Here is a 57,073-nt window from a genome sequence, read left to right as displayed (position 1 = left end):
CCTACCGCAAGGATGCGCCCTTGATATCCAGTGGCATCAGCCTGGCGGACAACCAGGGCGCGCGTGGCGACACCCTGCATATGGTGGTCAACGGGTTGTGGCTGTTGCCGCGCACGGACTATTTCGACACCGGCACCCTGATCGCCGAAATGGCTTACAGCCATCTGGACAAGGTCACCCATAACGAGGGCCTGTTCCGCGGCGAAGGCTACGGCGGCTGCGCAGCGGGGCAGGACAAGGAATGGGGTTGCGCCACGCGCAACTATGTCGGCGCGGCGCTCAGCTTCACGCCGCAGTGGCTGGGCGTGTTCCCCGGCTGGAACCTGTCCATGCCTATGAGCGTGGATTACGGCATTTCCGGCAACGCCGCGACAGGTGGCGGCAACGAAGGCCGCTACACCTACAAGGTCGGCGTGAAGGCGCTGTTCGACGAGCGCTACGACTTCACCCTGGCTTACATCGGCTATGGCAGCCAGCGCAACTACGACGATATCTCCGGCGTCGGCAAGACCGTCGTCGGCGGCAGCGGCGACATCGGCCTGTCTGACCGCAACTGGCTATCGCTCACATTCAGCACGGCATTCTGAGTAGATCACCACGCGTCGGCCTGCATGCAGGCCCGCCGCGAATCTGCGCGCTTTTCCGGTATTGCCGAGACTTTGCTCGACGGGCAGGCGCGCTTTCCAGGCGATGACAAAAACAACGATGACTGGAGGTATACATGTTCTTCAACCGATCTGTGACCGGGTTGCTGGCCGCCATGAGCGCAGCGTCAGCATTCGCAGCGCCTTATACGCCCGCTGACCTTGGCAATGAGCTGACCCGATTCGGTGCGATAGCCGCAGGCAACGAAGCGGGCACAATCCCGCCCTATGACGGTGGTCTGAAAGTACCGGCAGGCCTGAAGCCCGGCGACGGTCAATGGCCGAATCCGTTCGAGGGCGAGAAACCTCGGCTTCGGATAACGGCAGCCAACGCCGATGAATATGCCGAGCAGCTTTCATCGGGGCAAATGAAGTTGCTCAAGCAGTATCCCGACACCTATTACATGGACATCTACCCGACGCACCGCACCGCGGCATTCCCGGAGGCATTTCTGGCGGCCACCGAGCGCAATGCGAAGAGCCCGGAATGCAAAACCATCAACGATGGCCTTTCGATCACCGAAGACTGTCGGGGTGGCTTGCCTTTTCCGCTGCCCGAAAGCGGTGAGCAGGTGATGTGGAACTACATTCTCAATTACCAAGGCATCAACGGTTGGGACTGGAACCACAGCGCCTATGTCGTCAACCAGGGCCACGCCACGCTGACTAACACCAATCAATCCACCGGTGAAAAACCGTATTACCAGATTGGCGTGGACGGTCGGGACCCGGCGATGGCGCAGCGCATATGGTCGCGCGTCGTTGCGCCAGCCCGTACCGCCGGGCAGGCATCGGGGTACTGGGATTACCTCGATCCGGTGAAAAGTTCGCGCTACGCCTGGAGCTACACCACCGGCCAGCGCCGAGTCCGCCAGGCACCCGAATTCAATTACGACACGCCCAACTCGGCCTTTGGCGGCGTGGCGTTCTATGACGAGATTTTCCTGTTCTCGGGAAAGATGGATCGCTTCGACTGGAAGCTGGTCGGCAAGAAGGAAATGTTCATTCCCTACAGCAATTACAAGCTGAAGTGGGGCTGCGACATGGATACCAAACTGATGCCCAACCACATCAATCCTGACTGCGAGCGCTGGGAGCTGCATCGCGTCTGGGTGGTCGAGGCAACCCGCAAGGAGGGCGTGCGCCACGCGCAGAGCAAACGCCGCTACTACATCGACGAGGACACCTTTGGCGCAGCGGTTTACGACGCGTGGGACGACAGCGGCGAAATGTTCCGGGCCGGCGCCCAATACAACATCCAGGCCTACGGCATTCCCAACAATCCTCAGCAGGACGCCTACTCGCTGTACGACTTCACCCGCAGCCAGTACGGCATGTTCGGCAACGGCCCGACGCGCTATCGCGACAAACCGATCGCCGAGCGCGAAGCCAATCCACAAACCATAGCCGGCGGCCAGACGCGCTGAGCACTGCACGCGGCGAGCGCCGTGTCTGTCGCTGAAAGCGGGGCAGGCGATCGCTGCCGCCGCTGGCGTCACGGGTGGCCTAGATGAATTAAAGAAGAGGGGCGTTGTTGATGAGCAATCGACTGGAAAACAAAGTGGCGCTGATCACCGGCGCGGGCAGCGGCATCGGCCGCGCATGCGCTCAGATGTTCGCGAAGCAGGGCGCTCAGGTCGTGGTGACCGACCTCTACGCCGACGCGGCCGAGCGCGTCGCTGAAGACATCTCTCAGGCGGGAGGCAAGGCGATAGGGATGAAGGTCGATGTGGGCCATGAAGAAGATCTGGCCCAGATGGTCGAGGCTGCGATGACAACCTTCGGCCGTCTCGACGTGCTGTTCAACAACGCCGTGAACAAGAACCCCGACACCGCAAGAGACGTGGACTTCCTCAATTTCAACGAGGATCTGTTCCACGACAACATGCGCGTCAACGTATTGGGCGGCGTGCTCGCCTGCAAACACGCTCTGCCACACATGCTCGAGCAGGGGCAGGGCTCGATCATCTTCACCTCGTCCACCAGCTCGATTGCCGGTGAAGTTGCCCAGTTCAGCTATGGCGCTTCGAAGGCCGCAGTGAACTGGTACGTGCAAACGCTGGCGGCAACCTTCGGCAAGCGCGGCGTGCGCTGCAACGCAATCCTGCCGGGCGTGATTCGCACCGCCGCCCTCGACGGCTGGGCCAACGACAAGATGGTGCAGGGCTTTATGGATATCCAGAACGTGCCGCGCCTCGGCCTGCCCGAAGACATCGGCGCGATGGCCGTTTACCTCGCCTCTGACGAATCGAGCTACGTCAACGGCGCGCTCATGCGAGTCGACGGTGGCATGAGTTGTACCACGCCGATGGTGCCGGTGGTACGCGCCTATCTCTGAGCGTCACCCGTCCTCCGGCGGGAGACGTCATCACCTTTCCTGGGAAGCAAACATGGGCATACGACAAGAAACGTTTATCCGCGAATTCCTCGACGCCTGGGGCGACGGCACGGCCGAATCGCGCCCGCAGCTCGACAGGATCATTTCGATGATGGCCGAGGACGCCGTCTGGCAACTGTGGGTGCCGGGCGGGCCCGTCATTCGGGGGCGCGAGGCCCTCCGGCGCGAGATTGAACGGCAGATGAGCTACGTCACCCACAACAAATGCACGATCCGCCAGATCGTGTCTTCGGATGACGTGGTCATGACCGAGCGCGACGACTATGCCGTGTCCAGCGGCAAACCGATGCCGCATTCGATGGTGGCCGTCTACGAACTCGACGAGCAGGGCCTGATCAAGGCCTGGCGCGAATATCTCGATACCGCGGATCTGGCCAAGAAGCTCGGTGTATCGGTCGCCGACGTCGGCGGGCCGAGCCTTCAAGCGGCTGAGCGCTGAGCCCCCATTGTTTAGGAGTGTGGAATGGATACGGCAGTAAAAGAACAAGAAAGCGCCGCTGCAACCAGCGAAAGCAAGTTGAAGGCATTCGTCGAGCAGCTCACGGGTGGGCGGGTCACGAACATGCAGCGGCTGGTTCGCTGGCGTCCGGCGTGGAATCTCGAAGTTGACATCAATGGCCAGACGCAGCGCCTGCACCTGCGAGGCGAACGCGGCGGCGACGTCAGTCCCTTTCCTGACCTGCGCCGCGAAGCCGAGATACTCATGTTGCTTGGCCAGCACGGCATTCCGGTGCCGCGTATCCATGGATTCTGCGAAGACCCGCCAGCGATAGTCATGGAGCTGGTGCGCGGAACGCGTGATCTTTCCGCTGCCCGCAGCGACGAAGAACGGCGCGATCTGGCTCGCCAGTACGTGCGAGCCATGGCCGCCATGCACCAACTGCCCGTCGAACCCTTCGTGGCGCAGGGCATCGACCTGCCAAAGGGCGCCGAGGCCATTTCGCTGGCTGGTTTGGAGGCTTATTACCCGCTCTACGAACGCAACAAGACACGGCCGCAGCCCTTGGTGGAATTCGCTCTCGGCTGGTTGCGCCGCAACGTACCCATGCACCGTACCGACGCGCGTTTCGTGCAGTACGACTCGGGCCAGTACCTGTTCGAGAACGGCCAGCTGAACGCTCTTTACGACTTCGAATTCGCGATGATCGGCGACCCGCTGGCCGATCTCGCTTCGGCGCGTATGCGCGACAATTATGAGCCGCTGGGCGATAGCTTCTGTGACTTGTATGCCTATTACCAGGAAGTCACTGGCGAGCGGCCGGACCCGGACGTGGTGCGCTTTCATACCGCGTTGTTTTCCACGGTCAGCGCCATGCAGTTTTCTTCCACCGTGGCCACGCCTCAGCCTGGCGATCCACACGATACCTACACCGAGTTCGACATCGCCTTGCGTCGTGTAGTGGTGCATGCGCTGGCCGAGGCGATGGGTGTTCCCCTCGAAACCCCGGCACTGGACATCGCCACGCAAGGGCCGAACACGGCATTGCTGATGATGCTCGAGGATGCCGTCGCGCAGGTGAAGGTGAGTGATGAGTTTCAGCAATCCAAGCTCAAGTCGGTGAGCAAGCTGGTCGAGTATCTCGTCAAGGGAGACGCCATGACGTTGCGATTACAAGCCTTGGAACAGGCGGACGCCGAAGCGCTACTGGGCCGCACATTCGGCCATTACAGCGAGATCGACGCGGCATTGGAGGACTTCGTGGGTAGCGCCGGCCCGGAATATGACGAGCCCTTGTTGAAACTGTTCATGAAACAGATCGAGCGGCGCGTGCTGGTGTTCGGCGGCACGGCGATTGGTGGCTCGGCGAGCCACATCGATCTGCCACCGATCGAGCCCCGCTGAAACCGGCCATTCACAGCCGTAGCCAAGCCACCCGTTCAGTTAGAAAGGAAGTTGTTCCATGTCCGAGCAAGACACTCTCGCCTTCACGAAAAAATATGGCCCTTGGGCCGTCATCGCAGGTGCTTCCCACGGTGTTGGTGCCGCGCTTGCCGACCAGGTGGCTGCAAAGGGTCTGAACTGCGTGCTGGTTGCCCGGCGCGAAGATGCCCTGACCGACCTGAAGAACCAGCTTGTCGACCGTTATGGCGTCGAGGTGCTGGTCGTCACACTTGACCTGACGCTGGACGATGCCGCCGACCGGCTGGTGGCAGCGGTGGCGGACCGGGAAGTAGGGCTGCTGATCTATAACGCCGGCGGCGATCCATACATCACCCGCTTCCTCGACACGCCGGTTGAAGACTGGTGCAAATTGCTGCACCTCAATACCCGGACGATCATGCGCTGCTGCCATGCGTTCGGTGGCCGAATGGTTGCGCGTGGCGCCGGTGGGGTCTTGCTGGTTGGCTCCCAGGCTGCGCTGGGTGGCGTGCGCAAGCTGGCTATGTACGCGGCCACCAAGTCTTTCGCCATGACGTTGGGGGAAGGGCTCTGGGCCGAATGGAAGGGGCAGGGCGTCGATGTGTTGAACCTGCTGATCGGCACGGTCGATACGCCAACCATGCGCGACGCGATGGTCAGGCAAGGAATCGCCGGCGCCCTGACGATGCAACTGGCCAAGGCCGAGGACATCGCTGCGATCGCGCTACGCGAGTTGCCCAACGGGCCGACGCTTATCCATCCCGACGATCTGGCCGAGTCCCCCACCGGGTCGCATTCGGGGCAGGCGCGGCGCGAACACGTACAGCGGATCAGCGCGGAGTCTGCACTCTTTATCGGTGATTGAAACCGTGAGCGAGGGCGGCCGGTCGAGTCCGAGCGCGGCAGCAAACGCAGTGGGTTTTCCATACACCAGGCAGAGTCCGAAACATGAAAAATTTCGACAATACGGAGTTCAAACGAGGCTGGCGGATTCTCATCCTTGCAATCGTCGGGGTGGCCACCAGCTCGAGTTCCCTGCTGTTGTACAGCTTCAGCTCGATGGTGATTCCGCTCGAAGAGGCGATGGGCTGGCCGCGCGCCGACCTCCAGGCTTCGATCACCGCGCTTTCGCTGGGCACCATCATTGCCGCGCAATTGGCCGGCTGGCTGAACCTGCGTTACGGTTTGCGGCTGGTCACGCTGATCTCCCTGGTGACGCTGGCACTCAGTATGTTCGCCTTGTCACGTGCTTCGGGATCGATCTGGATGCTCTATCTGGGGTTTTTCCTGGTTCCGCTGGCCGGTTTGGGGACGCTGCAGGTGACCTGGTCGCATCTGGTCAATCTCTGGTTCGAGGAGAACCGAGGCTTTGCCCTGGCGATCATCCTGAGCGGCTCCGGGCTGGCGGCGATCATGCTTCCGCTCATCACGACCTGGGCGATCTCGCGCTGGGACTGGCGGGCGGGTTTCATTGCGCTGGGTGCGTTGCCGGTGCTGCTGGCGTTGCCACTGACGCTGCGCTGGTTGTTGCCGGTGGCCAAGGGCCACGCGTCACACTCGATGCAGAGCGGCGCCGAGCGAAGCCATCCGGGAATGCTGCTGCGTGATGCGCTGCGTTCGTGGCGCTTCTGGATCTGCAATCTTTCGATGACGCTGGTGGTGTCCTGCGTGGTTGGCATGGTGACCAATATCATTCCGCTTTTGCGGGACAAGGGCATCGCGGCGGAGCAGGCCAGCCAGATCTTCAGCACCTTCGGGATATCGCTGATCCTTGGTCGCCTAGTGGTGGGTTACCTGATCGATCGATTGTGGGCACCTGGCGTCGCGGCTGTGGCCTTGCTGATGCCCGCCTTGGCCTGTCTGGTGTTTCTCTATGCAGATGCCAGCATCTGGTTGTTCGTTCTTGCAACCCTGTTGGTCGGCCTTGGCGCAGGTGCGGAATTCGACATCGCCGCTTTCCTGATCGCCCGCTATTTCGGTATGCGTGACTACGGCCGCCTGTTCGCCGTGCATCTGGGCCTGATCACTGCCGGGGCCGCTGCCGCGCCTTTGCTGTTCGGCGCCCTGTATGGCGCGAGCGGCAGCTATACCGGCCTGCTGGCCTTCTGCTGCATCTGCTTTACCGTGGGGCCATTGTTGCTGCTTGGATTAGGCGGCTACCCGGTGTTCGAGCGCGAGGCGGAGGCCGCACCGGTCTAGCTGGCGTTCTGCTCATCAGGCCAGGCCTCGCGTTGGCCTGGTGAGCGCTGTCGACGGAACTCCTCGGGCGTCCAGCCGACCGCTTTTCGAAACGCCGCGGAAAAGGCGGCGGCGCTCTGGAACCCGGTCATGTAGGCGATCTGCTTGATCAACAGGGAAGGGTCGCCGAGGAGCCTCATTGCCCGGTTGACCCGTGCTTCGGCCGAGTATTGGCGCAGGGTCTTGCCCGTGGTGTTCTTGAAATAAACCGACAGCTTTCGTTCCGGCAAGGCACACAGATCGGCCAGCTTGCGCAGCGAAATATCGTTTGCATCGGCGTCCAGAGCTTCCCTCAAGTGCTGCAGCTGACGGCGACTCAGCTTGCCGGGTTCGTCGTCATCGCGCTGTTTGCCAAGAAATTCCTTGCGCAGTTCCAGCGCGATACCGGTCATCAGGCATTCGATATGGAGCTCGCTGGCAAACCCGGGGAATGCAACCTCTTCGCCAAGCCTGCGCAGCGAGGCCTGCAGATAGTTGCTTTGGAGGTTCAACATGGCGTCCGTGATGCAGTGTTCCCAGTCCCAGCGGTAAGCCGCGAGCGGCGCGATGGCAGCGGGGTCGAACAGGCAGATCACCGCTTTTTGCTGACAAGCCCGATGCTTGAAGTGAAAGTCGCTTCCCGGTGGGATGAAGATCGTCTGGCCGAGCGGCTGGCAGCTTCCGCGGTTGCCCGACAGGGTGCCACGATTTGACAACGGCGCGTTTTCGGGAGCTTCGGCCAGCAGTAGCCTGATCAGACAGTGATCGGTCAGGTGAATCAGCGCGGCTCCCGAGCTGGACCAATGTGCATGCTCGACGCGAACCTCAAAGCCCTTGTTGGACAAGCCGGCTTCGGTGGAAAAATTGCCCGCATGGGGGGACTCGTATTCCCGATATTCGATGACATTCATGTCGCTTCCTTCAGCCGTTCTTATTGTTGATGCTGAGCTTTCCTGTCGCTGACTGACATGCCAGATGCAGGTTTACGAAATGAGGACCGTCTCCGAGTGTACTTTCAGATCAAGCTTGGCGAGTGATAGCGTTCGGAGCCAGATTTTGAAATTTTGATGGCCAGGGGCGCCAGCCACTCGCTGCGCCAGCCGCGCTATTCGTGGCGGCAACTGCTGGGCAGCTTCTCAGACGGCGGAGGTTTTACCCAGCTCAATATCGGATTCTCGTTTGTCCCGCAGTCAAAGCTGACCGATGGACAAGGGTGCAGGCTCGGCCTAGTTTTCCATACCGCAACGGCTGAAAAGCCTGCCCGACCCGATTTTGCGGACAACAGACAACGGAGAGAACCGTGAGTAACACGATCGAGGACAACAAAGCGCTGGTGCGTCGATATGTACAGGCCGTTATTGACGGCGACATGGATACCTTCGAGGCGTTGCAGCATCCAGATGTCAAATGGTGGACGTTGACCCGAGGCGACATGAGCCGCGAAGCGTTCAATACCGCGGTACGCAGCGGCCTGCTAAGTGCCGATAAGCGCTCGGTGGTAATCACCGGATTGACCGCTGAAGGCGATCGCGTCGCCTATGAAGCGCAGGGCGAGATGGTGTTTGCCGACCGCGTCTATCGCAACAGTTACCACAACCTGCTGGTGATCCGCGACGGCTTGATCGTCGAGGGCCGCGAATACATGGATACCAAGGCCTCCACCGAGGCGCGCCTTGCATAGCCGGCCATTATCAAAACTGTAAATCGAACGAAGGCGGCCTGCCTGGCCAAGCGCCGCCCCGTCTGGCGGCGGCTGGTGCAGTCATGCGGTGTTGCGGCGAGCAGGCAACAACCCCTTGCCCACTGCGCGAACGCCAGTACCGATAGCGCGCCCGTCCCCAGTCATCGCTTCAAGTTGCCGGCTCGGTTATCGCCCCATCCGTAACGGTGGCTGTCGCCACTTCCCCAGGAGCCGTGGGAAGGGTGGGGTAACGCCCCAACGTCAAAAGCAGCAGCGCACCGATACCAAAACTGACCATGCAGAACATCAGCATCGCGTGATAGGAGCCGGTTGCCTCGAACAGCGCGCCGAAGAACGCCGGAGCCATGGTGCTGCCGATCGCACCAAAGCTCATCTGGAAGGCGAAAATCCGGCTGTAGTCGCGCAGCCCGAAATAGCGCGCGATCAGATACGACGCAATATCCATCTCGGCGCCGGCGCCCAGCCCGGCGAAGACACAGGCGAGCACCAACAGGGGAACATGCGCGCCAACCGTGCTGAACAACAGGCAGCCGACGCCGGGAAGCAGCAAGACGGAAAAGGCCACCCCAGGCGCCCACACCCGGTCGATCAGATAGCCGATGAACAGCCGTCCGAAAATCAGCGATACGCCGAACGCACCGAACACCTTGGCCGCCTCGGTTGCTGAAAGGCCGCTGTCCTGCATCATCGGCACAGCGTTGATGATCATGCCCATCATGCCCATGATCGCGAGGAACAACGCGCAGTTGATGACCCAGAAGCGCCGCGAGTGCAACGCCTGGCGAAGCGAGAAGCCCGTTAGTCCGACGTCCGGCTGCGCAGGGAGAGATGATCGTTGTGTCGCCTGTTCCACGGCCCCTCGGGTGCTCAACCAGCGCAACGAAAGCGGCAAGGTCACCAGCAATGGCAACAGCGCCAAGCCCCAGAACCAGGCGCGCCAATCCCAGCGGATGATTGCCCAGCTCAGCAACGAGGGCAGCACCAGGGCGGCCAGGCCCGTGCCACACAGGATGATCGCCAGCGCCAGGCCGCGGTTCTTGTCGAACCAGAGGCAGGTCAGCTGCGTCCAGGTCACGTGTAGCGTGCCCACCCCGGCAAACGCCAGCAGACCAAAGCCCAGATTCAATTGCCACAAGTGGCCGGTGTTGAGGGCCATGGCGAAGTAGGCGAGCGGCAGCGCGATCAGCGAGCAAAGGGTCACGCGACGCGGCCCGTAGCGTTTGTTCAGCCAGCCGGCAACCTGAAAGGCGATGATGGAACTGCCGTACTGAAAGGCCGCCGCCGTCTGGATTTCGCCTCGCGACCAACCAAAGGCCTCCTGCAACGGCAGCACCAGCGTGCCGAACGCATAGATGGGCGCGACGGCGACCGAAGTGGCGATGCCCAGCAGCGCCAGAAGCAGCACCCGCCATCCCTGGCGGAACTCTGTCCAGTCGATAGCCAGAGAGGTGTGGGGCTTAGCGGCGGAAACGGCCATGTGGCTTCCTCTTGTTGTTGTCATGGCGATACCCTCAGCCCGGCTTTCAAGCGCCCGGCGGGTCATGTCACAGGGTCAATTCAGCTGCTCAGCGCCTATCTGCGCGGCAGGCTCGATAGCCGGTTGCGGGACATCGTCCTGAGCCAGGGCCAGCCCGGCGAGATAGCCAAAGGTCAGGCTGAGCGTATTGTTCGCGCCGTTGCCCGGCGCGCGGCCCCGCCATAGCGAGTTCATGTCCAGACCCACCGCGTGCAGACCGGGAATCGGCTGGTCGTTCCTGTCCAGCACGCGCGCCTTGCCGTCTATGCGCAGGCCGACCGTGGTGGTGGAGTCGCCGGGAAATATCTGCACGGCATAGAACGGCCCTTGCTGAATCGGCCCGAGGCAGGGATTGGGTTTGTGGTTGGGATCGCCCAGAGGCATATCGGCCTTGTCCCGTCCACGCCCGAAGTCATCATCCACACCCCGGGCGGCTTGCTGGTTGAAGCGCGCGACGGTGTCGGCGAGGTTGCCGGGATTGACGCCGATACGCGCGGCAAGCGCATCGAGGGTCGGCTCGGTGAGGATATAGCCGGCGGCAATCAGCCCTTTCAGCCCAAAGCCGCCCGGGCGCACCAGGCCCAGGCCGTATTTCTTGATGAACGGGTGGTCGCATACAAGGTGCGCCGGCACAGAGCCGGTGCGGTGCATGGGCTCCACCAGGTTGGTCGCCGCCTCGTTACCGAAACGCCTACCGTCCCGGTTGACCGCAATGCAGCCTGGCTTGCCGCGATCCATATAAAGGTGCGGAAATTTGCGTATTCCGCCGTCGGGCTTCCTCAGCAGCGAGACCACCACCCAGCCGGCATTGCTCAGGTTTTCGCCATCGAAGCGGCCGCCAGCGTCGCGGGCTTGCTGCAAACCGTCGCCGGTATTGCCCTCCGGCACCAGCGACACATGGTGTTCGGCAAACGGAATGTACTGTTTGCGCATGTCCGGATTGGCGGAAAAACCGCCGGTGGCCAGCACGACGCCACGGCGTGTGCGAATTTCCACCGGTTTGCCGTCGCGCTCGACAACCACGCCTTTGATCGCGCCATGCTCGTGGATCAGGCTGCGCATGGGCGTGTCTTTCCACAGCTCCACCCCGGCATCGATCGCCGAGCGCAGCAGCCGGGCAGCCATGGCATTGCCCATGGTCAGCCGCGTACCGCGCGAATAGCTCAGCCGATCCACGCCAAAGCGCACCGCCAACTTGGCGATGTGTTTGAACGAGGTGAACGACGTGGTGACCTTGGCGATGTGCGGCATGTCGCCAATGCCGAACATCATGCCGCCCGGCGCGTTGAATTCAGTCAGCGGGGGCCGTAATTGGTCGAAGTATTCGCCCAGCTCACGACCGTCATATTCCACCGGGCAAAGCAAACGGCCATCGGCGGAAAAGCCCTTGGCCTGCGGATGCCAGTCGGCAAAACCGCGCTGCACGGCGAAACGTACCGAGGTACGCGCGTGCAGGTAATCGACCATGCGCGGCGCGGCATCGAGAAAAGCCCGCAGCAGATCGGTACGCAGTGTCGGCCCCACCACTTCCTGAACGTAAGCGAAGGCCTGCTCTGGATCATCTTTCAACCCGGCCTCGGCCGCCTGGGTATTGCACGGCACCCAGATGCCGCCGCCGGAAAGCGCGGTGGTGCCGCCGAACAGCCCGGTCTTTTCTACCAGCAAAACGTCGAGGCCCTGGGTTGCGGCGACAATCGCGGCCGTCATGCCGCTGCCGCCAGAGCCGACGACGACTACGTCTTTTTCTATCACCGGATTGTCATTCATTCTTGTAGGTTCCGTTGTTTCTGAAACTGATCGAGATGAGGGTGCTGCCCCGTACGCTGGTCAGTCCGATGTCTGCCGGGTCTGTTGATACAGCTCGGCAAAATGCGGCTGACAGCTGTTCTTGCCACCGTTGATCTCGATGCATTCGCCTGTGATGTAGCCGGACTCGTCGGACGCGAGAAAAGCGGTCAGCGCCGCTATGTCTTCAGGCGTGCCGAGGCGTTTGGTCAGGACGTACTTGCTCGCAAAGGCAAGGATCTGCGGAGCCGTCGCCTCCATTGCAGGCGTCACGATGACCCCCGGTGCGATGGCGTTGCAGCGCACGCCTTGGCGGCCATATTGCGTCGCGATGTGGCGCGTCATATTGATGATCGCGGCCTTGCTGGTGCCGTAAGCGATTCGCACCAGGTCGCCCTTGGTGCCGGAGCCGGAGGCGGTGTTGATGATCGACCCGCCGCCCGCTTCGATCATGTGGGGAATGGCGAACCGGCAGGCCAGCATGTAGCCGGTCAGGTTCACGTCCAGGGTTTTGCGCCATACCTCCATGGGTATTTCCAGCAGACTGAGGTCCTGGCCGTGAGTCTGCGGGTCGGTGATCGCGGTGTTGTTGTGCAGAATGTCCAGCCGACCGAAGTGCTCGACCGTCTGGGTCACCATCGCCTCGATGCTGTCGGCATCGGCGGCATCGAACCGCAGCGCCAAGCCGTTGCCCTCCAGCGCATCGGCGGCGTGTTGCGCCGTTTCCAGATTGATATCGGCGCACACGACTTTCGCGCCTTCACGCGCCAGGCGCAACGCGGTCGCCGAGCCGATACCACCGCCGCCGCCGGTTACGATTGCCACTTTGCCTGCCAGACGTTGCATCCGTTTTATCTCCTGTCATTGTTGTTTTCGGGTGTGGCATGAAGCGCCTCGCGGAACGCCATGGCCGCGCCTTGTATCGACGAGGCCATGACTATGCGCGCCAGACAGCCCGGCCATACCAGCGCGATCAGCGCTGCGTGTACTTGGATACGATGGCTTCCGGATTCTGCGTGCTGTTGGACGGTGCCTCCTCCGCAAACTCCAGTCGTCCGGTCAGGAAGTCGTTGAGCACGCCATACATGTTTTTGTTGAAATCGAAGATCGCCAGCTTGGTCGCGTAGGGAATGTTCTTGTCATAGATCTGCACCCCGGCCATGTACACGGTCCGGTACAGATTGCCTTCCTGGTCCCAGGCGTCGTACAGGCCCGCGCCGAAGGTGTCCTCGTCATGTAATAGCGCCGCTTGCTGTACACATGGCGTTGGCCAGGCTTGAGCGTCGCCTCCACCACATAGACGCGGTGCAATTCCCAGCGCTCCACCGCCGGGTTAACGTGATTCTTCATGAACTGCTCGGGCGCTTCGATTCCGAAGTACCACTTGTAGGCGTTGTAGGGGATGTACATCTCCTGGCGTCCTATCAGCTTGAAATCGAAGCGATCCTGCTTGCCGGCAAACATTTGCAGCTCGTCGAACAGGGAAATGCCGCCCTGGCTCGCTACCGGCGTGTCATAGGCGAACTCCGGCGCCAACTTGACGCGGCGCTGACCTGGCGAATAGCTCCAGGCGCGACGCGGTTTCTCGGTCGGGTCCAGAAAATCGGAAATACCGGTCATCTCCCCCGCCCGGCGCGCCGGCTCGTTGTTGATCGACCCGGCACGACCGTATACCTGTGGATCACGGTCCTCCAGATGCGTCTGATAGAAAGGAAATTCCTCATAAGCTCGCTGTTGCGCCGTCTTGGTGATGTTGCCGTTGGAGTCGACAACCCAACTGGTGTGCTCGTCCAGGACGCCAGTCGGTCCGTTTTTGTAGCGCAACAGCTGGTTCCACATCATCTCGTTACCAGTCTTGGCGATGGGAAACGGCAGGCCGCCCCGGCAATCGGTTTCAAGCGATAAGCCTCCGTTGAAGGTTTCACATCCGGTGGCGTTGCGAACCGTTGCCTTCAGCACGTTATCCGGATAGGCAGCGGTGCGATGGCTCGGGTACACATCCATGTACCAGGTGTCCGGATATTTTTTCAGCAGGGCTTGCTGCCCCGCGCTCAATTTGTCTGCGTACTGATCCACGTTTTGTGCGGTGATCCGGTACAGCGGTTTTTCATCCCAGAAAGGATCGGCCCAGGCTTTGCCGGGTTCGAAGTCCGCTGGAGCGGTCCGCAAACCGCCTTGGTAGGGCGGAATAGTGCCTTCGGCGTTTCCGGCTTTTATCGCCCCGAACAGGGTGAGCGTATTACCCAGTTTCTGCGCCTCTTCTGGCGAAACCGCAGCGCAGGCAAATGTGGAAATGCCGGTCAAGACAATGCTTAACGCGAATCGGGAAATCATGAGCAGTCTCCGCTTATTGGATTTATATGGAGCCGTAAGAAGACGTGATGCATCGCTCCTCTAACTTAGCCAATACGCGTTTACATGCCGTTCATACCGTTTCACCCGCGGTAAAACGAAAGCGGATATTTAGTGGTGTTAAAACCGGCAGTTGGTCCTAACCTGAAGCCCGTCAGCCGAAACCACGAAGCGCCTGATGATTTGAAGCCGACGTTACGTTGAATTTAATAAGAGCAAACGCTAAAGCCATGCCCATGTTTCCATTTTTCCCTTATTGCAAGCTGGTTCTTCAGGCGTCTGTATCTAAATTCGAACGGGTCAGGCCTCTGCGTAACCCTCCGTTCAACGACTCAATAACAAGAGATAAAAGATGAAGACTTTTTCCAAGATCCCCGAGCGAGGCGATTTCGCCTATCAAACCCTGGTCGCGCCCTATAAGGTGACCGGCGAGTCGATGCATGGTGGCCGTGGCTTTTTCGGCTTGCAGTTGAGCAAGAGCATGCCGTTCGGCTCGGTTCGTGACGAAGAAGGACATATCTATTCGTTCACCCGTTCGGTCATGGCGCCAACCGGCACGCCGAACCCGACCAAATTCTTCTATCTGTCCACCCGCATCGATGGCAAGAACATCCGCATGGACCAGGCACGCATGGCGGAACGCGGCGTGACGCCGGTTCCGGCCTTGTCGCTGCAAGGCGATACCGTTCGCTGGACCAACCAGCCTGATGACACCGGGCATCCATGGGAATTGACCGCCAACAGCGAAACCTTCACCTGGAAAGAAGACAACCTGTTCCAGCTCGAAGGCCGCCTGCTCGGCAACGGTATGCAGTGGTACTTGCCGGGCGTCGAGTGGGGCACCTTTTACGTTTCACAGATATGGGACGTCAGCGGCATCTGCGAAGGTCGTTCGGTAAAGGGTGCCATCCTGCTCGATCAGGTGTACATGGCCGAGGGCGGCGCGATTCACTTCAAGAAAGACCTGGTGGTGAACAACAAGATGCACGTGTTGTGGTGGTCTTTCGCCACGGTCTACAAGGACGGCACCTACGACGTCGGCTCCTTCATGGTCGGCCATGACAACCTTGGCTATGCGATTTTTCAGAATGAAAAGGGCGAAGTGCGCACCACCAATGACATCGAATGCGTAACCAAGCACAAGGACGGGAGCTACTTTTTGGAGTCCGCCAGAATCACTCTGGACGGCAGCGAAGAATGGGAATTCCTGCCCGATCCGCGAGGCGAAATGATCGACTTCGTTGGAGGCTTCCCCGTTACCGCGCAGCAGGAAGGTCGCTGGCGCCGAGTGGGCGACACACGCGAGCCGGATCACTGGGTGGCCTGGGGTGAGTCGGACCGTCGCAATGGCGCGGCACGCAACGTTCCCGGCAGCGATATCAACTAACCGCCAAACAGGCATAGCGGCCTGCCGCGACGGCTGATGAAGCGGTACGAGTTAGCGACTCGACTTGCCCCAAGTGGTGAGCGAGCCCAATGAACCAGGAGCGACTGGTGTTTCGCTGCTCAACCCCTCGGGGGCGAGCAGCTTTTTTTGCATTACTAGCCCGCTTACATACAGCGCGGAAGCCCTCGGGCGAAGACGTCCCAGGGGCGAATCCCAAAGCAAACACCCCGAAAAGCCATCGGGGCGTTTGCTTTGGGAATTAAGGTCTGTTGACGTTTCGCAGCAAGCCGCGTTGCTGCGACAAATGGCGCCAGGCCGGGCGGCGTTCCGCAAGGCAGCGCCCGGCGGGCTTGCTGCTGCATTCACCACATCCATGTGGATTGCGCGGGACGCAGGCAACGGTTATTCCCTTGACAAGTCCCGCATCTCCGCGTGGCGCCATTTGACGCACAACCCGCAGGGACGGGGCCGTCGCGGCCGCGACGAAACGTCAGCAGACCCAAGGTCAGATAGATCTGCCACGAACGGAACAGCCGGACATCAGCCTGCGGTTAGATAACGGTCCCGTAGACGATTCAAGCTCGCCGCATCCAGGCCGACACACGTCTCGATATAGGCGTCCATCGATCCATAGTGCTTGTCCACGCAGTCGTAGGCCGTTTGCAGGTACTCGGGGCGGGCATCCATGATCGCGTCGACCGCTTCGTCAGGACAGGGCTTGCCGATCATGTTGCTGACCAGCGTACTCATCAGCTCTCGCCGGGCGTCGCTGGCGTCGACCATTCGGCGGGCCGACAGTTGATAGTCAGCGACAATGACGTCCCGCGCTACGCCGAGCGCGTGAAGAATAACCGCGACGGCAAAACCGGTGCGGTCCTTGCCCGCTGCGCAATGAACCAGCACGGGCACCTTACCCGTCTCGAACAACCCGAACAGTATCGGCAGATGCGGCGCCAGCATGCCCGGCAGGCGCCGGTATACCTCGAACATCATGGCTTCGGCGCCGGCAAGATCCGGGCTTTCAATCAACAAACTCGACACGCTTTTGTCGGCGCGCATGTCGCCGGTGACCTCAAGTGCCAGCTGCTCAAGTTCTGCAGGCAGATTGTTCGGCGTCCGCTGGCGCTCACCCTCGCTACGCAGGTCACATACGGTCTTCACGCCAAGGGTCTTGAGGATTCCCCAGCCCTCGGCGCCAAGCATGTGCAGCTGGTCGGACCGTAGCAACGTATGCCCGGCGATGCGCCGGCCGTCATGGGCCGGCAAGCCTTTGAGACTACGAAAATTATCGGTGCCTGCTAACTGCAGATTCATCGGGGATCTCATATCTGAATGCTCGAACGTTCGCCTAATGTGATCAAGCGGAGGCGAATCCCCGAAATTGCGTGAAGTCCAGATTGTCGGTCACCGGCGGTTTAAGGAAATAGCACACCTGAAGTTTGCCTGGTGAGAAACGGTAGGTTTCGATGCTTTCAATGGCCAGCCCGGTACCATTCAGGCAATTGCGATGATGAGCCGCAACGTCGTTGCCGTTGTAGATGGTCTCCACCACTTCCAGAGAGATGTCCGCATTGTGCTTGTCGAACATCTCTTCGAGGATAAACCAGCCATCACGCGTGTCAGTGCGACCAGCATATTCGATGACCAGCGACTCAGGCGCAATTTGGCGATAACAGTCAAGAAAGGCCTCGCGATCGTGGGCGTTCCATGCCGAGACCTGGCCCTTCATAAAACGTTGGATACTTTCAGCATTCAGTTGCGACGTCATTTCGATTGCACTCCGTTTATTGTTTTTGTTCGTTACACCATGATCCAAGCCATCAATCGTCCAGCAAGTGCCGAAACTGCGGGAGAACCTGGCGAGCACCCTCGCCCAACTTCACGTTACGGCGTGGCGCTTTGCCGGCGGTCAGCGTTTTCACGGTCTCGAAATCTTCCGCCGCGGCGAAGAATCGCTCCACCATGATGCGCCCGTCCTGGCCCCACTCATCGACATTGGCCAGCCATGCTTGCATGCCATACATGGGCCAGCGGCGAAATTGTTCCCAGGCGGCGTCCTGTCCAAGTACGCCTTCGGCGCCCAAGCTGATCAGCTTCTCGCGGTAGACCTTGACCAGATCCCAGGCCGAAGCCCGCCGCTCCTCGATTGTCAGCGCCCCAAGCATGAAATAGGCAATATCGCGCCATGGCCGCCCCTTGCGCACAAGCTGCCAATCAAGCCAGACCCGCTCGCCGCTGTCGCGCAGAAAGCTGTTGCCCTGGTGAGAATCGCCATGGACCAGGCAGATGGGGGTCTCCTGCTCAAGTTCATAAGCGCGTAACTCGTCAAAGGCATGCCCAAACAGCTCCGGTGTTTCATACATCCACTTCGGCAGGATGGCCTGGTACTCAGGCTTGCGCAGATTCAGCCGAATGTAGTCGTACATGCGTAAAAACTGATCGTAGTCGACCGGGTGATCCATGGACGTGGGCAGCCAGCTCTGTGCCTTGAGTTCAGAACTTCCCCACAGTGCGGCATGCAACATCGCCAGTGACTCCAGCCCCTGGGCCACGCCATCGACGCCGAGGTGATGGGTACTGTGACCGAACTGGCCTGGCGCCATTCCGAGGTCTTCCATCACGACGACGCCCCGACCCCCACCATCGCCATCCCAGTCGGAAAAATAGCTGTCCGGCACCGGCGTGTGCAGACGCTCGCGCATGAAGTGGTAGAAGCGTGCCTCCAACTCGCAGATCTCGCCGCTCTCGAACCCTTCCGACCAGTTGGACTTGAGGCAAACGTTGCGCGGAATGCCAGCGGCCTGGCCAACCTCATTGAGGTCCAGCGCGAGCCTTAGCTTGGTGGTGTGCCCGTTACGCACCTCTACCTGCTCGAAATCATTCACCGCGATCCCGGGGTAGCGGTTCTGAAGCAGGCTAGTCAACCATTGGGGTGTGACGTCTTGCAGGTGGCGAGGAAGCTGCCCCTGGCGAGCAGGATAAGGGCGCTTTGTCCGCAACTCTTCGATACTGGTCATTGTTGTATTTTATCTCTGAAGGCGAAATGCCAGCGGCTTCTTGTAGAAACCGTACGACAGCGGAAACGCACTTAATTCACGTATTCGGCGTAAACCCGAGTGTTGATCAGCCGCGCTGCGTCAACAAGGCAAACACGCTCTCGATACGATTGAGTTGTTTGACCGGCGGTCAAATGCTGGAGTCGAAATGCTCATCGGAAAATAGCTGTTGATACTTGAGGGCGTGGGTCAATCGGACCTGCTCGAGGGCGCCGGGGCTATATCAAGATTTACCAAACCGGAAACAGTGGCGGTTGACTATTGGTAAAACAAAAATACGGCTCGCGCATAGTCAACATGGCAACGTGTTGCATATATATATATAAAACCGCCTGATGTCGCGGCAAAGGAGCGTTGCAGATGCAAACACAGAATCGCTCGAAGTCTGATAAGCGCCAAACAATGAGCCGAATGCTTGCCGCCGCGCATCAGGAGTTTTGTAATAAGGGACTGGCCGGCGGGCGTATTGACGAAATAGCCCGCAATGCTGGCGTTACCAAACAGCTGATCTTCCACTATTACGGATCGAAGGAAGGCCTGTTTGTCGCGGTGCTTGACGAAACCTCTGACAGACTCATGACCGGGTGGGTTGATTTCGATGTCGAGCAGCTGACCCCGACGCAAGCGCTTCGAGCCTTGCTCAACCACATCTTCGATCAATATCGCAACGATCCCTTGCTCGCCAGGTTAGCGCAGGAGGGCGTTCGCTATCACGATTACAATCAAACGCCGCGCAACCGCTTCCTGGAACTGGCACCGGCCCTGGTCGATAAGGTTGGCGGGATCGTTCAGCGAGGCATTGAATGCCGTAGTTTCAAGCCGGACACCCAGCCTCGGCTACTGCTTGCCACCGCGGCTCTCATCGCTACCGGCTGGTTTACCAACGCTTACTCCACCTCAGCGCTCGTCGGCCTTGATACTGCTTCCGAGGAAGGCATGGAAACCTGGCGCAAACACTGTGCCGATTTCATTCTGGCTAGCATCGTCGCGACGCATGGAGAAGAACCGCGCAGCGCTCGCGCCAATTGATCATCGCGTTTTGCCGAGTCTCGCGCAGGTCTCGTTAGGGGCGCTCGCTCCATTGGAGCGCTCATGGTCATCTCACCGTTACGTCATAGCGCGTAACGTGGGCTGCGCATATAACACCTGCTCGACACCGTGACCGAATCTTGCGTTCGCTGTATGGTGCGCGACTAGCCTGAATGGTCGCACTGAGTTGGTGAAGGGTAACGGGATGGCGAAGGGCAAAGACATATCGATGCGCCAGCTGCGCTACTTCATGGCCGCGGCTGAGGCAGGGCAGCTTTCCCAGGCAGCGGTGAAGGTGCATGTATCGCAATCGGCCATTACCGCCGCCGTTCTGCAACTTGAACAGACATTGGGCGTTCGGTTGTTCGACCGGCTGCCTTACGGCGTCACCCTGACCGCAGAGGGGCATAAGTTCGCCCAGCATGCGGGCCATATTCTCGACACGCTGCAGGACGCGCTCAGCGAGCCGCTTTTTCTGAGCCATTCGATCCAAGGGGTGATTCGCGTCGGGGCTTCTTACACGGTGCTCGGCTATTTTCTGCCGTCGCTGCTGGCGCGGTTCAAGCGGAGCTATCCGCAGGTGGAAATCGATCTGGTCGATATGGATCGGCCTGTCATCGAAGATGCCATCGCTGCGGGAAGGCTGGATATGGGGCTCTCCATCGTCTCCAATACCGAGAACCTGCAGCGTTTCGAGCACCAGGTGCTGATTCGCTCGCGACGCCAATTGTGGCTTTCCAGCGAGCATCCGCTGATGCGGGCCTCGGTCATCACGCTCGAAGACGTGGCGTGTCACCCTTACATTCTGCCCACTGTCGATGAAGGGGAGAGCTCCACCTATCGCTACTGGAATTCTCGCAATCTACAACCGAATGTAGCCTTCCGGACGTCTTCGATGGAAGGTCTGCGGGGGCTGGTCGCCCATGGATTCGGAGTAACGATTCTCTCCGACATGCTCTATCGGGCCTGGTCGCTGGAGGGTAAGAAAATCGAGGCGCGGCCGTTGGTGGACGCTATCCCGCCCATGGAGCTGGGCTTGATCTGGCGCCGCGAGACGGAGTTGCCGCAAACAGCTGAAGCGTTTCGCCAGTTCCTCATCATGGCGTGCGCATCCTGAGTGATCCGCATGTCGGCTCAACGCCAATATTGCTCGAATGCGGTCGCGATCAGATGGCCTTGCGCTCTGCCGGCCTGCGCAGCGATGGCGCGCCGCGCCGGATTCAGCGGGTTTCTGCCCATCGCCGCTGCCGCTGCCCTGTCAGGGCCGATAACCTGAACGCGCGTCCCGGATTGCTCGAGTTTCGCTATTTGCTTGGCCAGCGTGCGGCCAGTAATTCCACGGTTCGCGCCAAGGGGCGACAGAATGATCACCCCTGATGAACGCTCGGCCAGATCGGCATTATTCGAGCTTCGGATTCCGCCATCCATATATTGCCGTCCGCCGATGTTAACGGGCGGCCAGATACCAGGCACGGCACAGCTGGCGGCGACCGCATCGGCCAATTCCACGCCGGAATCTTGGTCGAACATTCTGGTTTCGCCAGTCAGTGCATCGACAGCGACGACGGCCAGAGGTTTGGCTGGCCAGTCCTGTCGAGGATGCAGCCGGGCCGCAATGACTGACTGCCTGGCTTGTGCATTCCCGGCCTCGGCTCGTATCGCCAGCTGACCGATTCGCTTGGTGCGCTCGGTGGGAGCATTCAGCTTTGGCAATACGGAAATTGCCAAAGGCAGTATTCGCAGCAGTCGTATTCGAGGCGCGAGCTCCTGAACCTGTTTCGATGCGTTGACCTGACGCTCGTACAGTTCCCAGAGATCGCTATCTTCGCGGATCTGCGCCGCGACCGTGGCGCCGGCTGATGTCCCAAGCATCTTGCCGCACTCACGCAGGTCAACGCCCATTTCGTCCAAGCCAAGCAGCAGGCCGGTCATCCAGGCGATACCGGTGATTCCGCCGCCACCTAAAACCAGGGAATGGTCGGTAAACATGGCTGTTTGTCCTTGGCATACAGAGGTAGGTAGGCATTACCAGAGCGTCATCAGAACATGCCATCACGCGGGTGATGTTCGGGTGACAGTGCGGATGTTCTGCCTCTGGTATCTATTCTTGTGAACATATATTGAGTATATGTCTATATTCTGCTGATGCGCATGTTCTAGTGCAGGCGTAATCAGAACCGAGAAATCCCTAAGGGGACCCTCAAACAAGAAAAGGATTGGAATGCCATGCTGATCGATGTCCACGCTCATTTGTTGACCGAAGGAATGTTCAACCGCCACGAATTCTGGGGACCTTTCATGAAGGTCCAGGGGCTTACGGTGGGGCACTTTGCGCTCGGTACCAAGCAGCCCGCCAAAGCGTCTTCGGATGAGGAAGCTCAGGCCAACCTCCTTGCCCGAATGACCCACGAAAGCCGACGCAAGCTGATGGCTGAGCGGGGCGTCGACAAACTCGTCATGTCCACCCCGTCCCATTGCTTCATGTATTGGGCGGGCGACTTCGCAAACGAATATGCGCGTGTTTGTAATGACGAATTGTCTGCGTTCTGTCGCAAGGACCCGGAGCATTTCGATTTCTGGTGCCACGCCAACCTGGCGGACCCGGAGGCGGCAGCGAAGGAAATCGATCGCGCCGTGCGTCAGCTGGGCGCACGCGGCGTCTGCGTAGGCGGGGCCAATTTCAATGGACTGCAAGCGTATGACGAGCAGCTATTCCCGGTTTGGGAGAAGCTCTCTCAGCTCGACGTGCCGATCATGGTGCATGGCTTCAACCAGTCGATCTACTGGGGCGAAAAGCATACCGATGACAAGTTCGAAACCACCTCGATCATTGGCGATTGCGTCGATGAGACATTGTTCTTCTGGTATCTGATCTGCGGCGGCGCGCTGGACGTATTTCCCAACCTGAAAACCTACATTACCCACGCCGGCGGCATGGCAGTGTTTCAGCTCGGCCGGCTGAGCGAGCTCAACCGCGCCATGGCGCCGGACAGCCGAAACAAGCGGCCCTTGATGGAATACATGCCCAATTTCTATTTCGATCTGGACGTGCATGCGCCCGGCTTGCGGCGTGGGGTAGCGGAAGTAGTCGGCGCGGATCGCCTGCTATACGGCACCAATTTCGGCGGCGCCTACGATCATGGCGACCTGACTCATGGCCTGGGTTTGTCCGAGGATGAACGGGAGCGCATCCGCAGCGGCAATGCCATCGAGCTGCTCAAGCTGGACGTCTCCGTGCCGGTCGCTTGAGGCAGCGGTGAGTCAGCGACGCGTCGCTGGCTCATCTGCCCCAGGGCTATGCCGAACAGGATCAGGCCGCCGCCCACCGCGTGGTAGAGATGCAGCGTCTCGCCGAGCAGCATGATTGCCAGCATAGCCGTGAATAGTGGCACCAGATTCATCAGCGCGGCGGTTTTTTCCGCACCTAACGAGACGAGCCCGCGCATCCATAACCCAGGCGCCATGGCGGACGCGAACAGGCCGGCGAAGAGAACCAATGGCAGATTATCGCGGGTCAACGCCGCCGAAGGCGCCAGTAGGAAAGGCGGCACCAGTACCAACGTACCGCAAAGTATTTGCACATACAGCGACACCCAGATGGGCAATGGAATTTGCCATCGTTTGACCAGCACGCAATAGAGCGCATAAGACAACGACGCCATCAGCATCATGAGCTCGCCTTTGCCCATGCCTTGGCGAAAGAGCGCAGCCAGGTCGCCGGTGCTGATCAACCAGGCCAGCCCGAGAAAGGATATGAGTGCGCCTGCAAGCGTCCCCACCGTAGGCCTGGCGCGTAACAGCGCAATGGCCAGCAGGACCGTCAGCATGGGCATGGTTGCCAGAATTAGACCCATAGACGTAGCGGTGACGCTGTAAGCAGCGAAATAGGCCAGCGACTGGTACAGCGACATGCCAAGGCAACCTAGAGCGAACAATTTTGCAAGATGTGTCCGAATAGTTCGCCGAACGCTCCAGGCCGTCGTCAACACGAAGGGTGTTATCACAACGGCTGCAACGAGCCAGCGGTAGAACGAGATGGCTGCAGGGTCTATCAGACCTACGGCCATTCGATTCACTACGGTGCTGGCAGCCCATATCAGCGTGGCAAGAACCGGCAACAACAGGTTCAACAAACCTGGCATGGAGCGTCCTGAGTATGTCGGCGCCAGCGATGCCAGCGAGTGCTCGTGATACCTCGCCAGATAACGAGACATTGCCCGTCATGAGATCGGCGAGGGGCAGTGGGCCGCTCTATCACTTGGCGGCGTTTCGTTCCTTGATGGCGGCGGCGAAGTCGCGCTTGAGCGTAGGGAAGTATGCAATCTGCCCGCCCATGCCGCCAGCGATATCGATCGATGCGGCGCTGATGAAACTCGCATACTCGCTGGACAGGAACAGCACCATACCGGATACGTCCTCGGGTTTACCGTAACGGCCAACCGGCACTACTTTCATGACCATTTCGTCGAACTCCTCGCGGCTCACGCCGGGGCCCATTTCTTTGTAGTGGCGGTCCCACTGGCCGGTATCGATCCAGCCCATGTTCAGGCTGTTCACCAGGATGTTTTCCTTCGCCAACGACATGCCCAGCGACTTGGACAGGGCAACGCAGGACGCACGGTTGATCACCGATGGAATGCCGTCGGGTGTCGGAATGGTCCCCGCCAGCGCATTGATTTCGACGATGCGCCCCCAGTTCTGCTTGCGCATATGAGGCACCACAGCCTGAACGAAACGGAAATGCCCCATCTGTAAGACATTAGCGTGTTCGAGAATCGATTCAGGGGTGAGGGTATCGATATTTCCGCTACGGCCCTGACCGGCGTTGTTCACCAGTACATCCACGCCACCCCAGGTCTCGGCCACTTCATCGACGAAGCGGCGCACGCCGTCCGTGTCGGTTACGTCGACCGCGCGTGCGATCACGCCAGCGGCTTTCTCGGCAAGTTCCTGGCCAGCTGCTTCCACGGCTTCCAAAGATCTCGCACAGATCGCGACGCGCGCACCTTCAGCAGCAAATGCACGTGCGATGGCCAATCCGATGCCCCTGGAGGCGCCGGTAACGATGACGCGTTTGTCGCTCAAATCGATGTTCATTTGGATACTTGCCTCTGCATGGCCGTCTGGTGGATGACCAAAACGGCGTATGGCTTGCCGTTTCGAACGATGAAAAAATCACCTGTCATGAAGAAAAGTGAACGAATTTATGATAAATGTCTATATTCATGGTCGTCAGCCCGCCTGCAGATCATGGATTTAGTAGTAAGGCTTCCACTGAATTCTGAATAAAGAATCTAAATCTCAATGTGGAATTTTAAGGAGATATCCGCTAGGGTTGACCTAAGCATCGGGAGCTAATCGGCCCATGCTATCTATGCGCACAGCGATCGCAACGGTTTCGCCAGGCGTAGCAAGGCTTCTCAGGTTGAACACGTTTCGGTGTAAGCCACTGAAAATAAAAATAAAAGGATCACAACAATGAAAGAATGCCGCCGTTTTAGATCTCAGCCAACGCAGCTCACCCGCATTGCTATCGCGGTCGCTATGCTTGCCGGCGCCGGGACAGCCAGCGCTGTTCAAGTCGATCTGGGGAACCCGGATTACCGGCTGCGCTGGGACAACACGGTGCGATACAACCTGGGCATAAGGATGGAAGACCAGGACAATCGCATCATGAATACCCCTACAACGGACGAATCGGATGGAAAATTCGATAAGGGTGACATCGTCACCAATCGTCTCGATGTACTGACCGAGATCGACTTCGCCTATAAGTATCTGCTGGGTGCCCGCCTTAGCGCCGCGGGCTGGTATGACCATGCCTACCGTGACGACGACGTGGATAGCAATATTCCAGGCTATTCGACCAGCTACTACGGCGATAAGTACAGCTCAGAGGTTGATCGCTACGCTCACGGTCCTTCGGGCGAAATTCTCGATGCCTTTATCTGGACCAATTTCGACATTGGCCCTGTACCCGTTAACGTCAAGGTGGGTCGCCATACCAATTACTGGGGCGAAGGCTTGCTGTTCGGTGCTCACTCCATCTCCTATTCCCAGGCTCCGACTGATGCGGTGAAGGCGGTAACCAGTCCGGGTATCGAGACCAAGGAAGTGTTCCTGCCATTGGGACAAGTATCGGTAAAGGCTCAGGTTACCGATAACCTGTCGATCATGGCCCAGCAATTCTTTGAGTGGGACAATACGCGGTTTCCATACGGCGGCACCTATTTTGGCCCGGCGGATCCGTTCTTCGAAGGCCCTGATCGGTTTCCGTTGGCCCCGGGTTTCAACCTAGACCATGCCAATACCAAGCGCGGCCGCGACACCGCAAACTGGGGTGTGATGGGTCGACTCAATGTCGAGCAGATAGAAGCGACCATCGGTGCGTACTATCGCGAGTTCGATGATTATCAGCCTTGGCTGGCGCCAGAAATCGACTTGGCGGGCGGCAGTTATCGGCTTGTGCACCCAGAGGGCGTCAAGCTGGCTGGCTTGAGTTTTTCCCGCGTATTCAATTCCGTTTCCGTAGGTATGGATCTTTCCTACCGCAAGGACGGTGCCTTGAACGCAACGGGTGTGAGTCTTGTTGATGACGAGGGTCCTCGCGGCGACACCATTCACTTCGTGGCAAACGCAGTCTACGGTGTGCCACGGAACTTCATTGCCAACAACGCGACCTTGGTTGGCGAATTTGCGTACAGCCACCTGGACAAGGTGACCAAGCATGAAGAACTCTACAAGGGCGATGGTTACGCGGCGTGTCGTGATGCGCGCAGTTCAGCCCTTCCTGGAGGCAAGGAAGACGGTTGCTCCACCGATGACTACTACGCTGTAGCTGTGAACTATACCCCTCAATACCTTTCGATCTTCCCGTCCTGGGACCTTGAGGTTCCGTTTACCGTCAACTACGGGATTAGCGGAAACGCGGCAAGCGCGGGCGGCGGTAGCGAAGGAGCCCTGGCTTGGTCCGTAGGTGCAAAAATGACTTACATCCAGCGCCACGAATTCAGCCTGCGTTACGCAGACACCTCCGCCCAGGAAAAGAATCTGCTCAACGGCGGGGTAGGCGGCAACGGTGCTGTGGGTACAACCGATCGCGGTTGGCTTGCGTTTACCTATAAAACTTCCTTCTAAAACTTATAAAAGGGGAACTCAATGAAACTCCAAGTCGCTCTTGGTCTGATGCTCAGCGGTATTTCTTCCCTATCGATGGCTGCGGTCTCTGCTGAGGAAGCTGCAAAACTGGGCGATACGCTCACTCGCGTTGGTGCCATCGCAGCAGGTAACGAAGCCGGCACCATCCCTGCCTATGATGGTGGTTTGCGTACTGCACCGCCGGGCTTCAAGCCCAACAGCGGTGTGTGGGTCGATCCGTTCGCTAACGAAAAGCCGCTGTTTCGTATCACCGCGCAAAATATGGCTGAACACGCAGACAAGCTAAGTGATGGTCAGAAAGAGGTGCTCAAGCGCAACCCTGACTATTACATGGACATTTATCCGACACACCGAACAGCTGCATATCCGGAAGAGGTGCTGCAGGCTACGGTGCGTAATGCGACCGAATGTGAAACCAAGAAGGACGGATTGGCCGTAGAGACCGACTGCCGGGGCGGTATTCCGTTTCCGATTCCGCAGACTGGCAACGAAGTGATGTGGAACCAATTGCTTCGCTATAACGACGGCAAATTTGGAACCACGACTTCTTCCTCTAATACCTGGGTTGTGGACAGCAACGGCGGCGTAACCAAAACCGCCACGCAATCTACTTTTGTAGAGCGTCCTTATTACCAGACCGATGTAGCGGGTCGCGATCCGGAGATGGCGTATCGGGTTTACTCGGTGACCAAGGCACCTGCCCGGAAGGCCGGTGAACTGACCGGCCTCAATGACTACCTCGACCCAACCGTCAAACCCCGTCGGGCTTGGAGCTATACCCCAGGGCAGCGCCGCGTGAAGCTGGCTCCCGAGTTTGCCTATGACACCCCGGTCTCGAGTATGGGTGGTCTCGAACTATTTGATGAGCTGTTCATGTTCTCTGGTGTTCAGGATCGCTTCGACTTCAAACTTGTGGGCAAAAAGGAGATGTATATCCCTTATAACGCCTACAAGTTCTACTTCAACTGTGAAGACCAACTCCAGGACTCGCATCCCAACCCCGCCTGCGAGCGTTGGGAATTGCACCGAGTATGGGAAGTTGAAGCGACTTTGAAGCCCGGTATGCGCCACGTTTACAGTAAGCGCACCTACTATCTCGACGAAGATACTTATGGTGCGGGTCTGTACGACGCATGGGATCAGAGCGGCCAGCTCTATCGCGCAATGATGCTTGGTGGTGTTCAGTTTTACGACCACGATATTCCATATATCGTCAAGCACTCCATCTATGACTTCAACAAAGGCATGTATGGCGTGATCAACGATGGCTTGGATGGTGGTTATCGAGTTCTGACCGAGCCGCGTTCCGAGCGTTCGTTGAATCCGGAAGCGATTGTAACGAGGGAAACCCAGCGCTGATCAGTTTCAGGTCTGCACGTGCGCTTGTAGGTGCAGACCTGTCGATCCTGGTTTCATTCTAGGTTTGCAAGCGATGTTAGATCGTGGCGATAGGCATCGCGCGCATACTGATTACGCTGGTTGAGGATAAAAATAATGATATTCCCGGTCCCGCTTGCTGTGCCAAACGCTTCTTCGGCGACCATCACCCGCTTCTCCGGGAAATGGCTCAGCGTGATGCTATTGGTCCTGCTGTTGCCATTTGGTGTGGAAGCGTCTGTTGCGGCGGAGGGGCTCGATCCCTTGCGCGAGCCATCGAAGCCGATCAGCGCTCCGGCGCCGCTCCTGGGTATGGACCGTGCGGGTGATGTGCTTGTTGGCGTCGGGTTGCACGGCATGATCAAGCGCTCCACCGATGGCGGGACAACCTGGCAGCAAGTGCAGAGCCCTGTTTCCACGGACTTGGTCCAAGTGCGCTTTCGCGATCCCATGAACGGATGGATCGTTGGTCACGATTCTGTGCTGCTGCATACCACCGATGGTGGTCTGACTTGGTCCGTTCAACTTGACGGTCGCACGGTGCTTGCGCGTCTCAAGGCATTCTACGGTGAGCGTGCGGAGCGTGGCATCGAGGGCGCTGCCGACATGCTTCAGGAAGTGGAGTTCGCCATGAACACGTCGGCGACGCCCGATGTGCTGGCCTCACCGTTTCTCGACGTCATGTTCAATGAGGACAAGGTTGGCTACGTCATCGGTGCGTTCGGGATGATCCTGAGAAGTACCGATGATGGTGCGACCTGGGACCCTTGGATCGAGCAAACCGACAATACCCGCCGTATGCATCTGTATGGCCTGGACGAACGCGACGGCGTTTTCTACATCGCGGGAGAGCAGGGCTTGCTCATGCGCCTGAATCTCCAGACTCAACAGTTCACATCGATCGAAACGCCCTATAACGGTACTTACTTCGGTGTGCGTGCGCTTCCCAACCTGCTTCTGGCCTACGGCCTGCGTGGCAACCTATATGCGAGCAGGGACGATGGGCAGCAATGGCAGCAGATAGACACCGGCCTCAATGCAAGTTTGATCAGCGCGGTGGGTTCAGGGCAACAATTGATCATGGTTAGTCAGAGCGGCGCGATGATTGCCCTCGATAAGCAAAGTTTGAGCGTCACACCCCTGCAGGCCTCACGGGTGGGCGAAGTGTTCGCGGCCAGTGGTACTGGACGAGATGGCGAGATGGTCGTGACTTTTTTCTCGGGTGCAAAACTCGTCGAGATAGCCAAGGCGAACTAATAACGCGGCATGTTTAGTGAGAATAAGAAATGGTAGATCAAAAGTACAATACTGGAATGCCCGTAGTTCCGGATGTTCGTGATTTCGATAAATCGTCCGGCGGGTTTTTCGAGCGGGTTATCTTTAATAATCGCGTACTTGTACTTGTGGTCTGCCTGCTGGCTACCGCCGTACTTGGTTACTTCGCTGCTCGCATAGACGTAAATGCCAGCTTCGAAAGGATGATTCCGAGCAGCAGCCCTTATATCAAGAATTACTTTGCATATAAGGATCAGCTTCCTGGCTTGGGCAACAGCATCCGTATCGTCGTCGAAAACAAACAAGGCGATATTTACGACCCGGAATATCTGAAGGTTCTGCAGGAAGTAAACGATACGCTGTACCTCATTCCGGGCGTCGACCGTTCCTGGATGAAATCGTTGTGGATGCCGATCGTTCGTTGGAAGGAAGTCACCGAGGACGGAATCAGTGGCGGCGCGGTCATGCCGTCTGATTACGACGGCAGTGATGAATCCATCATGAAACTGCGGCGGAACATTTCCCGTGCCGGAATCGTTGGCAATCTTGTCGCCAACGACGGTCAGTCGAGCATGATCGTTGCGCCGTTGCTCGATCTGCATCCTCAAACTGGCGAGCCGCTCGATTACGGTGAGTTCTCTGACCAATTGGAAGAGAAAATCCGTACCTTTGAAAGCGACAAGATTTCGATTCATATCGTCGGTTTCAGCAAGTTGGTTGGCGACCTGATCGACGGCCTTTATAGCGTCATGCTGTTCTTCGGGATATCAGTGCTGATCGCGGGGATTTTCGTTTATCTCTATATGCGCTGTTTGCGCAGCACGTTGCTGTTGATCGGTGTGGCAGTGGCCGGTGTGGTATGGCTACTCGGTCTTATGCAACTGCTCGATTATGACCTGGACCCCTATTCGATCCTCGTTCCCTTCTTGATATTCGCGATTGGCCTGTCTCACGGCACGCAAAAGATGAACGGCATTCTGCAGGATATCGGCCGAGGAACGCACAAGTACGTTGCGGCACGTTATACCTTCCGGCGTCTGTTTCTAACCGGTCTTACCGCGCTACTGACGAACATTGTCGGCTTTGCGGTCCTGGCGATCATCGACATCCCGGTGATTCGCGATCTGGCGATAACTACCAGCATCGGCGTTGCTGTACTGATCTTCACCAAGCTATTGCTGATCCCTGTCGCGCTGTCATACATCGGCGTTAGCAAGAAGGCCGCGCTGATCGCGCTGGAGAAGGACCGGGCTGGCGCCGAGAACCGCAACTGGCTGGGCCACATCTGGCACGGGCTGGATCGCTTTACTGAGCGGCGCTGGGCAATTGCGGTGATTTCATTATCTGTTGTCGTCACCGTCATTTGCAGCATCGTCATGCTGGATCTCAAGGTTGGCGATCTTGACCCGGGTGCTCCCGAGCTGCGCGCTGACTCGCGCTACAACCAGGACAATACTTACATCACCAACCACTACGGTCTGTCCAGCGATCAGTTCGTCGTGATCATGAAAACCGATCCCGACAGCTGCCGGTTGTACCAGACGCTGCAGACCATGGACCGGCTTGCATGGCAACTGCGCCAGACACCGGGCGTGCAGACCACCAGTTCGCTTGCCGAGTCGACTCGTTTCGTCACCGCCGGGATGGCCGAAGGCAGCGGCAAGTGGCTGACGATCAGCCGCGACCAGGCCATCACCAACGCCTCGGTCGATGCTGCGATGATCTCTTCGCCCGGCATCACCAACCAGCAGTGCTCGGTCACTCCGCTAATCGCCTATCTGACCGATCACAAGGCCGACACGCTGCGGCGGGTGATGGGAGTAGTCGAGGCCTTTGCCGCCGAGTACAACACCGCGGCCGATGCAGAACGTCCGGTCGAGTTTCTCTTGGCCGCAGGCAACGCGGGTATCGAAGCGGCGACCAATATCGAGGTGGAGAAAGGCATCATCACCATGTACCTGGCGGTATATGGCGCAACCGCTTTGCTCTGTCTGCTGACATTCCGCAGCATTCGCGCCACCATCGTCGCGCTCATTCCTCTGATCATGACAACCATTATCTGCAAGGCCTTGATGGTCTGGCTCGGTATCGGCCTGAAAGTGGCAACCCTGCCGGTTATTGCGGTTGGCGTGGGAGTAGGCGTGGATTACGCACTCTATTTGCTCAGTGTGCAGCTCGCCGTACAGGAGCGGGGCGGGTCGCTGGCAGTGGCCTACCGCCGCTCTCTGGACTTTACCGGCCGAGTGGTCGCTCTGATCGGCTTGACCATGGCGGCTGGAGTGATTACATGGGCCTGGTCACCCATCAAATTTCAGGCTGACATGGGCATTTTGCTGACCTTCATGTTCTTGTGGAACATGCTCGGCGCCCTAGTGCTGATCCCGGCTCTGTCGCATTTCCTGCTGAACCCAAAAACCACTTCGGCCTCACCGGAATCGCCAGCCATGCTTGATACGCCGGTTGAACAGGCTATCCAGAAAAAAAAACTAACTGACGCGGCTGCCGCTCATTGATCGGACGCGCCCGGTTGGCGCTTCCACTGACTGTAAAGCCAAGCCCAGAGCTATGGCGCGCTATTGAAGGGAGAGGGTTATGTTCGAGTTGTTGATGAGTGCCGACATGATGGTTCCGGATCCGGACGGGATGACGGAAAAGCTGGTGGATAAGCTCGGCATCTTCAAGCATGAGCGCTGGCGCCAGGCGTTCGATAACCATCCGTACATTGCGCATTTTTTGCGCGTACACAAGTCACTGGCAGTTTCACCTACCCGTATCGAGCCGCAGTGGCATCTGGATCGTCCAAATCCAGGCGACCCGCTGTTTCATGATTTTTTGGAAAGCCTGAAGGACTACCAGGGCCACCATCGGCCCATGATCACTCACTCGATTGTGCTCGCCCTGCATGGCGACAAGTTCGATGCCCTGGTCAGCAAATTGATGCGCCGTCGTCTGCCATTCCGCATGGCTCAGCGCACACCGGAAATGCCGTTCGACCGTTTGTGGTTGGGCGCAACGCCGGAGAAGCCGTATTACGAGCCATCCGTGGACGGCGGCCTGTGCATCGAAATCATGCCCACCGAACCATTGCAGATGCCGCCGGAAACCTATGCAACGCCGCCGGCGCAGCCTCGTGAGCAGAAGCCGGGTGACATGGTGCGTGTTACGGCGCGAGGCTTTTTGGTACGCGATCTCGATGAAACGCTGCGCAAGCTTTCCACCAACCTCGACTGGGAGCCTTCCTGCCCGGTGGAGAACATTGCAACTGAAGGCTACCGCCGTGCGCGCATGGGCTTTACCGTCGCCAATAGCGCTACGCTGGACGTGCTTGAGGCAACTTACTGGAATACCGACGCCGGTCATTATGTAAACAACTGGGGGCCGGGCCCGTATTACATCCGCATCGGCGTTAACGATCTGGCCGCCAAAGCTGAAGATTTGCGCGCTCGCGGTACGGCCTTCGAGTGGATCGAGTCGTCCGAAGCCGTAGGCGGCAAACCGCTGATCAAAATCGACCCGAAAGAATTGGATGGCCAGGTGTTCGAGTTCGAGGAGTGCTCAGTATGAGCGCCGAAGTCAATCAGCAGGCACCGCTGGTTATCAACGAGTCAGTCCGGGTAGAGCGCGGCGTCTCGGTCGGCTGGGTCGTATTGACCCGCCCGGGCCAGATCAACGCGATCAACGACAGCATCCGTCAGGGTGTTCCTCAGGCGCTTCAATTGCTCGACAACGACCCGCAGGTGCGGGTCATTGTCATCCGCGGTGAAGGCGAGCGTGGATTTTGCGCTGGCGCCGACATTAAGGAACGTCGCGGTGAAGAAACCTCTCTGCAGGTGCGCCAGCGGATGGAGCGTTCGCGCTGGATCGAGTCGCTCGACGGAATTGCCAAGCCGGTCATCGCTGCAATCCAAGGTTATTGCATGGGTGGCGGGCTGGAGTTTGCTTTGGCTTGCGATATTCGATTCGCCGCCCCCAACGCGATTTTTGCGCTTCCGGAAACCGGCCTGGGCCTGATTCCTGGCGGTGGCGGTACTCAGCGGCTTTCGCGAGTCGTGGCGCCGGGGCGCGCACTCGATATGCTGCTGACGGGTGACCGTATGAATGCTGACCAAGCGTTCCAGATCGGGCTGGTTAGCCGCCTGGCTACGGATAACGCGACTCTGGTCGAGGAGGTCAGAGTTTTTGCCGAGCGCATCGCCAGTAAGCCGCCAGCGGCGTCGGCCTTCGTCAAGCAGGCCGCTCGGGCTGCACTGGAACTGGACCTGAAAAGCGGACTCAATCTCGAACTCGACCTGTTTGCCCTTCTAGCGCCAACAAAGGATGTGCGCGAAGCAGCGCAAGCTTTTAGTGAGCGACGCGAGCCGCGCTTCACGGGCGAGTAGGATTGGCATGGCTAACAACAAAATAAGGAACACCAGATGAGTATGGGCAAGCTGGCGGGGCGTGTTGCGATCGTCACCGGTGGTGGCAACGGGCTGGGCGCCGAGTGCGCTCGGGTGCTGGCCGAGCACGGCGCTTCTGTCGCGGTAGTAGATGTCGACGGCGACGCCGCCAACCGAGTGGCGGAGTTGATATCGGCGCAAGGCATGCCAACCCAAGGCTTTCGCGCCGATGTCTCTTCCGAGGAAGACGTCAAGGCGGTGATTGCCCAGGTAATGGAGAAATTTGGTCGGATCGATGTACTGCACAACAATGCGGCCGTGCTGAACGCCGACCAACGCCAGCGGGACCGTGATCTGGCCAACCTGGATATGGAAGCGTTCGACCGCGCTATAGCGGTAAATCTGCGTGGCTCCGTGCTCTGCACCAAATACGTCATTCCGGTGATGCTGGAGCAGGGCAAAGGCTCGATCATTTTCGCCACCTCCGGGTTGGGGATGCAGGGCGACATGTCGCTGACTGGCTATGCGACCTCCAAAGCGGCGCTGATGATGCTTCCGCGCCTGGTCGCGTCTCAATACGGTAAGCAAGGGATCCGTGGCAATGCAGTGCAGATCGGCCTCGCACCGCAGCACGAAATGCCCGCGCCGCTGCTGGAAATCATGCGTGACAACCATTGCACGGCCGAACTGGGCACGCCTAGACAGATTGCCGATGTGGTCGCGTTCCTGGCCTCTGACGAATCCTCGTTCGTGACCGGTACAACGCTCGTCGCAGACGGTGGTTTTAGTAGCCACACGCCTTCCCTCGTAGCCATGCGAGCCCTGTTTGAAAAGATGGGGCGAACAGGCATGTAAGTACCGATCGCCCGGCCCACGTAAGGGGAGCCGGGCGTTCCGTCGATCGTCATTTCAGACACCGTCCGCGCGCGAAGGCCGTTTCAGGCTGCGCTGCATATACGGCAGGTTACCCGCGCTGCCCCTTTGGTAGGCGCGAGCTTGCTCGAAAGCGGGGCTGGACGCGGCTTTGGTTTTCTATTTCTCGCCTGTTTGCGGGCTGCTCGTCCTATTGAAAATGTATTGCACGTCGCTGCTCTACGACTCTTTTACCGTTGGTAAAACGGATGCCGGGTTGCCCGGTGACGTTTGTTGCTAGGGTGCTGCTCAGCGCCAAGATATGGGCAACAGACAAACCGTTGACCGTCTTGCTTGAACGCGATTTTCCTGGCTTTGCCGAGTGGGCAGTCGCGTTCACGTTGCCCGATGTTGCGGCTCTAAACCGAACTCTTGCAAGTGGATTGCAACGGCTTTTGCGTTGGGCAAATGTTGTTGGAATCCGATAGGACCAACAAAGAATGAATAATAAAAATACAGATTTCGACGTCATCATCGTCGGCGGCGGCACGAACGGCTTGTCAGCGGGCTGCTATCTGGGGCTGGAAGGCAAGAAGGTACTGGTGCTTGAAGCCCTGGACAAAGTCGGCGGAATGGCTTCCTCGGGATACTTGATCCCCGAGGCGCCCCAGCATCTCGTCCATCCCTGTGCACTGGACATGATGTCAATGCGGGTTCACGCCCATGTTCCGAAGGAACTTAATCTCGAACGGCACGGGTTCAGATCGATAGAGCTGACGCCGGGTTATGTCTACCTGCATCCGGACGGTACATCGCTAATCTTCTGGCGAGACCGTAACAGAACTGCAGCGGAAATCAGACGCTACAGCGAAGCTGACGCAGCGGCATTTCTCAAATTTATGGACGTGATCGACATGTTCCTGGACATCGCGTTGCCGATGATGCGCGCAGACCCGGCCGAACTGAATCTGGGGGCCAAGTTCAAGGTCATAGGCTCTGCGCTGAAGAACCGCAAGCTCAAACCCGAGCTGATGGCGCTGATGACCGGCTCGGCTCATCAAGCCGCCCGTGAACGCTTCGAGCATCCCGTGACGATATCGGCGATGTGCGCGCTGACCGGGCTCGCGGGCGATATAAGCGCCGATGGCGGCGGCATCTATTACGCGTTGCTGGGCTTCCTTCATCGCTTCGGCGTTGGTCGGGTTATGGGGGGGATGCAGAAGCTGAGCAACGCCATGCAGGCACGGCTTGAAGAGCTCGGTGGCCAAGTATTGGTCAGCGCATCGGTTGCTGAGATCGTCTCGGCTGGCGGTCGGGTCAAGGGCGTGCGGTTGGTCGACGGCCGCGAATTCACGGGGCGCGCGGTGATAGCCGGCTGTCATCCCAAAGTGGCGCTGGAAATGGTCAGCACGGGCGAAATTCCGTCCTATCTGTTGACGCGTATCGCGATGGCACCGGCCAACGCCAAAGGCTCCGGTCCGTTGAAAGTGGATGTCGCTTTGAGCGGGCAAATATCGGTGCCCCGGTATGAGGCGGCCAGAGGCGATGGAGTTGACCTACGCAACACCTGTCTGCTGATAGGTACCGAGGAGGCCGTACTGGAGAACTTTGCAGCCTCCATACGAGGTGAAGTGCCGACGCTTCCCTACATCACTATGGCAGCTCCCAGCGCGGCGGACCCGTCCCAGGCACCCGCAGGTCAGGACGTTTTATACATATATCCGCCAGTGATGCCGGTCAATCCCGTGGAAGGTTGGGACGCTATAAGAGAGCGTGTAGCCGATCAGATAATCGATCAGGCTTCGGAATATGTCGAGGGGCTCAAGGGCAACATCATCGGCCGGCGAATCGAGGCTGCACCTGACTTCACCGCGCGTTTAAATACGGTGAATGGCTGCGTAGTGCATATCGATACCACCACCCTGCGCTCCAGCACCATGCGTCCAGCCCATGGACTGGGCGGCAATACCTTGCCAGTGGAAGGTCTTTACCTTGGCAGTGCCGGCATCCATCCGGGCGGAGGTGTAAACGGCATGGCGGGACGTCTCGCGGCCAAGCGCGTAGCCAGATACCTGGCCAAGGTAAGCAAATACGGGAGTTGAACAAGCTGCGCGTCCTGCGCATGCGGGTTTCTCTGGATCGCTATCGGGGCGCCTGTACTTCACATCCAGGCGCAACCGAGATACCCGCCAGGATGAAATCCGCCGAATGTTGCCGCCAGATTGCCATGCCCTCGGGTGAGGCGGTATTCAGTCCGGTCAGGGTCGACATCGAATAACGATTGGTGAACCAGCCGGTGGTGACCAGCGCCGCTGTGGCAAGAAGCAATCTTGGATTGATTTCCTTCTTGAATTCTCCCGTGGCGGCGCCACGCTGGAGGATGTCATCGACTTTGGTAATTAGCCCCGGAGCCATTTCCAAGAACCGGTTGCGCGGGGTCTCGTGGGCATGGTGGTAACGGATGCCCTCCAGTGCCAGCGCGCCGAGTAGTGGGTCGTGGCAGTACTGGTCGAAGAATCGGTTAAGCATCGCTCGCAGCGCGGCGGGCGGCGTCAGCTGCTCTATTTCCAGCGCTACCAGCTCGGACATGATGCTTTCGGACGATTCATCGAGCACCGCGACGAACAGACTCTCCTTGGAGCCGTAGTAGTGATAGACCAGCTGCTTAGTGACGCCCGCTTCCTTCGCGATGGTTTCCACCCTCGCACCGCCAAGCCCTTTGCTGCCGAACTCGTTGCGCGCGGCAGCTAACAGTTTGTTCATAGTGTTGCGCTTGCCTGACTCGGCCGGCTCCGGACTCTTCACGTTCTTATTCTCCTTATCGTAACGCTGCCAGGGGATGGGCGTTCGTTTGACCATGGGTCAAACGAATCGAAGTACGTATTGCCGCAAAGGCGCCTACCATCGATTTCAGTGTTCAGCCCATGGTTCGGATTGATGTTGACTTGGGTGAGGGACTAGCCGCCTGGCTTCCGAATCGGACAGTTTTGGTGCGGTGAACGATAAAAACAAGAGACGCGTCATGCCAATCGAACCCCATCCGACCGGTGTTGATCGAAGCCTTTGCAAATTAAGGCGAATTGGTCGCAGCAAGACCTGATTCCGGTTTGCACGCTCGCGATCAGCTTGGCGATTTGCGCTGAGCTCGTGCATCGCGGGCAGGAATATCGGTGGATTGGAGCGCATCGCGGCAACTCGCTTCCCCACTGTTCGATGGCCGGAGAGTTTTGATGAGCACCGAAAATACCGCGATGGATCTGGAAATCGCTTACTCGGCGGTATCCGAAATGTACCGCGGCGCGGATCTGGACATCCACGCCCTCAGCCGGGAGATGCGCCACAACGCTCCCGTATACGAGGGTGATTTCGTGGCTCAGTTTGGCGTACCGACGAACGCCGGAATGCAACAGGGCACGCGCCCTACATTCACCCTGTTCCAGTACAGCGACGGGATGGCTGTCCTGCGGGACGGGACCAGTTTCACCAGCGGATTCATCGCTGAAGGACTGGGCGCGTTCTTCGATGGCCTGATCATTCTCGCCATGGACGGTGAGCAGCATCGGCGGGTGCGCGCGCTGTTGCAGCCAGCCTTCATGCCGCAAACAGTGAACAAATGGCGCGACAAGATTGACTACGTGATCCGCCATCATTTTCTTGAGCTCATGGTTGAACAGAAGCGCGCCGATTTGATGGACTTCGGGCTCAACTTTCCGATCCGTGAAATGTACGCGTTGATGGGCTTCCCTGATGGCGATCCGGAGAAGTACCGCCAGTACGCGGCCTGGGCATTGGCTATGGTCGGTGGCAATCAGATCGATCCGGCAAAAGCCCCTGAGGCCCGTCGCCAGGCGGGCATCGCAGTGAAGGCGTTTTATGATGCCATCATGGAAGTCGTTCTCCAGCGCCGCGCCGCAGGTAGTGAAGGCGATGATCTGATCGGTCAGTTGCTGCGCGCCGAGCACGAGGGCCGGATGCTGGATGACCACGAGGTCACCAGCTTTGTCCGTTCATTGCTGCCAGCCGCGGGCGAAACCACGACGCGTACCTGCAGCTCTGTGATCACCCTGATGATGACCACTCCGGGGCTGATCGACCGCATCCGGGCGGACTGCAACCTGATACCCGCGCTGATCGACGAGACCGTGCGCTATGAGCCTGTCGCCACATTCAAGGTTCGCGAGACGTCCAAGGATGTCGAGATCGGTGGCATGCAGATTCCCAAGGGTTCGTTCGTTCAGTGCATGGTCGTGTCGGCCAACCGTGACGAGGATGCGTTCGAGAACCCTGATTTGTTCGACATCGACCGCAAGACCAAGCCGTCATTTGGCTGGGTTCGGCCCGCAGATGTGCATCGGGCAGTTCGTAGCCAAGCTCGAGCTGACCTGTACGATCAACGCGATTCTCGACCTTTTTCCCAATATCCGCCGTGATGCAAGCAAGCCCGTGCCCGTGATCAGCGGTGCGCAACCGCGTGGCGTCTCTTCAATCCCGGTGATCTGGAACTGACCACCTCGGCTATGCCTGTACTTTAGCCACGACAATAAAATGAGGAACTCATGAGAACCTTTAACGCCATTCCAGAACGCGGAGACTTCGGCTTTCAGCAGCTGGTGGGGCCGCACAAGGTGACCGGTGCCGCCATGGCCGGTACTCGCGGTTTTTTTGGACTGCAGCTGAGCAAGAGCTCGCCGTTCGGTTCTGTCCGTGACGAAGAGGGCAATATCTATTCCTTCGTCCGATCGCTGATGGCGCCAAACGGTACGCCGAACCCAACCAAGTTCTTATACTTGAACAACCATGTGGACGGTAAGAACCTGCGCATGGATTTCGACAAGATGGCGCTGCAGGCCCTTACACCCATGCCAGTCCAGACCTTGGAAGGCGACACCGTGCGTTGGACGAACCAACCAGCAGAGCAAGGCAATCACTGGGAAATCACCGCCAATAGTGAACGGTTAACCTGGAAGGAAGACGGGCTGTTTCAGCTCGAAGGTCGTTTGCTTACCGGGTTGCAGTGGTATCTGCCGGGCGTGGAGTGGGGCACGTTCTACGTATCGCAGCTGTGGGATGTGGCTGGCGTGGTCGAGGGCCGTCCGGTGAAAGGCGCCATTGCACTCGATCAGTTTTACATGGCTGAAGGGGGCGCCATTCACTACAAAAAAGATCTGGTGGTGAATAACAACAAGCACGTCCTCTGGTGGTCCTTTGTCACGGTATACGAGGACGGCAGCTGGGATGCTGGCTCGTTCATGGTGGGCCACGACCACCTCGGTTACGCGATTTTCAACAATGAAAAAGGTGAGGTGCGCGTCACCACTGATATTGAAGGCCAGACCGAACACAAGGACGGCAGCTATTTCCTCAAGTCCGCGAAGATCGTCATCGAGGGCAGGGAAGAATGGGAGTTTCTGCCGGACGAGAAGGGCGAAATGATCGACTTCGTTGGCGGTTTTCCAGTTACCGCGCAGCAGGAAGGGCGCTGGCGTCGGGTGGGCGATAGCCGCGAGCCGTCGCATTGGCTTGGCTGGGGCGAGTCAGACCGACGCAACGGCTCGGCGCGCAACGTCCCTGGCGTGGATATCCGATAGCGAATCGGGTGGCTGCGGCGCATAAAGTATCGCGGCTTTCGTAAGAACAAAAATAAGAATGAGGAACGGCGATGAAATTCCGCGACAAAGTAGTGCTGATCACAGGCGCCGGCCGTGGCATGGGGCGCGCCATTGCCCTGGAATATGCCAAGCAGGGCGCCAAGATCGTGGTGTCGGCCCGGACAGCGAGATACGGCGAAGAAACCGTTGAACAGATCACCGCGCTCGGTGGCAGTGCCTGTTTGGTCGGGGGCGATATCGCTGATCGAACAGCGATAAAAACGATGGTCGACGGCGGCGCGGAAGCATTCGGCGCGCTGGATATCGTAGTGCATTGCGCTGCTGACGCCCCTCATGGACTCATCGCCGAGATGACTGACGACAGCATCGATCGTCTCGTGCGCAGCAACGTCCAATCGCTATTTTGGCTGGCTAAGGATGCCGCGCCGCATTTATCCAAAGCGAAGGACAAAGGTCGCCTCATTTTCATTTCTTCTGGCGAAGCCAACCGCAAATACACGCCGATGCTGATCGGTTATGGCTCGAGCAAGGCGTTCATGAACGCTTTCGCACGCGGGCTGGCGGTGGAGTTCGGACCGTTGAACATCCTGGTCAACGTGGTCGAGCCAGGCCTGATCGGCACTGACCGGATGACCGAAGCGCTGGGCGAAGATCTGCCCCATAAGCTGGCTGAGCATTTCCCGGTTGCGCGCCTCGGGCAGGCTCTGGACATCGCTAATGCCGTGCTGTTTCTGACCTCCAACGAGGCCTCCTACATAACCGGCACGTCGCTGCTGGTGGACGGCGGCGCAACCATGGTCTCACTGCCGATCGATGAAATACTCAAGGGGCACTAACCACGTCACCCATTCATCGCCCGCGGAGTGCGCCAGGAGTCTCGTCATGACATCGACAAACGAAACAAATGAGTTCAAGCAGGGCTGGCGCATCGTGCTGCTTGGTTTGGTAGGCATCTGCACCAGCATCACCGCCGCGTTGCTCTATGGCTTCGGGACCATGGTCATCCCGCTGGAACAGGCCTTCGGCTGGAGCCGGGGCGATCTGCAAGCGTCCATCACGTTCCTGTTTGCCGGAGTCGCCATTTCCACTCAATTGGTTGGCCCGCTGTACCGGCGCTTCGGGCTTCGACGGGTCGCCATCATTTCTATCGTGCTGCAAATCATCGGCTATTTCGCGATCACCCAAATCGAGGGTTCGATCGGCTGGTTGTACCTGGCTTTTTTTCTGATGCCGATCGTGTGCGCGGGGACTATCGCGATCACCTGGACCCAGCTGGTCAATCTGTGGTTTGAGAGGAACCGGGGGCTGGCGTTGGCGGTCATTCTTTGCGGGACTGGGCTGATGGCAATGGTCTTGCCCCCGCTGGTGGCGCGGCTCGTTTCGGAGTACGGCTGGCAGGCGGGTTTTTTCGCGCTGGGTGCGATGCCGCTATTGGCGACCTTGCCGCTGTCGTTGCTGTGGTTGCGCTTGCCCTCGGAGACTGTGGCCCGAAATCAGACTGCAGAGAATAAAAGCACTGAACTGCCCGGTATGTCATATAAGCAAGCCCTGCGTTCCGGAACCTACTGGGGTTTCAACGTTGCGTTGATTCTGTCGGTGTCGCTTACCGTCGGTATGGTCACCAATATGGTGCCGATGCTTCAAGGCACAGGTTTGAGCGCGCAGACGGCTGCTCAGGTCTTCGGAACCTTCGGCATCGCGATCATCGTCGGGCGGCTGCTGGTCGGCTATCTGCTAGACCGCTATTCGCCATCGCTCGTGGCCGCGATCAGCTTGGCTCTGCCGGCGGTTGGCTGCGCCATCTTTCTGTTTTCCGATGGCCAGAACGTGCCGCTGTTGGTGTTGGCTACGCTGACCATCGGGGCGAGTGCCGGTGCTGAGTTCGACCTGGCGGCGTTCCTGATGGCGCGCTATTTCGGACTCAAGGACTACGCCCGCATATTCGGCCTGCACTTGGGGTTGATTACCGTTGTCTCAGGCATGGTGCCAATGCTTTTTGGTTACCTGTTCGAGCTTTATGACGGTTACTCCGCTGTGCTGACGAGCTGTCTGGTTTTCGCGATTGTTGGCCCGTCGATTTTGCTCTGGCTGAGGATGGAGCCGGCATATCGCGCCCGCCAACAGCAAACCGCCTGAGGCGACTGCCCAGGCTTTAACCATGACCGGCGGGTACAGCTGCCTTCATCGAAACGAGGAAATCAAATGAGTGACGAGGCAAAACAAGCTATCGAACGCTTCCTGCATGGCCAAGTGGAGTGCTGGAACAACGGCGACAAGGAAGGTTTTTTCGAGCATTACCGCAGCGTGACTCGTAGCGGTCTGAGCATTGAATTCGTGGGACGACCGCTGCCGACGGACTCTTGGGAAATCCTCGAAGGGATGTGGGCGCAGCAACAACCGCGCTGCCGCATCGAAGTCAGGGAAACCATCATTAACGGTGAAGAGGCCGCGTGCTACCACTACAACGCAATGCGTGACGGTAATGGTGGTATCGAAACCATTGAGCTGTACCGCTTCGACGGCGGCAGGCTGTGGGTGCGTTATTTCATCAAGAACTGATATCAGCCGTGTAGAGGCTGATGAGCAAGCAAGAGGCGGGATGCCGCCCCTTGTCTGTGTTTTTCCGCCAATTTTGTTCGGTTGGTTTCTGCGAACCCGATATTTAGGCTACATCCTTTTTGCGTAACGACCAGTACCCTTTTAGCAGCAGCAGCGGCAGGTACATAATCACGCGCAACCCTAGCAATCGAGCGGCTTGCCAGCAATCTTCCGGCTTGATCAGAAGGGTAGTGCTCATGGCGCCCATGACCTTGCCTTTGACTATCAATCGCTCGCCATCGCGGGAGATGGACTTGATGTCCATCATTTCCACGCCTTCTTTGCTGAATATCTTCATCGTTTAAAGCGCTCCCCGACGAGATTACCGCGTCTCAGCGGCGATGCGTTGTCTGTGCCTCGCAGACACGGTGCGCGTATCTGGCAGGAGTGATTAGTCGGCGACGGTTCATGCTTGGACCAGTTTGTCGAAATCATAGTCATATTCTTCCAGCAATACGCGTGCGACGTTGCGGCCGGATGCTGCGGTTACTCCGCCGCCCGGGTGTGTACTGGCGCCTGCCATATAGAGTCCCTCGACCGGTGACTTGTACTGGGCATAGCCAGGGGCTGGTCGGTTGCCGGCGATCTGCCAGGAGTATGAGCCGAAGTGCAGGATGTCGGCGCCGATCATGGCGTTGTTGTGGCGTTCGATGTCCAGCGGAGTCATCCAGGAAAAGCCGAGGATGTTGTCGTCGTCCATGTTGGTGGTGAGCTTGCGCAGGTCGTCGAGGAAGGAGTGGGCCACCTCTTTTCCGATGTCGTCCCAGCGCTGGGCACCTCCCTTGAGGTTGTAGGGGCAGAAGGCGTACATGTTGAGCACGCGACTGCCTTCAGGGGCGCGGGTCTTGTCGTAGGTGTCCTGGGTCACGTACGCGATGAAGTCGCGGCGCGGGATACCGTACTCCAGATCGCGGAAGGCCCGGGCGAACTCCTCTGGGTCGGAATGCGAGCGCTCCACCCAGAAGAAATCGTCCACCGCCGGGCCGACCTTGTAGCGCGGTGCCTCGCGCAGGGCGACGTGCATGTTGAACGGCTGGAAGCTGCTGTGCTTGAGGGTGCGGATTCGCTGCTCGAAGCCTTCGGGTAATTCGCAGCCGGGCACCATGTCGGGGAACACCTGCTTTGCGTGCAGCGTGGAGATCACCCCCTGGCGGGCCAGGATCTCCTCGCCGCTCTCAAGGATTACGCCAATGACTTTGCCGCCCTCGATCTTAAATTGCTTGACCGGTGCTTCGGTCCGCACTTCGCCGCCATGATGCTCCAGGCACGCGCGCAGGGCATCGGCAAAGGCGCCGGAGCCGCCGACCGGGATGCCTACACCATAGCGGTGCATCAGCGGCAGGATGATGTAAAAGCCGAAGCCGGTACCGTTATCGAACGGATTCATCATCGCCTCGGAGGCATAGCGGGCCAGGGCGATCTTGACCTTGTCGTTCTCGAACCATTCACTGATGTAGTCCCATGCGCTCATCGCCTGGGTGCGCATCAGTTCCTGGCCAACGAGGCTCTGCTCCATCATCAACGCCTGGTGCGAGGCGCTGGGCGGCGTATTGAACATGCCCATGACAAGCATGTCGAGGTTCTGAAATACCTGATGGTTGAAGCGACGATAGGCGTCGGCGTCGCGCTCGGAGAACTTGGCGATAGCCTGGCAGGTACGCTCCAGGTCGGTATAGAACTCCAAAGTGCTGCCGTCGTCGTAAAAGATCGCGGTCATCTTGTCGGGATTGATGTATGTAAGGCCGAACTTGGCTTTCAGTTCCAGTTCGTCGTTGCGCAGCAGCGGATTGGCTTGCAGCAGCGTATGTGCCACCGAGCAGACATCATGTTTGAAGCCGGGCACAGTCAGTTCGCGGGTCATGACCCCGCCGCCGACCTTGTCATTCTTTTCCACCACGCACACGCTGCGCCCGGCCTTGGCCAGATAGCAGGCGGCGACCAGGCCGTTGTGGCCACCACCGGCGATGACGATGTCGTAGGTCTTGCTCATCTTCTTGTCCTTTTTCTGTCGATGTTGGTGTTGGATTCGCGCGCTCAGTCGTCGGGGTAGCGCTCCACGGGCATGACGCTGGGGCCAAGGATCGGTCCGACCCGCTCATGGCCCCAGACGCTCAGGTGCTCGGGGTTCAGCTCAAAGCCGTCGTGGTGCCAGGGCTGCAGTTCGTGGATGCACTCCACGGCGAAGCCGGACGGGCTGAAGTGGTAGAAGGAAACGTGCGGATCCTGGCTGTGCTGGCCGAGGGTCATCTGCATCGGCAGCTCGCGTTTGCGCACGATGTCGTAGGTTTCGCCGAGGTCGCGCAGGCTTCTGACAAACAGCCCGATGTGTTGCACGCCTTTCATGCCGGGAGCGTGGCCGAAGGCGATGTCATGGCTGGTCTTGTCGTTGAGCTTGGCGCGGAAGAAGCCGGTGCGGCCCTTGCCGGCGCCGGCGCCGTACCAGTGAAAGCCCATCAGGTCGATGAAGAAGGCTTCCAGTTCCGGGCCGTAATCCGGAGTCATCAGGACGATGTGGCCTACGCCGCGCTCGCCGGCGATGAAGCCGCCGTGCGGACGGCCGGGGACGAACGAGCGGGGCGTCCATTTCTGCGCGTAGAACAGTTCATGGCGGTAGCCCGCCGGACAGCGGAACCGCACCAGCTCGCGCACGCCGCGTATCTCGCAGAGGGCGGCGTTACCCACCTCTAGGGCCACGCCGGCGTCGCAGAAGCGCGCCACCGCCGCGTCGAAGGCTTGTCGCCCGCGCGCTTCCCAGCCGATGTAGGCGATGCGGTCGACGGGGCCGGGGTGGAAGGCAATGCGGTGGCGGCGGTCGTCGCTGCGCAGGTACAGGGAGTCGGGGTCGCCCGCCGGGGCGTTGCCCAGCCCCAGGGCAAGTACCTGCGGTGCGTACTCGTGCCAGGCGTCCAGGTTCGGGCTTTCGAAGCCCAGGTAGCCAATGCCGATGATGTCCATGCTGGCCTCGTGTCGTTGTCTTGAGCCGTCCCCTCCCAGCCTGCCCGGGAGGGCGCCTTGGCCTTTCCTACAACGCGGTCTGGGCGTCCGCCTGGGCGAACATCGCGTTGATGTCACCGGAGGTCACCGGCTTGCCTTTCTCGCGCTTGGGCGCAGCCCCGCCCATGCCCAATGCGGGCTCGATATTGACGTGCGTGGCCTGGGCGCGCAGCGCGCCGACCGTGCAGTTGTCCCGTCCGAGCAGGGAGAACGGGTCGTAGGAGAACTCACGCATGGCGTTGAGGTGGGTGACCTTGTGGATGGTCGCCTCGGGGAGCTTGCGCAGGCTTTCCCAAGCCACTTCCGGCGAATACGGCCAGGTGCAGTCGGAGTGTGGGTAGTCGCATTCCCAGGTAACCATGTCCTCGCCCACGTCCGGCAGGTTGCGCAAGCCGAAATCGTCTTCGATGAAGCAGGTGATGATGTGCTTGCGGAAGATATCGCTGGGCTTCTTGCCGCCGAAATCGGCATTGGTCCAAGCGTGGTGATGGCGGTGGGTGAAGTCGGCGCGTTCCAGCAGATAGGGAATCCAGCCGATGCCGCCTTCGGACAGGGCCATGCGCAGGTCCGGGAACTTGTTCCACATCGGCGCCCAAATCCAATCGGCCGCCGAGTTAGCGATGGAGATCGGCATGGAGGTGATCCAGGCGTCGATCGGCGACAGGTCGGAGGCGTGCTCGGCCTTGATGCCGGTGCCGATGTGGCAGCAGATCACCACCTGGTTATCGGCGCAGGCCCTCCACAGCGGATCCCAATAGTCGCTGTGAATCGAAGGGAAACCGTGCAGCACTGGATTGTCAGACAACGACAATGCATGTACACCAAGCTTCGCCATGCGCTGGACTTCGGCCGCGGCGGCCTGCATATCCCACCATGGCACCAGCATCAGCGGAATGAAGCGGCCCGGTGCGAAGTTGCACCAGTCGTGCAGATGCCAGTCGTTGTAAGCCTGGATCGCGGCCAGGGACACGGCGCGGTCTGGATGGTTCTGAAAGCGCTGGCCGGCGAAGCCGGGAAAGGTCGGAAAGCAGATCGAGCCGAGGATGCCGTTTGCGCTCATGTCGTCGACCCGGGCCTTGATGTCCCATGTGCCGCGGCGCATGTGCTCGTAGCCCAGCGGTTCCATGCCGTACTCCTCCTTGGGCCGGCCCACTACCGAGTTGAGGCCCATGTAGCCGGTGGCCTGGCCTTCAAATACCCAGACGTCGCGGCCGCCGTGCTGCTCGACATGCGGCTGACGCCCCTTGAAGCGCTCCGGCATGTGGCGGTCGAAGGCCCCGGCCGGTTCGATGGCGTGGTCGTCTACGCTGACGAGGATCATGTCTTCGAGTTTCATGCTTGTTGTTCTCCGTGGTTGGCCGCAGCGGCTGCAGCCTTAACCCCAGTCGGGCCGATCAAAGAAAAATGCCAAGGTTCGGGGTGCCGATCACCGCCTGATCTAGCAGGATTTCGCGCCGCGCCAGTTTCAGCTGGCCGTTCTCGCGGCGCAGGATGTCGTGGCGTTCGCAGGGGATCAGGTCGAAGTCGTCGAAGTCGAAGCGGCTGCGGGTCACCAGCAGGTAGCTCAGCACTTTGTATTCGTCGGCCTTGTCGGTGCCGAACACGCGGACGTTGCTGACCAGGCGCCTGGTGCGCGAGGGCGGGTCCTCGCCCCAGGCGCTGCGGGTGTCGGTGATGCGCATGATGCGCACCATCAACGAACCATGACTCTCGTGCAGATGCTGGACGTTGCGCACTACGGTCTGCTGTTGCTGGCGGTTGGGACGGGTGAGGCGCAGCGGTGCGTTGTACTCGATATCCAGAGTCAGGATTTCGCTCCACTGCTTGAGTTGCAGGGTGTCCAGCAGCTCCGCTTCGTCGTAAAGAAAGTCGACGATTTCGCTATGGAGGGGGCTGCCGCTGGCGATGCGCTTGCTGCGATCGGTTGACGGTAGGGGTGTGGGGGCAAGCAGGGTTTGTAAATCGTTCATGGCGATCTCCGTGAGGCTGTGCGTGCAGTCGGCCGCGCTGCGCAGCCGGACAGGGTGTACGAGGATGGGGGCGGTCAAGCCGTCATCAACGCGTGCCAGTATTTCCACCACTGCCACTGAGTATCGTCCTTGGTGAAACCCTCGCCGACATGACCGGGGCCGGGCCAGTCGGCGGGCTTGGCGTCGTCTTCGTACAAGGCCTGATACTTGAGGGTGATGTCCTCGCTCATCGCTCCCTTGGCCGCCAGCGTCATATGTGGCCAGGTGTCGGAGTCGTCCTGTTCGACCATGCCGGAGGTGCCGAGCAACTGGATCGATTGGCGCAGCATGCGTGCCTTGATTTCCGGCGGGGTATCCTTCTCGGCGAGGATCCAATTGACGAATTCCAGCTTGTCCGGCCCTTTGGGGATATAGGCGTGCAGAGCCATGGCGCCGAGCACGGTGCCGTCCGGCTGCGGCAGGTAGATGAACTCGAACAGGCCATTAGGGAAGAAGTTGCCCACCTGCGGCGGACGCCAGCTCATGACGTGCAGTTGCTCCGGGCTGAAGCGCTCGAGCAGCTCCGGCACCATTTCTCGGGTGATGCCCGGTGGTGGCAGCAGGGTGAGTTTTTCCTCGGCGCTCATGGTGGACGGATCGCGTCCGGTGAGGCGCTGGATCTTGCGGTCCAGTTCGATGCAGCGCATGGTGTGGCCATGTTCGGTCCAGACTTCGACGCCGTACATTTCCGGGCTGAGGTCGCCTCCCTTGCCTTCGGCATCCGGTTTCTTCGCGTAGGGGCCGACCTCGCCCAGCCAGCGGTGCAGGGTCAGGGTGTGGAAACCGTCCGACGCGGATTGCTCGCAGGCGGTTTTCCAGTTGGCGCGAATGATGAAACGCTGCGGTGGGCCGAGCACTTCCATGCCAGCGGTGGTGCGGCACCAGAGAGTATCGAAATACCATTTGGCATCGCCCAGGAAATCCTCGAAGGACGGGCCGTCAATGCTCCAAGTGGCGAAAATCAAGCCACCGTAGATCGACACGCGGGCCTTGTGCAGGCCGAGCTCGGCCTTCGTGCGCATTTTGCCATGCATGCACTCTTTCTCCATCGGCGCGGCGATGAAATCGCCGTTGGGCCTGAAGGTCCAGCCGTGGTAGATGCACACATGGGCAGCGGCGTTGCCCCCATCGACCGTAGAAATCTTCATACCTCGGTGCGGACAGACATTCAGGGAAACGTGGATCTGCTCGTCACCGGCGCGGGCGACAATCACCGAATCGGAACCCATGTCCCGGACGATGAAGTCTCCTTTATTTGGTATCTCGGTTTCGTGGCCGAGAAAAACCCAGGTTTTGGCAAAGATCTTTTTCATTTCCAGGGCATAAAGCTCGGGGTCGGACAGTGTCCGCATCTTCACTTCATGAGTTTCCATGTCGATGAGGTCAGACACTGCAGTCCCGTCACTCAAGACCGGATTCGTGTTGGTAGCCATTGCGCTCTCCATCCATTGTTATTATTTCGTTGCACAGAAAACGAATAAATGTGCAGCGTGGTGCCGAGTATCCACGTGATTTCCTCTCGGCAATTGACATGGATCAATAGATGGATGCGTCGCGATATGTGCTCGCCTATCGCGTTTTTTTGCCGCTTTCATAACCATTTATTGAGCATGGCGGTGACTGCGACAAAAACGCTGAGTAATAGACCTATGTCTGTCCGATCTAAGAACAAGGAGCTCGCGTAGCGTCTAGCTCGGGCCGTATGCGTTATTTTTTTAAAGTAAGACAGATTCCGATTTTGTGTATTTAATAGGGTTGGCTACATTGGAATGAGGCCAAACGACAAGGCGAAGCTGATGCATCTTGGGCTCAACGGAAAGGTGGCGTTGATAACCGGCGGCACGACGGGGATTGGATTGGCAGGGGCGCTGGCTTTGGCGGCAGAGGGCGCAAAGGTTGTGGTGTCCGGAAGGCGTACAAGGGAGGGTGAACAAGCTGTTATTACGATTCGCGAGGCAGGCGGGCTAGCCGAGTTCGTCCAGGCTGACGTCAGCCGGGCCGTCGAAGTACAGAGGCTGGTCGAGCAAACGGTGGGATTTTGGGGGGCAGCTGGATATGCTGATCAATAGCGCTGGCATCGAGGGGACGCCGTTCGTCCCGCTCGCCGATTACTCCGAGGATGACTGGGATCGGGTATTGGACATCAATCTTAAAGGCACCTGGCTCTGTATGAAATACGCGACACCCCACCTGCTTCGGCAGCAGGGCGCGAGCATCGTCAATGTTTCATCGATCGGCGGCGTCAACGGTGGGTCTCTCGGAGTGGCTTACCATGCCAGTAAACACGGCGTTTTGGGCGTGACTCGCGCAGCTGCCATTGAATATGGCTCCCAAGGTCTGCGCATAAACGCGGTTGCACCAGGTGTATTTGCCACGGAGATGTCCGAACGTTTGTTCAGCGAGGATAAACATGAGACGGTTGCCCAGACTAACCCGATGAAGCGCTGGGGCCGGCTGGAAGAAATCGCCGCCGCAATTGCCTGGCTTTGTTCGCCTGCGGCCGGCTACGTCAACGGACACACACTCGCTGTAGATGGCGGTTTTCTCATTCAATGAGGCGCGCCATTCAGCGCACCGGTTGAAGGTTGTACGTGTCGCCTGCGAAGAGACAACACCAGAATAAACCCGACAGCCGAAAGCAGCGCCGCGCCGAGGAAAACCTCAGCAAGGCCCAGGCTGGCTGCAGCGAGCCCCATCAAGGGGCCGGCTAACCCGACCGCCAGATCGAAGAACAGCGAAAGTGCGCTTAATGCGGAGTTGCGATTGGCGTCTGGCGTACGCGCCAGCGTTTCTACCGCAAGTCCGGGGTACACCCAGGACACTCCCATGCCAGTCAGCGAGGCTCCGAAAATCGCTATCTCGGGTGAGGGGGCCAGCCAGATGAGCAGCAGTCCGAGGCCCTGTACCAACAGGCACACTGTAACCACTGGATAGCCACCGAAACGTACCACTACGTTGGGCGTGACAAGCCTGGCGACGATGAAAGCGGCGCCGAAGCCGGTCAGACACCAGGCGGCATTGGCCCAGCCGAGGCTGTCGAAATACAAAGCTATGAAGGCGGTCAGACTGCCAAAGCCGGCTGAACTGCACGCCAATGCCAAACCGTTGGGCACCACCGACCAGAATACGTCGAAAAAGGGCAGCCGTTCGCCGCGCAACAGCGGCGATGAACGCCTGACCATCGCAAGAACCAACGACAACAGACCGAGCAAGACGATGCACAGGCCGAGGCTGGCTAGACTGAACTGATCGCTGATCAGCACGCCCAAGGGCGCACCGACGGCGATACCGCCATAAGCGGCAATGCCGTTCCAGGACATCACCCGTGCGGTATGCGCCTTGCCATGCAAGCCGATGGCCCAAGTACAGCAGGGCGTGGAAATCATGGCTGAAGCGATGCCCTGAATTATGCGTGCGCCAATCAGGATCGAGACGCTGAGCCAGGGCGAGGCGTACATGACAATCGCCAGCGTGGTCAGTACGCCGCAGACTGCAAGGCCGGCCAGCCCGACGATGACAGCCCATTTCGCGCCGAAGCGATCGGCCAGCACGCCGGCCAATGGTCGTGACAGCAGGGTCGACACGTACTGCGTGCCAATGACGATGCCTGCCAAGACAGTGCCAAACCCAAGGTCGTTGAGAACGAAGCTGGGTAATACGGCCAGCGGTAATCCATTGGCCACATAAGACATGAAGTTGAAGCAGACGATGAAGATGATCGACAACGTGAGCCGGGTGGGATGTGTGGTTCCGGTATCCAAACAGCTAGCTCCTGAGGCGGACGACGCAGGCTTATGCCCCGAGAGAAGGAAAGAGATACCGAGCGGACCCGTCGGTTCGCTGGATCGTGCGGGCTCCGTTTCGCCTAGAAAACACCGTCGGATGAAGCGGACAGATCACGCCATTGCTCGATTTGTTCTTTCATTTTGTCGAGCTTGCTGGTGATCGCTTGGTAGGCGTCGGACCCCGCGACGTAGCGGAGCGGCGGCGTTTCCATATTCGCGATTTGCACAAGCGCTTCACCCAGTTTGGCGGGATTGCCTGTCTGTCGATGGTTGTTGGCGGCTGAGCCTGCTCTGATCTTCGCGGTAAACGTTGCGTAGTCCTCAAGCCCATTGGCGCCGAACACCGCAGAGCTTGGATCGAGAAAATCCGTACGGAACACGCCGGGCTCAACCAGCGTAACCGTGATGCCGAATTGGCTGACTTCCTGAGCCAGCGACTCGGAAAATCCTTCTACGGCGAATTTGGAAGCGCAGTACAGCGCGGCGCCGCCCATGGCTACCACGCCGGCCACCGACGAGACATTGAAAATATGGCCGCTGCGCTGTTTGCGCATGATCGGCAAGGCCGCTCGGCATAGGTTGAACACGCCAAACACATTGGTGGCGAACTGTCGCTCGGCATCGCTGGGCGTATTTTCTTCGAACGCGGCGAGTTGCCCATAGCCGGCATTGTTGACCAGCACATCGATGCGTCCGAAACGAGTGATGGCAGTCTCAACCGCCGCTACCGCCTGGTCTTCTCGGGTAACGTCGAGCTCCACGGCAAGCGTTTGTTCGGGAGCTTGCGCGACGAACTGATCCAGCTGTTCGAGCCGGCGGGCGCTGATCACTACATTATCGCCAGCGGCGAGCGCTGCCTGAGCAATCGCCGCGCCGAGGCCGCGAGAAGCCCCGGTAATGAACCAGGTTCTGCTCATTTCATATTCCTTGAGGTGGTGGTCAGTGCCTGATTGTCATCGACGTTCAGTCGCGGTTGGCCGCTTCCCAGGCTTTCAGATCGAAGCCCTCGGCAGCTGCTGTCTGGGGAGTGAGCCTGGGCGGGCGGGCGAGAATCTTGCGTGCCGCCATGTGATCGCCCATGCGATTACAGGACTCCACAGCAACCAGATGCTGATTGCGGAAACACAGCACCGATACTTCACGCGACTCGACCGAGCCTAGCACCACGGTACTGTCGTAGCCGGTCGAGAGCCCAGCGATCTGCAACTTGAGGTTGCCCTGATCTGTCCAGAACCACGGCAAGGCGGAGTAGGGCGCGGGCTTGCCCATCAGCCGCGCCGCAATGCAGCGGCCCTGATCGACGGCGTTCTGCACCGATTCAAGCCGGGTTGGCTGCTCATCGTTATACAGGCAGGGGAAGCAAGCGGCATCGCCAAGGGCGGAAATCTGTGGATCCACGGTGAGCAGGCTAGCGTCGACCTTGATGCCGTTTTCGATCTGCAAGCCTGCTTCGGTCGCCAGTTGTACGTTGGGGATCACGCCGATGCCGAAGACCACGAGGTCGGCCGGCAGCGTACGGCCATCAGAGGTTTCCACTGCGCATACCCGCCCGTTTTCGCCAATGACGCGCGCGAGACCCTGACGAAAGTCGAAATGGACGCCCCAATGTTCATGCGCATCCCTGAATAGCTCCGACATTTCTCGCGACAGTGCGCGGGCCATGGGGCGATCACCCAGTTCCAGCACATGCACGGTAGCGCCAAGCGCTGCTGCGACTGCTGCGAATTCGAGGCCGATAAAGCCGGCGCCAACCACGACGACATTTCGCGCTTCCTTTACCAACGGCGCCAGCACATCAGCATCGGCCTTGGCCTTGATGCCGAAAACACCTTCCAGTTCGGCACCCGGAACGGGCAGCGGACGATTGTGCGCGCCGGTGGCAAGCACCAGATGGTCGTAGGTGGCAACGGCGCCGGAAGCGAGCAATACCCTGCGGTTCAAACGGTCTATCGCCGTGGCCTGGTCATGCAACAGCTCGATACGTTGAGTCTCGAAGAATTCGGCAGGACGGAAGAGCAGACTCGTCTCGGTAATCTTGCCGAGCAGGTAGGCCTTGGACAGCGGCGGCCGCTGATAGGGCAGGCCAGGCTCATCGCCGATCAGGGTGATTTTTCCGTCATAGCCTTCCTGGCGCAGCGAAGCAGCTACCTGAAAGCCGGCGTGGCCAGCACCGATGATCACTACCGAGGCGAGAGACATAGGACCTCCTTGAATTACGCCAGCGTGCGGCGCTTAGAATTGGGACTCGGGCAGGTGGATAACCAACCCGTCCATGGCTTCGCTGATCACCAGCTGACAGGTCAACCGGCTGTTGTCGCGCCGCTCGAACGCATAGTCCAGCATGTCCGACTCCATACCTTCGGCGGCGGGAAGTCTTTCCATCCACGCTTCTTCGACATACGCGTGGCAGGTCGCGCATGCGCAGGCTCCACCGCAGTCCGCCGGAATTCCAGGGACCGACGCAAAGGTTGCGGCTTGCATCACCGACTGGCCGATGTCACCGATAACCTGATGCTGTGTGCCGTTGTGTTCGATAAAGGTCAAGGTAGGCATGGTCTGCTCCGTTTTTATTTGGGTCAGGGATGGGCGAGCATGGGAGACGCGGCAAAGCGCGGTGTTCGACCCAATGTAAGCAGCAACAGCGGGCCAACGACGCAGCAGGCCGCTGAATAGAACAGCATGGCGTTGTAGTTTCCGGTAGTGCTCAGCATGTAGGCGAATAGCAACGGGGCGAGCGCTGAGGCCACGGTATTCAAGCCTTGATGCACGCCGAACAGCCGGCCGTATTCGCGCAGCCCGAAATAGCGTGCGATCAGGAATGCGGCAATATCGAACTCCGCCCCGGCGCCAAAACCGACGAGCACGGCGGCCAGCAGCAGTGAAGAAAACTCTCCCGTTCCGCTGAGATAGATCGCACATCCTATGGCTGGAAGCGCCAGGCTGATCGCCGATATCGCAGGCGGCCACACGCGGTCAAGCAAATAACCGATCAGCATGCGACCGAAAATGAGCGAAAAGCCAAAGCCGCTAAAAATAAGGTTGGCATCGCTTGCCGACAATCCTCTGGATTGCAGCATCGGGACTGTGCTGGTGACCATGCCCACGATCGAAGAAATCACCAGGCCGAGCGCGAGGTTGCAGGTCCAGAACTTTCGCGAGGCCATGCCTTCGCGGAAGGACATGCCGGGCAGTTTCTGTAGATCGGCTGCTCTGTCCGACTGGATCCCTGCAGCGCCCGGAACCTTAAACCACAGCAAGATGAGCGGAAGCAGTACCAGTAGATTGAGCAAAGCGAGAATCACGAACGCGGCGCGCCAGTCCCATTGGCCAATCCCCCAGGCCATCAATGGAGGTATGGTTGCGGCGGTGATGCCTGTGCCGGACAACCCGATCGCCAGCGCCAGCCCACGGTTGCGGTCGTACCAGAGGCTGAGCAGTTGGGTCCAGGTGACTGCCAGCGCACCCATGCCAAGAATGGGGAGCACGGCGAAAGCGAAATACAGCGACCAGATAGATCCATTCAGCAATGTGGTTGCCAGGTAACCGAGGGAGAGCAGCAGCAGGGAAACGACGGTGACCCGCTTCATGCCGTAGCGAAGGTTGAACCAGCCGACCAACTGCAGCGAAATGACCGCGCCACCGAACAGAAAGGTGATGCTTGCTTGCAGCTCACTCTTGCTCCAGCCAAAGGCGTCGCCCAGCGGTACGACGAGGGTACCGAAGCCATAGAGAAGTGCCGCGTTGATACTGATAGCGACGCCCGCCACGGCGAGAATCAGGATTTTCCAGCTCTGGCGAAATTCGAGGGTATCGATCGCCACTTCGCTCTTCGAAGAGGGCATGGTTTGGCTTCCTTATAGATATTGTTGAGCCAAGCGAAACGCGTAGTGCTGTTGAATTCTTAATGTGAAATCAAATACTGTATTGAGAATAAAGCGACTGTGGCAGCCTGTCTAGCCATAGGGCCTCAAACATATAACAACAAGATGGGGATCATCATGCCAACCCTGGGCCGCTTCACAATCGGAGCGAAGCTCCTGCTGCTCCCGCTTTTTTTTATCGTCTCGCTGGTCGTCCTCTCGGGCGTCGCTTATCAGGGGCTGGAAAGGCAGCAGGCCGTGATAGATGAAATAGACCAGTTGCGGTTTCAACAATATAAGCGGGTTCTTGAAACGTCTGCGGCTTCCCAGACGGCGATGATCAACGCGTACGCCATGGTGGTCCGAATTCTCGAGTCCAATGGGCAGGCTTCAAGCGAGGAGCTGGAGGTCTATCTGGAAGAGATGGATTTGAGTTCCGCCGAGATGCTAAGCCTGCTCGACAACGCGGCGAAAGAAACACGACTTGTCGAGGATGAGCAGACTGCTTACCAGACCGTGCGGGAACAAGCGGCGATTTATGCGCGCGGTTTGGCGGACATGAAACAGGCAGCCCTAAGCTACCCACCGCAAGCGGTATCGCTTCTTGGCATTGTACGTTCGGATTTCAACAGTCTTTCCGGGCAGTTCAGCCGCTTGCTGACCCTGCAGGAAGAGCTCACCTCCGCTGCGTTTACCGGCGCCAGCGACCGGGTGAAAACCGTAGTGGAAGTGCTCGTCGGCGTGCTGTTAGCTGCAATAGCGGTGTCCTTGCTGGCGAGCGTCATGTTGCGGGGCCAGATTGTCCGATCCATCCGTGTAATCGAGCGCGCGTCGATCAAGCTGCGCGATGGCGATCTGACTCAGCGTGTACGAATCATCGGTCGTGACGAAATCGCCCATACAGGCCAAGCGTTCAACGAGCTGATCGAGAGCTTTCAGCAGGCGTTGCGGCGCGTGGCGGGCGTGGCGGCAGCAGTGGGGGCTTCGGCGGAGGAGCTGGTTGTGACATCGACGCAGGTCGCGCAGAGTTCGGCCAGTCAATCCTCCGCAGTGACGCAGGTATCCGCTACGGTCGAGCAAATGAGCGCTGGCATCGCCTCGATATCGTCCCATGCCCAGAAACTGCGCAGTTCCGCCGATGCCAGCCAGAAGGGGGCCGAGGCGGGGCACTCGACACTGACGCGACTGCTTGGAGAAATAGAAAGCGTGCGCCAGGCCTTCGCCGCCATC

General features: G+C 59.1%; 50 protein-coding genes and 2 pseudogenes (2 of these 52 only partly in view). 28 read left to right on the top strand and 24 right to left on the bottom strand.

All coding sequences use genetic code 11. The features are described from left to right. The 7 genes from ACQKEK_RS13060 to ACQKEK_RS13030 form a co-directional block, all read left to right on the top strand. Window positions 1-587 carry the end of a DUF1302 domain-containing protein gene (locus ACQKEK_RS13060; RefSeq protein ID WP_499143049.1) on the top strand. It extends 1,075 nt beyond the left edge of the window, so the window shows 587 of its 1,662 coding nt (coding positions 1,076-1,662); its start codon lies off the left edge, out of view; it ends in the stop codon at window positions 585-587. A 134-nt stretch (window positions 588-721) separates the two neighbouring features. Then, the gene (locus ACQKEK_RS13055; protein WP_021208020.1) at window positions 722-2,071 is read left to right on the top strand and encodes a DUF1329 domain-containing protein; all 1,350 of its coding nucleotides are present in this window, start codon (window positions 722-724) and stop codon (window positions 2,069-2,071) included. A gap of 110 nt (window positions 2,072-2,181) precedes the next feature. Continuing rightward, on the top strand, window positions 2,182-2,982 hold the full coding sequence (locus tag ACQKEK_RS13050; RefSeq protein ID WP_042928750.1) for an SDR family NAD(P)-dependent oxidoreductase: 801 nt from the start codon (window positions 2,182-2,184) through the stop codon (window positions 2,980-2,982). A gap of 52 nt (window positions 2,983-3,034) precedes the next feature. Then, window positions 3,035-3,481 (top strand): nuclear transport factor 2 family protein, encoded by a 447-nt coding sequence (locus ACQKEK_RS13045; RefSeq protein WP_021208018.1) that lies wholly within the window; start codon window positions 3,035-3,037, stop codon window positions 3,479-3,481. A gap of 24 nt (window positions 3,482-3,505) precedes the next feature. After that, entirely contained in the window at window positions 3,506-4,885 is a 1,380-nt protein-coding gene (locus tag ACQKEK_RS13040; protein ID WP_499143046.1) for a phosphotransferase family protein, read from the top strand. A gap of 58 nt (window positions 4,886-4,943) precedes the next feature. Beyond that, the gene (locus tag ACQKEK_RS13035) at window positions 4,944-5,768 is read left to right on the top strand and encodes an SDR family NAD(P)-dependent oxidoreductase (protein WP_499143044.1); all 825 of its coding nucleotides are present in this window, start codon (window positions 4,944-4,946) and stop codon (window positions 5,766-5,768) included. Window positions 5,769-5,851: 83 nt separating this feature from the next. Then, complete coding sequence (locus ACQKEK_RS13030; protein ID WP_499143042.1) at window positions 5,852-7,102, top strand: MFS transporter; 1,251 nt, start codon at window positions 5,852-5,854, stop codon at window positions 7,100-7,102. Here ACQKEK_RS13030 and ACQKEK_RS13025 read toward each other — a convergent pair. Further along, entirely contained in the window at window positions 7,099-8,031 is a 933-nt protein-coding gene (locus ACQKEK_RS13025) for a helix-turn-helix domain-containing protein (RefSeq protein ID WP_102832410.1), read from the bottom strand. The two genes, ACQKEK_RS13030 and ACQKEK_RS13025, sit on opposite strands and share 4 nt — an antisense overlap. Window positions 8,032-8,420: 389 nt before the next feature. Between ACQKEK_RS13025 and ACQKEK_RS13020 the strand changes: the two genes are divergently transcribed. Next, entirely contained in the window at window positions 8,421-8,801 is a 381-nt protein-coding gene (locus ACQKEK_RS13020; RefSeq protein WP_021208013.1) for a nuclear transport factor 2 family protein, read from the top strand. A 169-nt stretch (window positions 8,802-8,970) separates the two neighbouring features. Here ACQKEK_RS13020 and ACQKEK_RS13015 read toward each other — a convergent pair whose 3' ends face one another. From ACQKEK_RS13015 to ACQKEK_RS13000, 4 genes and pseudogenes are all read right to left on the bottom strand, one after another. Next, window positions 8,971-10,299: an MFS transporter gene (locus ACQKEK_RS13015; RefSeq protein ID WP_499143039.1), complete on the bottom strand. Its 1,329-nt coding sequence runs from the start codon at window positions 10,297-10,299 to the stop codon at window positions 8,971-8,973. 75 nt (window positions 10,300-10,374) lie between these two features. Then, window positions 10,375-12,105, bottom strand: a complete 1,731-nt coding sequence (locus tag ACQKEK_RS13010) for an FAD-dependent oxidoreductase (protein WP_499143037.1) — start codon at window positions 12,103-12,105, stop codon at window positions 10,375-10,377. Between the two features lie 60 nt (window positions 12,106-12,165). After that, window positions 12,166-12,969 (bottom strand): SDR family NAD(P)-dependent oxidoreductase, encoded by an 804-nt coding sequence (locus ACQKEK_RS13005; RefSeq protein WP_499143035.1) that lies wholly within the window; start codon window positions 12,967-12,969, stop codon window positions 12,166-12,168. A gap of 127 nt (window positions 12,970-13,096) precedes the next feature. Then, a pseudogene (locus ACQKEK_RS13000) lies at window positions 13,097-14,457 on the bottom strand (DUF1329 domain-containing protein). A gap of 370 nt (window positions 14,458-14,827) precedes the next feature. On the opposite strand from ACQKEK_RS13000, the gene ACQKEK_RS12995 reads away from it, so the two are divergent. Beyond that, the gene (locus ACQKEK_RS12995) at window positions 14,828-15,862 is read left to right on the top strand and encodes a hypothetical protein (RefSeq protein WP_499143033.1); all 1,035 of its coding nucleotides are present in this window, start codon (window positions 14,828-14,830) and stop codon (window positions 15,860-15,862) included. A gap of 540 nt (window positions 15,863-16,402) precedes the next feature. Here ACQKEK_RS12995 and ACQKEK_RS12990 read toward each other — a convergent pair. The 3 genes from ACQKEK_RS12990 to ACQKEK_RS12980 are packed head-to-tail and all read right to left on the bottom strand — an operon-like array spanning window position 16,403 to window position 18,879. Then, entirely contained in the window at window positions 16,403-17,176 is a 774-nt protein-coding gene (locus ACQKEK_RS12990; protein WP_499143031.1) for a tyrosine-protein phosphatase, read from the bottom strand. A 43-nt stretch (window positions 17,177-17,219) separates the two neighbouring features. Further along, the gene (locus ACQKEK_RS12985) at window positions 17,220-17,630 is read right to left on the bottom strand and encodes a nuclear transport factor 2 family protein (RefSeq protein WP_499143029.1); all 411 of its coding nucleotides are present in this window, start codon (window positions 17,628-17,630) and stop codon (window positions 17,220-17,222) included. Between the two features lie 52 nt (window positions 17,631-17,682). Next, window positions 17,683-18,879, bottom strand: coding sequence for a phosphotransferase (locus ACQKEK_RS12980; RefSeq protein WP_499143027.1), 1,197 nt, complete (start codon window positions 18,877-18,879; stop codon window positions 17,683-17,685). Window positions 18,880-19,278: 399 nt separating this feature from the next. Here ACQKEK_RS12980 and ACQKEK_RS12975 point away from each other — a divergent pair, with 399 nt between their 5' ends. Together ACQKEK_RS12975 and ACQKEK_RS12970 are read left to right on the top strand one after the other, a co-directional pair. Then, window positions 19,279-19,947: a TetR/AcrR family transcriptional regulator gene (locus ACQKEK_RS12975; RefSeq protein ID WP_042928759.1), complete on the top strand. Its 669-nt coding sequence runs from the start codon at window positions 19,279-19,281 to the stop codon at window positions 19,945-19,947. Between the two features lie 205 nt (window positions 19,948-20,152). Continuing rightward, the gene (locus tag ACQKEK_RS12970) at window positions 20,153-21,064 is read left to right on the top strand and encodes a LysR family transcriptional regulator (RefSeq protein ID WP_499143025.1); all 912 of its coding nucleotides are present in this window, start codon (window positions 20,153-20,155) and stop codon (window positions 21,062-21,064) included. A 17-nt stretch (window positions 21,065-21,081) separates the two neighbouring features. Here ACQKEK_RS12970 and ACQKEK_RS12965 read toward each other — a convergent pair whose 3' ends face one another. Next, entirely contained in the window at window positions 21,082-21,936 is an 855-nt protein-coding gene (locus tag ACQKEK_RS12965; RefSeq protein WP_499143023.1) for a patatin-like phospholipase family protein, read from the bottom strand. 237 nt (window positions 21,937-22,173) lie between these two features. Between ACQKEK_RS12965 and ACQKEK_RS12960 the strand changes: the two genes are divergently transcribed. Next, window positions 22,174-23,196, top strand: coding sequence for an amidohydrolase family protein (locus ACQKEK_RS12960; RefSeq protein ID WP_102847600.1), 1,023 nt, complete (start codon window positions 22,174-22,176; stop codon window positions 23,194-23,196). Here the strand turns inward: ACQKEK_RS12960 and ACQKEK_RS12955 are convergent. Together ACQKEK_RS12955 and ACQKEK_RS12950 are read right to left on the bottom strand one after the other, a co-directional pair. Further along, complete coding sequence (locus ACQKEK_RS12955) at window positions 23,100-24,089, bottom strand: DMT family transporter (RefSeq protein ID WP_031310976.1); 990 nt, start codon at window positions 24,087-24,089, stop codon at window positions 23,100-23,102. The two genes, ACQKEK_RS12960 and ACQKEK_RS12955, sit on opposite strands and share 97 nt — an antisense overlap. Before the next feature lie 112 nt (window positions 24,090-24,201). Next, the gene (locus ACQKEK_RS12950; RefSeq protein WP_021208000.1) at window positions 24,202-25,044 is read right to left on the bottom strand and encodes an SDR family oxidoreductase; all 843 of its coding nucleotides are present in this window, start codon (window positions 25,042-25,044) and stop codon (window positions 24,202-24,204) included. Window positions 25,045-25,425: 381 nt separating this feature from the next. Between ACQKEK_RS12950 and ACQKEK_RS12945 the strand changes: the two genes are divergently transcribed. Continuing rightward, complete coding sequence (locus ACQKEK_RS12945; RefSeq protein WP_031310975.1) at window positions 25,426-27,084, top strand: DUF1302 domain-containing protein; 1,659 nt, start codon at window positions 25,426-25,428, stop codon at window positions 27,082-27,084. A 21-nt stretch (window positions 27,085-27,105) separates the two neighbouring features. Continuing rightward, window positions 27,106-28,464: a DUF1329 domain-containing protein gene (locus ACQKEK_RS12940; protein ID WP_031310974.1), complete on the top strand. Its 1,359-nt coding sequence runs from the start codon at window positions 27,106-27,108 to the stop codon at window positions 28,462-28,464. Window positions 28,465-28,517: 53 nt separating this feature from the next. Here ACQKEK_RS12940 and ACQKEK_RS12935 read toward each other — a convergent pair whose 3' ends face one another. Further along, window positions 28,518-28,649, bottom strand: coding sequence for a hypothetical protein (locus ACQKEK_RS12935; protein ID WP_319299282.1), 132 nt, complete (start codon window positions 28,647-28,649; stop codon window positions 28,518-28,520). A gap of 31 nt (window positions 28,650-28,680) precedes the next feature. On the opposite strand from ACQKEK_RS12935, the gene ACQKEK_RS12930 reads away from it, so the two are divergent. The 6 genes from ACQKEK_RS12930 to ACQKEK_RS12905 all read left to right on the top strand — a co-directional run bounded on the left by ACQKEK_RS12930 (window position 28,681) and on the right by ACQKEK_RS12905 (window position 37,090). Continuing rightward, window positions 28,681-29,739 (top strand): WD40/YVTN/BNR-like repeat-containing protein, encoded by a 1,059-nt coding sequence (locus tag ACQKEK_RS12930; RefSeq protein WP_319299279.1) that lies wholly within the window; start codon window positions 28,681-28,683, stop codon window positions 29,737-29,739. Window positions 29,740-29,768: 29 nt separating this feature from the next. After that, complete coding sequence (locus tag ACQKEK_RS12925) at window positions 29,769-32,270, top strand: efflux RND transporter permease subunit (protein ID WP_499143019.1); 2,502 nt, start codon at window positions 29,769-29,771, stop codon at window positions 32,268-32,270. 79 nt (window positions 32,271-32,349) lie between these two features. Continuing rightward, entirely contained in the window at window positions 32,350-33,321 is a 972-nt protein-coding gene (locus ACQKEK_RS12920) for a VOC family protein (protein WP_021207995.1), read from the top strand. Further along, window positions 33,318-34,136, top strand: coding sequence for an enoyl-CoA hydratase/isomerase family protein (locus ACQKEK_RS12915; protein ID WP_021207994.1), 819 nt, complete (start codon window positions 33,318-33,320; stop codon window positions 34,134-34,136). Before ACQKEK_RS12920 ends, ACQKEK_RS12915 begins: the two co-directional genes overlap by 4 nt. Window positions 34,137-34,172: 36 nt before the next feature. Then, the gene (locus tag ACQKEK_RS12910) at window positions 34,173-34,991 is read left to right on the top strand and encodes an SDR family NAD(P)-dependent oxidoreductase (protein WP_021207993.1); all 819 of its coding nucleotides are present in this window, start codon (window positions 34,173-34,175) and stop codon (window positions 34,989-34,991) included. Between the two features lie 497 nt (window positions 34,992-35,488). Continuing rightward, window positions 35,489-37,090 (top strand): phytoene desaturase family protein, encoded by a 1,602-nt coding sequence (locus tag ACQKEK_RS12905; protein WP_042928767.1) that lies wholly within the window; start codon window positions 35,489-35,491, stop codon window positions 37,088-37,090. Between the two features lie 40 nt (window positions 37,091-37,130). On the opposite strand, the gene ACQKEK_RS12900 is transcribed toward ACQKEK_RS12905, so the two are convergent. Then, complete coding sequence (locus ACQKEK_RS12900; protein WP_042928769.1) at window positions 37,131-37,793, bottom strand: TetR/AcrR family transcriptional regulator; 663 nt, start codon at window positions 37,791-37,793, stop codon at window positions 37,131-37,133. Between the two features lie 425 nt (window positions 37,794-38,218). On the opposite strand from ACQKEK_RS12900, the pseudogene ACQKEK_RS12895 reads away from it, so the two are divergent. The 5 genes and pseudogenes from ACQKEK_RS12895 to ACQKEK_RS12875 all read left to right on the top strand — a co-directional run bounded on the left by ACQKEK_RS12895 (window position 38,219) and on the right by ACQKEK_RS12875 (window position 43,156). Next, window positions 38,219-39,494 (top strand): annotated as a pseudogene (locus ACQKEK_RS12895) (cytochrome P450). 50 nt (window positions 39,495-39,544) lie between these two features. Further along, window positions 39,545-40,576 carry a hypothetical protein gene (locus ACQKEK_RS12890; RefSeq protein ID WP_042928770.1) on the top strand — a complete coding sequence of 344 codons (1,032 nt, stop codon included), beginning with the start codon at window positions 39,545-39,547 and terminating at the stop codon, window positions 40,574-40,576. Between the two features lie 71 nt (window positions 40,577-40,647). Beyond that, window positions 40,648-41,433 carry an SDR family NAD(P)-dependent oxidoreductase gene (locus tag ACQKEK_RS12885; protein ID WP_042928771.1) on the top strand — a complete coding sequence of 262 codons (786 nt, stop codon included), beginning with the start codon at window positions 40,648-40,650 and terminating at the stop codon, window positions 41,431-41,433. Window positions 41,434-41,479: 46 nt separating this feature from the next. Continuing rightward, window positions 41,480-42,733 (top strand): MFS transporter, encoded by a 1,254-nt coding sequence (locus ACQKEK_RS12880; protein WP_042928772.1) that lies wholly within the window; start codon window positions 41,480-41,482, stop codon window positions 42,731-42,733. Window positions 42,734-42,799: 66 nt separating this feature from the next. Beyond that, the gene (locus ACQKEK_RS12875; protein WP_042928773.1) at window positions 42,800-43,156 is read left to right on the top strand and encodes a hypothetical protein; all 357 of its coding nucleotides are present in this window, start codon (window positions 42,800-42,802) and stop codon (window positions 43,154-43,156) included. A gap of 103 nt (window positions 43,157-43,259) precedes the next feature. Here ACQKEK_RS12875 and ACQKEK_RS12870 read toward each other — a convergent pair whose 3' ends face one another. The 6 genes from ACQKEK_RS12870 to ACQKEK_RS12845 all read right to left on the bottom strand — a co-directional run bounded on the left by ACQKEK_RS12870 (window position 43,260) and on the right by ACQKEK_RS12845 (window position 49,631). Next, window positions 43,260-43,493 carry a hypothetical protein gene (locus ACQKEK_RS12870; protein ID WP_021207985.1) on the bottom strand — a complete coding sequence of 78 codons (234 nt, stop codon included), beginning with the start codon at window positions 43,491-43,493 and terminating at the stop codon, window positions 43,260-43,262. 108 nt (window positions 43,494-43,601) lie between these two features. Continuing rightward, window positions 43,602-45,185, bottom strand: coding sequence for a phytoene desaturase family protein (locus ACQKEK_RS12865; RefSeq protein WP_021207984.1), 1,584 nt, complete (start codon window positions 45,183-45,185; stop codon window positions 43,602-43,604). Between the two features lie 44 nt (window positions 45,186-45,229). Then, entirely contained in the window at window positions 45,230-46,150 is a 921-nt protein-coding gene (locus ACQKEK_RS12860; protein ID WP_021207983.1) for a VOC family protein, read from the bottom strand. A gap of 67 nt (window positions 46,151-46,217) precedes the next feature. After that, window positions 46,218-47,525 carry an amidohydrolase family protein gene (locus tag ACQKEK_RS12855; protein WP_392633772.1) on the bottom strand — a complete coding sequence of 436 codons (1,308 nt, stop codon included), beginning with the start codon at window positions 47,523-47,525 and terminating at the stop codon, window positions 46,218-46,220. A 58-nt stretch (window positions 47,526-47,583) separates the two neighbouring features. Continuing rightward, the gene (locus tag ACQKEK_RS12850) at window positions 47,584-48,159 is read right to left on the bottom strand and encodes a 3-phenylpropionate/cinnamic acid dioxygenase subunit beta (protein WP_319299210.1); all 576 of its coding nucleotides are present in this window, start codon (window positions 48,157-48,159) and stop codon (window positions 47,584-47,586) included. A 74-nt stretch (window positions 48,160-48,233) separates the two neighbouring features. Next, on the bottom strand, window positions 48,234-49,631 hold the full coding sequence (locus ACQKEK_RS12845; RefSeq protein WP_319299209.1) for an aromatic ring-hydroxylating dioxygenase subunit alpha: 1,398 nt from the start codon (window positions 49,629-49,631) through the stop codon (window positions 48,234-48,236). Between the two features lie 336 nt (window positions 49,632-49,967). Between ACQKEK_RS12845 and ACQKEK_RS12840 the strand changes: the two genes are divergently transcribed. Both ACQKEK_RS12840 and ACQKEK_RS12835 read left to right on the top strand, forming a co-directional pair. After that, window positions 49,968-50,267, top strand: coding sequence for an SDR family NAD(P)-dependent oxidoreductase (locus ACQKEK_RS12840; protein ID WP_499143011.1), 300 nt, complete (start codon window positions 49,968-49,970; stop codon window positions 50,265-50,267). Further along, a complete protein-coding gene (locus tag ACQKEK_RS12835; RefSeq protein WP_499143009.1) occupies window positions 50,254-50,754 on the top strand; it encodes an SDR family NAD(P)-dependent oxidoreductase in 501 nt (166 codons plus the stop codon). The genes ACQKEK_RS12840 and ACQKEK_RS12835 overlap by 14 nt, the downstream gene beginning before the upstream one ends. Here ACQKEK_RS12835 and ACQKEK_RS12830 read toward each other — a convergent pair. The 5 genes from ACQKEK_RS12830 to ACQKEK_RS12810 all read right to left on the bottom strand — a co-directional run bounded on the left by ACQKEK_RS12830 (window position 50,748) and on the right by ACQKEK_RS12810 (window position 55,825). Beyond that, window positions 50,748-51,959 (bottom strand): MFS transporter, encoded by a 1,212-nt coding sequence (locus tag ACQKEK_RS12830; protein WP_499143007.1) that lies wholly within the window; start codon window positions 51,957-51,959, stop codon window positions 50,748-50,750. The two genes, ACQKEK_RS12835 and ACQKEK_RS12830, sit on opposite strands and share 7 nt — an antisense overlap. 104 nt (window positions 51,960-52,063) lie before the next feature. Further along, window positions 52,064-52,900 (bottom strand): oxidoreductase, encoded by an 837-nt coding sequence (locus tag ACQKEK_RS12825; RefSeq protein WP_499143005.1) that lies wholly within the window; start codon window positions 52,898-52,900, stop codon window positions 52,064-52,066. Between the two features lie 46 nt (window positions 52,901-52,946). Further along, window positions 52,947-54,182 carry an NAD(P)/FAD-dependent oxidoreductase gene (locus ACQKEK_RS12820; protein WP_499143003.1) on the bottom strand — a complete coding sequence of 412 codons (1,236 nt, stop codon included), beginning with the start codon at window positions 54,180-54,182 and terminating at the stop codon, window positions 52,947-52,949. Window positions 54,183-54,215: 33 nt separating this feature from the next. Further along, window positions 54,216-54,536 (bottom strand): 2Fe-2S iron-sulfur cluster-binding protein, encoded by a 321-nt coding sequence (locus ACQKEK_RS12815; RefSeq protein WP_319299204.1) that lies wholly within the window; start codon window positions 54,534-54,536, stop codon window positions 54,216-54,218. A gap of 23 nt (window positions 54,537-54,559) precedes the next feature. Next, the gene (locus tag ACQKEK_RS12810; protein ID WP_499143001.1) at window positions 54,560-55,825 is read right to left on the bottom strand and encodes an MFS transporter; all 1,266 of its coding nucleotides are present in this window, start codon (window positions 55,823-55,825) and stop codon (window positions 54,560-54,562) included. 156 nt (window positions 55,826-55,981) lie between these two features. Between ACQKEK_RS12810 and ACQKEK_RS12805 the strand changes: the two genes are divergently transcribed. After that, window positions 55,982-57,073 carry the 5' portion of a methyl-accepting chemotaxis protein gene (locus ACQKEK_RS12805; protein ID WP_499142999.1) on the top strand. Its footprint extends 585 nt past the window's final position, so the window shows 1,092 of its 1,677 coding nt (coding positions 1-1,092); the start codon lies at window positions 55,982-55,984; the stop codon falls past the right edge of the window.

Origin of the sequence: Pseudomonas sp. NPDC077408 (assembly GCF_050269105.1) — a bacterium.
Taxonomy (GTDB): domain Bacteria; phylum Pseudomonadota; class Gammaproteobacteria; order Pseudomonadales; family Pseudomonadaceae; genus Stutzerimonas.
This window is presented reverse-complemented; position numbering and strand designations above follow the sequence as displayed.

Bases quoted from the DNA above. Each gene is read 5' to 3' on its own strand.
- ACQKEK_RS12960 (WP_102847600.1), top strand. From the start codon at position 22,174: ATGCTGATCGATGTCCACGCTCATTTGTTGACCGAAGGAATGTTCAAC.
- ACQKEK_RS13050 (WP_042928750.1), top strand. From the start codon at position 2,182: ATGAGCAATCGACTGGAAAACAAAGTGGCGCTGATCACCGGCGCGGGC.
- ACQKEK_RS13030 (WP_499143042.1), top strand. From the start codon at position 5,852: ATGAAAAATTTCGACAATACGGAGTTCAAACGAGGCTGGCGGATTCTC.
- ACQKEK_RS12835 (WP_499143009.1), top strand. From the start codon at position 50,254: ATGCTGATCAATAGCGCTGGCATCGAGGGGACGCCGTTCGTCCCGCTC.
- ACQKEK_RS13045 (WP_021208018.1), top strand. From the start codon at position 3,035: ATGGGCATACGACAAGAAACGTTTATCCGCGAATTCCTCGACGCCTGG.
- ACQKEK_RS12880 (WP_042928772.1), top strand. From the start codon at position 41,480: ATGACATCGACAAACGAAACAAATGAGTTCAAGCAGGGCTGGCGCATC.
- ACQKEK_RS12970 (WP_499143025.1), top strand. From the start codon at position 20,153: ATGGCGAAGGGCAAAGACATATCGATGCGCCAGCTGCGCTACTTCATG.
- ACQKEK_RS12995 (WP_499143033.1), top strand. From the start codon at position 14,828: ATGAAGACTTTTTCCAAGATCCCCGAGCGAGGCGATTTCGCCTATCAA.
- ACQKEK_RS13035 (WP_499143044.1), top strand. From the start codon at position 4,944: ATGTCCGAGCAAGACACTCTCGCCTTCACGAAAAAATATGGCCCTTGG.
- ACQKEK_RS12840 (WP_499143011.1), top strand. From the start codon at position 49,968: ATGAGGCCAAACGACAAGGCGAAGCTGATGCATCTTGGGCTCAACGGA.
- ACQKEK_RS12850 (WP_319299210.1), bottom strand. From the start codon at position 48,159: ATGAACGATTTACAAACCCTGCTTGCCCCCACACCCCTACCGTCAACC.
- ACQKEK_RS12985 (WP_499143029.1), bottom strand. From the start codon at position 17,630: ATGACGTCGCAACTGAATGCTGAAAGTATCCAACGTTTTATGAAGGGC.
- ACQKEK_RS12890 (WP_042928770.1), top strand. From the start codon at position 39,545: ATGAGAACCTTTAACGCCATTCCAGAACGCGGAGACTTCGGCTTTCAG.
- ACQKEK_RS12940 (WP_031310974.1), top strand. From the start codon at position 27,106: ATGAAACTCCAAGTCGCTCTTGGTCTGATGCTCAGCGGTATTTCTTCC.
- ACQKEK_RS12855 (WP_392633772.1), bottom strand. From the start codon at position 47,525: ATGAAACTCGAAGACATGATCCTCGTCAGCGTAGACGACCACGCCATC.
- ACQKEK_RS12990 (WP_499143031.1), bottom strand. From the start codon at position 17,176: ATGAATCTGCAGTTAGCAGGCACCGATAATTTTCGTAGTCTCAAAGGC.
- ACQKEK_RS13040 (WP_499143046.1), top strand. From the start codon at position 3,506: ATGGATACGGCAGTAAAAGAACAAGAAAGCGCCGCTGCAACCAGCGAA.
- ACQKEK_RS12860 (WP_021207983.1), bottom strand. From the start codon at position 46,150: ATGGACATCATCGGCATTGGCTACCTGGGCTTCGAAAGCCCGAACCTG.
- ACQKEK_RS12820 (WP_499143003.1), bottom strand. From the start codon at position 54,182: ATGTCTCTCGCCTCGGTAGTGATCATCGGTGCTGGCCACGCCGGCTTT.
- ACQKEK_RS12875 (WP_042928773.1), top strand. From the start codon at position 42,800: ATGAGTGACGAGGCAAAACAAGCTATCGAACGCTTCCTGCATGGCCAA.
- ACQKEK_RS12980 (WP_499143027.1), bottom strand. From the start codon at position 18,879: ATGACCAGTATCGAAGAGTTGCGGACAAAGCGCCCTTATCCTGCTCGC.
- ACQKEK_RS13015 (WP_499143039.1), bottom strand. From the start codon at position 10,299: ATGGCCGTTTCCGCCGCTAAGCCCCACACCTCTCTGGCTATCGACTGG.
- ACQKEK_RS12955 (WP_031310976.1), bottom strand. From the start codon at position 24,089: ATGCCAGGTTTGTTGAACCTGTTGTTGCCGGTTCTTGCCACGCTGATA.
- ACQKEK_RS12910 (WP_021207993.1), top strand. From the start codon at position 34,173: ATGAGTATGGGCAAGCTGGCGGGGCGTGTTGCGATCGTCACCGGTGGT.
- ACQKEK_RS12905 (WP_042928767.1), top strand. From the start codon at position 35,489: ATGAATAATAAAAATACAGATTTCGACGTCATCATCGTCGGCGGCGGC.
- ACQKEK_RS12865 (WP_021207984.1), bottom strand. From the start codon at position 45,185: ATGAGCAAGACCTACGACATCGTCATCGCCGGTGGTGGCCACAACGGC.
- ACQKEK_RS12815 (WP_319299204.1), bottom strand. From the start codon at position 54,536: ATGCCTACCTTGACCTTTATCGAACACAACGGCACACAGCATCAGGTT.
- ACQKEK_RS12935 (WP_319299282.1), bottom strand. From the start codon at position 28,649: ATGGTCGCCGAAGAAGCGTTTGGCACAGCAAGCGGGACCGGGAATATC.
- ACQKEK_RS12975 (WP_042928759.1), top strand. From the start codon at position 19,279: ATGCAAACACAGAATCGCTCGAAGTCTGATAAGCGCCAAACAATGAGC.
- ACQKEK_RS12925 (WP_499143019.1), top strand. From the start codon at position 29,769: ATGGTAGATCAAAAGTACAATACTGGAATGCCCGTAGTTCCGGATGTT.
- ACQKEK_RS12870 (WP_021207985.1), bottom strand. From the start codon at position 43,493: ATGAAGATATTCAGCAAAGAAGGCGTGGAAATGATGGACATCAAGTCC.
- ACQKEK_RS12915 (WP_021207994.1), top strand. From the start codon at position 33,318: ATGAGCGCCGAAGTCAATCAGCAGGCACCGCTGGTTATCAACGAGTCA.
- ACQKEK_RS12920 (WP_021207995.1), top strand. From the start codon at position 32,350: ATGTTCGAGTTGTTGATGAGTGCCGACATGATGGTTCCGGATCCGGAC.
- ACQKEK_RS12810 (WP_499143001.1), bottom strand. From the start codon at position 55,825: ATGCCCTCTTCGAAGAGCGAAGTGGCGATCGATACCCTCGAATTTCGC.
- ACQKEK_RS12825 (WP_499143005.1), bottom strand. From the start codon at position 52,900: ATGAGCAGAACCTGGTTCATTACCGGGGCTTCTCGCGGCCTCGGCGCG.
- ACQKEK_RS12950 (WP_021208000.1), bottom strand. From the start codon at position 25,044: ATGAACATCGATTTGAGCGACAAACGCGTCATCGTTACCGGCGCCTCC.
- ACQKEK_RS13055 (WP_021208020.1), top strand. From the start codon at position 722: ATGTTCTTCAACCGATCTGTGACCGGGTTGCTGGCCGCCATGAGCGCA.
- ACQKEK_RS13010 (WP_499143037.1), bottom strand. From the start codon at position 12,105: ATGAATGACAATCCGGTGATAGAAAAAGACGTAGTCGTCGTCGGCTCT.
- ACQKEK_RS13005 (WP_499143035.1), bottom strand. From the start codon at position 12,969: ATGCAACGTCTGGCAGGCAAAGTGGCAATCGTAACCGGCGGCGGCGGT.
- ACQKEK_RS12945 (WP_031310975.1), top strand. From the start codon at position 25,426: ATGAAAGAATGCCGCCGTTTTAGATCTCAGCCAACGCAGCTCACCCGC.
- ACQKEK_RS12965 (WP_499143023.1), bottom strand. From the start codon at position 21,936: ATGTTTACCGACCATTCCCTGGTTTTAGGTGGCGGCGGAATCACCGGT.
- ACQKEK_RS12885 (WP_042928771.1), top strand. From the start codon at position 40,648: ATGAAATTCCGCGACAAAGTAGTGCTGATCACAGGCGCCGGCCGTGGC.
- ACQKEK_RS12930 (WP_319299279.1), top strand. From the start codon at position 28,681: ATGCTATTGGTCCTGCTGTTGCCATTTGGTGTGGAAGCGTCTGTTGCG.
- ACQKEK_RS13025 (WP_102832410.1), bottom strand. From the start codon at position 8,031: ATGAATGTCATCGAATATCGGGAATACGAGTCCCCCCATGCGGGCAAT.
- ACQKEK_RS12845 (WP_319299209.1), bottom strand. From the start codon at position 49,631: ATGGCTACCAACACGAATCCGGTCTTGAGTGACGGGACTGCAGTGTCT.